The sequence below is a fragment of the Anabaena sp. AL93 genome, from assembly GCF_001672085.1.
In the GTDB taxonomy this organism is placed as follows: Bacteria; Cyanobacteriota; Cyanobacteriia; order Cyanobacteriales; family Nostocaceae; genus Dolichospermum; species Dolichospermum heterosporum.
On the sequence record NZ_LJOU01000017.1, the window covers coordinates 1 to 57,671 of the forward strand.

Annotated in this window: 53 protein-coding genes, 1 tRNA gene and 4 pseudogenes (1 of these 58 running past the window's edge); 56 read left to right on the forward strand and 2 right to left on the reverse strand. The window is 38.3% G+C overall.

What is annotated here, in order from left to right:
• Positions 1-1,242: 1,242 nt before the first annotated feature.
• The 56 genes and pseudogenes from AN486_RS26635 to AN486_RS06525 all read left to right on the forward strand — a co-directional run bounded on the left by AN486_RS26635 (position 1,243) and on the right by AN486_RS06525 (position 55,757).
• On the forward strand, positions 1,243-1,413 hold the full coding sequence (locus AN486_RS26635; protein WP_367142428.1) for a type II toxin-antitoxin system VapC family toxin: 171 nt from the start codon (positions 1,243-1,245) through the stop codon (positions 1,411-1,413).
• A 115-nt stretch (positions 1,414-1,528) separates the two neighbouring features.
• Complete coding sequence (locus AN486_RS06260) at positions 1,529-2,314, forward strand: NAD-dependent epimerase/dehydratase family protein (RefSeq protein WP_290599717.1); 786 nt, start codon at positions 1,529-1,531, stop codon at positions 2,312-2,314.
• A gap of 2 nt (positions 2,315-2,316) precedes the next feature.
• On the forward strand, positions 2,317-2,511 hold the full coding sequence (locus AN486_RS06265; protein ID WP_053538116.1) for a hypothetical protein: 195 nt from the start codon (positions 2,317-2,319) through the stop codon (positions 2,509-2,511).
• A gap of 53 nt (positions 2,512-2,564) precedes the next feature.
• Entirely contained in the window at positions 2,565-3,029 is a 465-nt protein-coding gene (locus tag AN486_RS06270; protein ID WP_053541184.1) for a DUF29 domain-containing protein, read from the forward strand.
• 105 nt (positions 3,030-3,134) lie between these two features.
• Positions 3,135-3,347, forward strand: coding sequence for a hypothetical protein (locus tag AN486_RS06275; RefSeq protein ID WP_053538115.1), 213 nt, complete (start codon positions 3,135-3,137; stop codon positions 3,345-3,347).
• A gap of 1,091 nt (positions 3,348-4,438) precedes the next feature.
• A complete protein-coding gene (locus AN486_RS06280; protein WP_053538114.1) occupies positions 4,439-5,245 on the forward strand; it encodes a Uma2 family endonuclease in 807 nt (268 codons plus the stop codon).
• A gap of 1,163 nt (positions 5,246-6,408) precedes the next feature.
• The gene (gene pseB / locus AN486_RS06285) at positions 6,409-7,419 is read left to right on the forward strand and encodes a UDP-N-acetylglucosamine 4,6-dehydratase (inverting) (RefSeq protein ID WP_290599667.1); all 1,011 of its coding nucleotides are present in this window, start codon (positions 6,409-6,411) and stop codon (positions 7,417-7,419) included.
• Between the two features lie 519 nt (positions 7,420-7,938).
• The gene (locus AN486_RS06290) at positions 7,939-9,687 is read left to right on the forward strand and encodes an ABC transporter ATP-binding protein (RefSeq protein WP_290599668.1); all 1,749 of its coding nucleotides are present in this window, start codon (positions 7,939-7,941) and stop codon (positions 9,685-9,687) included.
• Between the two features lie 204 nt (positions 9,688-9,891).
• Complete coding sequence (pseC, locus tag AN486_RS06295) at positions 9,892-11,100, forward strand: UDP-4-amino-4,6-dideoxy-N-acetyl-beta-L-altrosamine transaminase (RefSeq protein WP_290599669.1); 1,209 nt, start codon at positions 9,892-9,894, stop codon at positions 11,098-11,100.
• 523 nt (positions 11,101-11,623) lie between these two features.
• Positions 11,624-12,067 (forward strand): DUF29 domain-containing protein, encoded by a 444-nt coding sequence (locus AN486_RS06300; RefSeq protein WP_290599670.1) that lies wholly within the window; start codon positions 11,624-11,626, stop codon positions 12,065-12,067.
• Between the two features lie 21 nt (positions 12,068-12,088).
• The gene (locus AN486_RS06305) at positions 12,089-12,826 is read left to right on the forward strand and encodes a glycosyltransferase family protein (protein ID WP_290599671.1); all 738 of its coding nucleotides are present in this window, start codon (positions 12,089-12,091) and stop codon (positions 12,824-12,826) included.
• 1 nt (position 12,827) lies between these two features.
• A complete protein-coding gene (locus tag AN486_RS06310; protein WP_290599672.1) occupies positions 12,828-13,463 on the forward strand; it encodes a pseudaminic acid biosynthesis-associated methylase in 636 nt (211 codons plus the stop codon).
• Positions 13,456-14,604 (forward strand): N-acetyl sugar amidotransferase, encoded by a 1,149-nt coding sequence (locus AN486_RS06315; RefSeq protein ID WP_290599673.1) that lies wholly within the window; start codon positions 13,456-13,458, stop codon positions 14,602-14,604. The genes AN486_RS06310 and AN486_RS06315 overlap by 8 nt, the downstream gene beginning before the upstream one ends.
• 563 nt (positions 14,605-15,167) lie before the next feature.
• Positions 15,168-15,350: pseudogene (locus AN486_RS26640) on the forward strand (SPASM domain-containing protein); the annotation flags it as partial.
• A 73-nt stretch (positions 15,351-15,423) separates the two neighbouring features.
• On the forward strand, positions 15,424-16,047 hold the full coding sequence (gene hisH / locus AN486_RS06320; protein WP_290599674.1) for an imidazole glycerol phosphate synthase subunit HisH: 624 nt from the start codon (positions 15,424-15,426) through the stop codon (positions 16,045-16,047).
• Positions 16,041-16,805, forward strand: a complete 765-nt coding sequence (hisF, locus tag AN486_RS06325; RefSeq protein ID WP_290599675.1) for an imidazole glycerol phosphate synthase subunit HisF — start codon at positions 16,041-16,043, stop codon at positions 16,803-16,805. Before hisH ends, hisF begins: the two co-directional genes overlap by 7 nt.
• Positions 16,802-17,839, forward strand: coding sequence for a UDP-2,4-diacetamido-2,4,6-trideoxy-beta-L-altropyranose hydrolase (gene pseG / locus AN486_RS06330; protein WP_290599676.1), 1,038 nt, complete (start codon positions 16,802-16,804; stop codon positions 17,837-17,839). The genes hisF and pseG overlap by 4 nt, the downstream gene beginning before the upstream one ends.
• Positions 17,840-18,070: 231 nt before the next feature.
• Positions 18,071-18,982: a DUF2887 domain-containing protein gene (locus tag AN486_RS06335; RefSeq protein ID WP_290599677.1), complete on the forward strand. Its 912-nt coding sequence runs from the start codon at positions 18,071-18,073 to the stop codon at positions 18,980-18,982.
• A gap of 508 nt (positions 18,983-19,490) precedes the next feature.
• Positions 19,491-20,045 (forward strand): UDP-4-amino-4,6-dideoxy-N-acetyl-beta-L-altrosamine N-acetyltransferase, encoded by a 555-nt coding sequence (gene pseH / locus AN486_RS06340; RefSeq protein ID WP_290599678.1) that lies wholly within the window; start codon positions 19,491-19,493, stop codon positions 20,043-20,045.
• Between the two features lie 82 nt (positions 20,046-20,127).
• The gene (pseI, locus tag AN486_RS06345) at positions 20,128-21,180 is read left to right on the forward strand and encodes a pseudaminic acid synthase (RefSeq protein WP_290599679.1); all 1,053 of its coding nucleotides are present in this window, start codon (positions 20,128-20,130) and stop codon (positions 21,178-21,180) included.
• Positions 21,181-21,338: 158 nt separating this feature from the next.
• A complete protein-coding gene (locus AN486_RS06350) occupies positions 21,339-22,388 on the forward strand; it encodes a hypothetical protein (protein WP_290599680.1) in 1,050 nt (349 codons plus the stop codon).
• A gap of 26 nt (positions 22,389-22,414) precedes the next feature.
• Positions 22,415-23,638 (forward strand): hypothetical protein, encoded by a 1,224-nt coding sequence (locus AN486_RS06355; protein ID WP_290599681.1) that lies wholly within the window; start codon positions 22,415-22,417, stop codon positions 23,636-23,638.
• A 23-nt stretch (positions 23,639-23,661) separates the two neighbouring features.
• Positions 23,662-24,471, forward strand: a complete 810-nt coding sequence (locus AN486_RS06360) for an FkbM family methyltransferase (protein ID WP_290599682.1) — start codon at positions 23,662-23,664, stop codon at positions 24,469-24,471.
• The gene (locus AN486_RS06365) at positions 24,468-25,445 is read left to right on the forward strand and encodes a glycosyltransferase (RefSeq protein ID WP_290599683.1); all 978 of its coding nucleotides are present in this window, start codon (positions 24,468-24,470) and stop codon (positions 25,443-25,445) included. The genes AN486_RS06360 and AN486_RS06365 overlap by 4 nt, the downstream gene beginning before the upstream one ends.
• A 135-nt stretch (positions 25,446-25,580) precedes the next feature.
• On the forward strand, positions 25,581-25,730 hold the full coding sequence (locus AN486_RS06370) for a hypothetical protein (RefSeq protein ID WP_290599684.1): 150 nt from the start codon (positions 25,581-25,583) through the stop codon (positions 25,728-25,730).
• A gap of 40 nt (positions 25,731-25,770) precedes the next feature.
• Complete coding sequence (locus tag AN486_RS06375; protein ID WP_290599685.1) at positions 25,771-26,169, forward strand: hypothetical protein; 399 nt, start codon at positions 25,771-25,773, stop codon at positions 26,167-26,169.
• Between the two features lie 153 nt (positions 26,170-26,322).
• A complete protein-coding gene (locus AN486_RS06380) occupies positions 26,323-27,450 on the forward strand; it encodes a glycosyltransferase (protein ID WP_290599686.1) in 1,128 nt (375 codons plus the stop codon).
• A 21-nt stretch (positions 27,451-27,471) separates the two neighbouring features.
• Positions 27,472-28,305: an FkbM family methyltransferase gene (locus AN486_RS06385; RefSeq protein ID WP_290599687.1), complete on the forward strand. Its 834-nt coding sequence runs from the start codon at positions 27,472-27,474 to the stop codon at positions 28,303-28,305.
• Positions 28,306-28,581: 276 nt separating this feature from the next.
• The gene (locus AN486_RS06390; RefSeq protein ID WP_290599688.1) at positions 28,582-28,719 is read left to right on the forward strand and encodes a hypothetical protein; all 138 of its coding nucleotides are present in this window, start codon (positions 28,582-28,584) and stop codon (positions 28,717-28,719) included.
• A gap of 24 nt (positions 28,720-28,743) precedes the next feature.
• Complete coding sequence (locus AN486_RS06395) at positions 28,744-29,763, forward strand: acyltransferase (protein ID WP_290599689.1); 1,020 nt, start codon at positions 28,744-28,746, stop codon at positions 29,761-29,763.
• Between the two features lie 90 nt (positions 29,764-29,853).
• Positions 29,854-31,164, forward strand: a complete 1,311-nt coding sequence (locus AN486_RS06400) for a hypothetical protein (protein ID WP_290599690.1) — start codon at positions 29,854-29,856, stop codon at positions 31,162-31,164.
• Between the two features lie 6 nt (positions 31,165-31,170).
• A complete protein-coding gene (locus AN486_RS06405) occupies positions 31,171-32,643 on the forward strand; it encodes a hypothetical protein (protein ID WP_290599691.1) in 1,473 nt (490 codons plus the stop codon).
• Positions 32,643-33,821: a glycosyltransferase family 4 protein gene (locus AN486_RS06410; protein ID WP_290599692.1), complete on the forward strand. Its 1,179-nt coding sequence runs from the start codon at positions 32,643-32,645 to the stop codon at positions 33,819-33,821. The genes AN486_RS06405 and AN486_RS06410 overlap by 1 nt, the downstream gene beginning before the upstream one ends.
• Before the next feature lie 306 nt (positions 33,822-34,127).
• Positions 34,128-35,261 (forward strand): glycosyltransferase, encoded by a 1,134-nt coding sequence (locus tag AN486_RS06415; protein ID WP_290599693.1) that lies wholly within the window; start codon positions 34,128-34,130, stop codon positions 35,259-35,261.
• Between the two features lie 869 nt (positions 35,262-36,130).
• Positions 36,131-38,128: an asparagine synthase (glutamine-hydrolyzing) gene (asnB, locus tag AN486_RS06420; RefSeq protein WP_290599694.1), complete on the forward strand. Its 1,998-nt coding sequence runs from the start codon at positions 36,131-36,133 to the stop codon at positions 38,126-38,128.
• Positions 38,125-39,351 carry a glycosyltransferase gene (locus AN486_RS06425; RefSeq protein WP_290599695.1) on the forward strand — a complete coding sequence of 409 codons (1,227 nt, stop codon included), beginning with the start codon at positions 38,125-38,127 and terminating at the stop codon, positions 39,349-39,351. Before asnB ends, AN486_RS06425 begins: the two co-directional genes overlap by 4 nt.
• 194 nt (positions 39,352-39,545) lie before the next feature.
• Positions 39,546-39,992, forward strand: coding sequence for a DUF29 domain-containing protein (locus AN486_RS06430; RefSeq protein WP_027402573.1), 447 nt, complete (start codon positions 39,546-39,548; stop codon positions 39,990-39,992).
• Positions 39,993-40,266: 274 nt separating this feature from the next.
• A complete protein-coding gene (locus tag AN486_RS06435; protein ID WP_290599696.1) occupies positions 40,267-40,956 on the forward strand; it encodes a Uma2 family endonuclease in 690 nt (229 codons plus the stop codon).
• Positions 40,957-41,288: 332 nt separating this feature from the next.
• Positions 41,289-42,164, forward strand: coding sequence for a Uma2 family endonuclease (locus AN486_RS06440; RefSeq protein ID WP_290599697.1), 876 nt, complete (start codon positions 41,289-41,291; stop codon positions 42,162-42,164).
• 272 nt (positions 42,165-42,436) lie between these two features.
• Positions 42,437-42,844, forward strand: a pseudogene (locus AN486_RS06445) (Uma2 family endonuclease); the annotation flags it as partial.
• Positions 42,845-42,925: 81 nt separating this feature from the next.
• Positions 42,926-43,339 carry a nucleotidyltransferase family protein gene (locus AN486_RS06450; protein ID WP_290599698.1) on the forward strand — a complete coding sequence of 138 codons (414 nt, stop codon included), beginning with the start codon at positions 42,926-42,928 and terminating at the stop codon, positions 43,337-43,339.
• A gap of 117 nt (positions 43,340-43,456) precedes the next feature.
• Positions 43,457-44,266 (forward strand): nucleotidyltransferase family protein, encoded by an 810-nt coding sequence (locus tag AN486_RS06455; protein WP_290599699.1) that lies wholly within the window; start codon positions 43,457-43,459, stop codon positions 44,264-44,266.
• A 55-nt stretch (positions 44,267-44,321) separates the two neighbouring features.
• A complete protein-coding gene (locus AN486_RS06460) occupies positions 44,322-45,131 on the forward strand; it encodes a nucleotidyltransferase family protein (RefSeq protein WP_290599700.1) in 810 nt (269 codons plus the stop codon).
• 820 nt (positions 45,132-45,951) lie between these two features.
• Complete coding sequence (locus AN486_RS06465) at positions 45,952-46,761, forward strand: Uma2 family endonuclease (RefSeq protein WP_290599702.1); 810 nt, start codon at positions 45,952-45,954, stop codon at positions 46,759-46,761.
• Positions 46,762-46,959: 198 nt separating this feature from the next.
• Positions 46,960-47,412, forward strand: a complete 453-nt coding sequence (locus AN486_RS06470; protein ID WP_290599703.1) for a DUF29 domain-containing protein — start codon at positions 46,960-46,962, stop codon at positions 47,410-47,412.
• A 171-nt stretch (positions 47,413-47,583) separates the two neighbouring features.
• Positions 47,584-48,093 (forward strand): bifunctional 2-polyprenyl-6-hydroxyphenol methylase/3-demethylubiquinol 3-O-methyltransferase UbiG, encoded by a 510-nt coding sequence (locus AN486_RS06475; protein ID WP_290599719.1) that lies wholly within the window; start codon positions 47,584-47,586, stop codon positions 48,091-48,093.
• Between the two features lie 232 nt (positions 48,094-48,325).
• Complete coding sequence (locus AN486_RS06480; RefSeq protein ID WP_290599704.1) at positions 48,326-49,093, forward strand: glycosyltransferase family 2 protein; 768 nt, start codon at positions 48,326-48,328, stop codon at positions 49,091-49,093.
• Positions 49,094-49,135: 42 nt separating this feature from the next.
• Positions 49,136-49,348: a type II toxin-antitoxin system HicB family antitoxin gene (locus AN486_RS06485; RefSeq protein WP_028084054.1), complete on the forward strand. Its 213-nt coding sequence runs from the start codon at positions 49,136-49,138 to the stop codon at positions 49,346-49,348.
• Positions 49,345-49,581, forward strand: coding sequence for a type II toxin-antitoxin system HicA family toxin (locus AN486_RS06490; protein WP_290599705.1), 237 nt, complete (start codon positions 49,345-49,347; stop codon positions 49,579-49,581). The genes AN486_RS06485 and AN486_RS06490 overlap by 4 nt, the downstream gene beginning before the upstream one ends.
• 138 nt (positions 49,582-49,719) lie before the next feature.
• Positions 49,720-49,896 carry a hypothetical protein gene (locus AN486_RS06495; protein ID WP_190384638.1) on the forward strand — a complete coding sequence of 59 codons (177 nt, stop codon included), beginning with the start codon at positions 49,720-49,722 and terminating at the stop codon, positions 49,894-49,896.
• A gap of 84 nt (positions 49,897-49,980) precedes the next feature.
• Positions 49,981-50,157: a hypothetical protein gene (locus AN486_RS06500; protein ID WP_290599706.1), complete on the forward strand. Its 177-nt coding sequence runs from the start codon at positions 49,981-49,983 to the stop codon at positions 50,155-50,157.
• A gap of 80 nt (positions 50,158-50,237) precedes the next feature.
• Positions 50,238-50,414, forward strand: coding sequence for a hypothetical protein (locus AN486_RS06505; protein ID WP_290599707.1), 177 nt, complete (start codon positions 50,238-50,240; stop codon positions 50,412-50,414).
• A 152-nt stretch (positions 50,415-50,566) separates the two neighbouring features.
• A pseudogene (locus AN486_RS06510) lies at positions 50,567-50,647 on the forward strand (glycosyltransferase family 2 protein); the annotation flags it as partial.
• A gap of 124 nt (positions 50,648-50,771) precedes the next feature.
• Positions 50,772-50,864, forward strand: a pseudogene (locus AN486_RS06515) (glycosyltransferase family 2 protein); the annotation flags it as partial.
• 484 nt (positions 50,865-51,348) lie between these two features.
• A complete protein-coding gene (locus AN486_RS06520; protein ID WP_290599708.1) occupies positions 51,349-53,085 on the forward strand; it encodes a carbamoyltransferase C-terminal domain-containing protein in 1,737 nt (578 codons plus the stop codon).
• 446 nt (positions 53,086-53,531) lie between these two features.
• Complete coding sequence (locus tag AN486_RS06525) at positions 53,532-55,757, forward strand: polysaccharide biosynthesis tyrosine autokinase (RefSeq protein ID WP_290599709.1); 2,226 nt, start codon at positions 53,532-53,534, stop codon at positions 55,755-55,757.
• Positions 55,758-56,776: 1,019 nt separating this feature from the next.
• On the opposite strand, the gene AN486_RS06530 is transcribed toward AN486_RS06525, so the two are convergent.
• Positions 56,777-56,860 (reverse strand) — tRNA-Leu (locus AN486_RS06530).
• Between the two features lie 108 nt (positions 56,861-56,968).
• Positions 56,969-57,671, reverse strand: partial view of a M48 family metallopeptidase gene (locus tag AN486_RS06535; protein WP_290599721.1) — the 3' portion only. It continues 173 nt past the right edge of the window; only the last 703 of its 876 coding nucleotides appear in the window; its start codon lies off the right edge, out of view — the gene reads right to left on this strand; its stop codon occupies positions 56,969-56,971.

Consider the following 57,671-nt stretch of genomic DNA (forward strand, 5'->3'; position numbering starts at 1 on the left):
CCTCCACTACCTCCCCTACCTCCCCTACCCCCCTGCTTCCCTTCACCCGTCATTTTCGGGTTGACAGACTACTAGGGTGGCGGTAATTGAGATATGCTTTGTTGATCTTGAAAGCGATCGCTAATTTATGAAATCTCAAATTAGTCCTTGGGGAAATTCTTTAGCCTTCACTCTATAAATAAAATAAGAAAATCAGATCCCCGACTTCTTTAAGAAGTCGGGGATCTGAAACTGTTGATCTTGAAGGCGATAGCGAAGCGCTGCTGCAAGCAGTTCGCTTGGTTACATGAAACTCTTTAGCAGGTATCAATTATTCAGATGAGTCAACCAAAATATACTGATAATAAAGATGACATTTGAATCAGAATCTCTGAACTTAACGAACTACTAATTAAATCTGTGTTATTCTATTATCCATCCATTAGGGACTTCCAATTAAAAAAATACCCAAAAATTTCTTGTGGTGCGGGACGAATTGCCCGCTAATAATCAAGGACGGGCAGGATGCCCATCCCACAAAATTGGGTAATTTATTTTTTGGTGTTCCCTTAGAGAACGGCGATCGCAAACCTGTATAAAATCAGAGTTACAAAAGATAGATTCGATTATTGTTGTCCGAGAGTGACAGAACCGGGATAGTATTGAACAGTGAGTTGGGCTTTGATGGTCTTTTTGATCTCAGTCCCTCCATGCAACCTTTTGAGGATCTCTATTAAGATCTTGATCAAGAGGCCAAAGTACAGAAAAGATCTGACCAAAATTTGGAACTTTTTCTACAAGACATCTAATATTGTCAGCAATTAGGCGATTAAAGAAATAAATATAATCACTGAGCGGATCTACGAGAACGAATTTGTTGAGCCAGTGAACTTCTTGCCAGTGCGTTTTAGAACAGTCAAAAAACAAGTAAATAAAATAATTAGATATTAAAATTATGACTAGTACCGCAAGGCGGAAGTCAAAAGTCAAAAGTCAAAAGTCAAAATGAAGACAGTATAGGCTTTTGGAGGATTTAGAATGGTTGGTTTATTTACGCCGTTTTGTACTAGCACAGCTTGACGTAAATAAGATGACTATTAAAAGCTCCGAAAATTTGATTGCTTAGAAGGCTTGAAAATGATTCATTCACTTACGCCGCACGGTACTAGTGTGTGGGAAATGCAAATCAAAATTTCAATGGGTAAATTAACACTTAATTTACCTTTACCTGAGTGAATAGACAGCCAAATCACAATTAATAATATCCAAATTTTACCCATTGAACTAGCTCATATTTGGGCTTTAGAGCAACTCCCTTATCATCATAAAGATCCTTTTGATAGGTTGATCATTGGTCAGTCTATAACTGAAAATATTACTATTCTCAGCATTGATACTATTTTTGATGCTTATTCAGTTAAGAGAGTATGGTAATGTTACAATGTAATACTTGAAATATATTTAAACACTAATGTCTGATACAGTTATTCGCACGATTTTCAATGCTAACCTACTTATACTATTCAAAGACTTTAACCAAGAAAATTTGATGAAAAGATTACTTGTAACAGGCTCATCAGGTCTAATCGGTTCGGAAGTATGTTTATACTTTGCTTCTATTGGGTGGGAAATTCATGGTGTTGACAATAACCAAAGAGCAGTTTTCTTTGGATCTCAAGGAGATCCGCGCTGGAATCAACAACGACTGCAAAACTCCATTAAAGGGTTTGTTCATCATGAAGTAGATATCCGCGATCGCCAAGGGGTACTCAATTTAATTGAAAGTCTCCAACCAGATGCTATCGTGCATACAGCAGCCCAACCTAGTCATGATCGGGCAGCAGCCATTCTTTTTGATGATTTTGATACAAATGCAGTAGGAACTCTGAATTTATTAGAGGCTGTGAGGCAATTTTGCCCAAAATCGCCCTTTGTGCATATGTCCACAAATAAAGTTTATGGCGATCGCCCGAACACAATTAAACTCAAAGAATTAGATACCAGATGGGATTATGATGATCCTATTTATGAGCATGGTATTCCAGAAACTTTTATTAAAAATCCTCGCATAGCAGAAGTATATAATCTTGGAGGAGGTAAGCAAAATAGCTGCTCAATTCTAGAAGCATTTAATTTAACTGAAAAATATAGTAATAAAGCCATGCTTTCTACTTACGTACTAGAAAATCGTATTGGTGATCACATTTGCTATTATTCCGATTTAACAAAAATGCGTGAACATTATCCTCACTGGGATATTACAATTTCCTTAGAAGAGACAATTAAACAGATAGTTGAATCTTGGCAACAGCAATTAAATACAGGAGATAATTAACAATGTATCAAAGTGATGTGTATAGCAAACCTAGCTATGAGCCATTACCTCCTCAACAAACACTGCCAACGATGTATGATTTACCTAGCGAAGATCCAGAGGAGCCAGGTTTGCCAGACGAATTTCACCTGTTACAACCAGAATTATTGCGTAGCACCTTTCGTCCACCTTCTTATGCAAGGTATCAGCTTACCTAATGATCAATAGGGTTGAGAAATTGTCCAGTCTGAAAGTCATTATTACTAATTTTATGTCTAAATCACCTCTCTACGAAACAGATTTCATGGATTGGTTAACTCAACAAAAATTAGCCTTAGCTAGTCGAGATATCACAGCTTTGGATTGGGAGAATTTGGCAGAAGAGTTAGATGCTATGGGTATTAGTGAAAAAAATGAGTTAAAAAATCGGTTAATAATTTTATTAACTCATTTGCTAAAATGGCAATACCAATCTTCTAAACGTTCTATTAGTTGGTTTACCACCATTGCTAACCAAAGAGATGATTTACAAGATCTACTCAATGAAAAACCAAGTTTAAAACAATATATTCCTGATATTTTACCCAAAGCTTATCGAAATGCGAGAAGAGAAGCATCAGCAGAAACAGGTTTAGCATTAAGTACGTTTTCAGAAATTTGTCCTTATGATATACAAGAAATATTAAGTCCTGAATTCTTGTGTAACACGACAGATGATTTTGAAAAAGCTATGTAGTGAGCTAATCAATCATGTATCAGATAAATCCACCATTATCTTTCCCTGAAACTTGTCCTTATTCTTTAAGAGAAATTCTCAATTGATAGTTTTTTTATCAAATATTTGCAAAATAACATTCCCCTGGCAGTGGAATTAATTGCTTTATCTGAAATCATAGATCAAGATATATTGTATGGTGCTGTGACTACTGGGAATTTGTGGCAATTTGGTAAATTAGATAAAATTGAAAAAACTATCTATCAAGATTTAAACCTTTTTAAGATTCCTGATGATTTGCTATATTTAGGTAAAATTTTATTAGGTATTTTAGCGTAATATTGGGAAGCAAGTATTCAGAAACTTTCTTGAAACTTATGAAGTATGAGTTAAAGAAAAGCAAAAATTGCACCATTGATTATAATGAAATTATGTTACTATTAGAGGATGTTTTAAAAGTTTTTAATGTATAAATAAACCCCTCTCCAAACCTCTCCCCGACGCGGGGAGAGGCTTTGAAACCCATCCTCGAATATTCATTTAGTCTATCAAATACCCTTTTGTCGTCTAGGGTGGCGGTAATTGAGATATGCTTTGTTGATCTTGAAAGCGATCGCTAATTGATGAAATCTCAAATTAGTCACTTGGGAAATTCTTTAACCTTCACTCTATAAATAAAATAAGATAAGATCCCCGACTTCTTAGAGAAGTCGGGGATCTGAAACTGTTGATTTTGAAAGCGATAGCGAAGCGCTGCTGCAAGCAGTTCGCTTGGTTAAATGAAACTCTTTAGCAGGTATCAATTGTTCAGATGAGTTAAGCAAAATATACTGATAATAAAGATGACATTTGAATCAAACACTAATCAACTCTGTGTTATTCTATTATCCATCCATTAGAGAATGGCGATCGCAAACCTGTATAAAATCAGAGTTACAAAAAATAGATTCGATTATTGTGGTGCGAGAGTGACAGAACCGTGATAGTATTGAACAGCGAGTTGGGCTTTGATGGTCTTTTTGATCTCAGTCTCTCCATGCAACCTTTTGAGGATCTCTATTAAGATATTGATCAAGAGGCAAAAGTACAGAAAAGATCTGACCAAAATCTGGAACTAAGAAAATCAGATCCCCGACTTCTTAGAGAAGTCGGAGATCTGAAACTGTTGATCTTGAAGGCGATCGCTAATTTATGAAATCTCAAATTGGTCGTTGTTTATGATAAAATAAATAATTCAGGGGAAAAAATGAGTGAAAATTGTCGAGCGAACTGCTTGCAGCAGCGTTTGGCTATCGCCCTTAAAGAATATAGACTATTAATTTTTATTTAGTCCACGTAAGTAGACTTAATTTGTGTATTAGCGATTTATAATCGCCGATAGCGTAGCTAAACTCATAGATAATCATCCAAAGCATCAGGAGGACAAATCCATGGCAGCAATTACAGCCCGCGAACTAGAGTTGCAAATGCCCGATGCCAGTAAACTTTTAAGTGATGAACCAGAGATAGAAAGCTCGCTGCACTATATGCAACTGTTATTGCTAGTCACCTGCCTCGAATGGGCATGGCAAGAGCGGGATGATTTTTTCATTGGTGCAAACCTGAGCATTTACTTCAGTCGCCAACAACTCAAAAATCGTGACTTTCGAGGTCCAGATTTTTTCCTAGTCAAAAACACCACCAGAGAACCACGCAACTCATGGGTGGTCTGGGAAGAAGACGGACGTTATCCCGACCTGATTATTGAATTACTGTCCGACTCCACCGCCAATGTAGATCGCACCACCAAACTAGACTTATACGCAGAGAGATTTCATACCCCTGAATACTTTTATTTTTCACCAGAAACCTTAGAATTTGCAGGCTTTAGACTAGAGTTTAATAAATATCGCCCCATCACGCCCAACGCCCAAGGATGGCTATGGAGTGAAGCCCTGGGCTTTTTCCTGGGTATTCACAATGGCCAGTTGCGTTACTTCTCCTTAGAAGGCACTATCATCCCTACCCCCCAAGAAGCCGCCAAAGATGAAATACTCAAAGCCAACCAAGCAATTCAAATAGCAAAACAAGAATCCCAAAGGGCTGAACGGGAATCTCAAAGGGCTGAACAAGAATCTCAAAGGGCTGAACGGGAATCTCAAAGGGCTGAACAAGAATCTCAAAGGGCTGAACAAGCTAACACGGAATTGTATGAATTAAAGCAAAAAATGCGATCGCTTGGTATTTCTCTTGACTAAGCCTTGATCAATAGACATCGCCAAAAAAAAGCCTTCACTCTATAAATAAAATAAGAAAATCAGATCCCCGACTTCTCTAAGAAGTCGGGGATCTGAATCTCTAGAGTGGCGGTAATTGAGATATGCTTTGTTGATCTTGAAAGCGATCGCTAATTTATGAAATCTCAGATTGGTCCTTGGGGAAATTCTTTAACCTTCACTCTATAAATAAAATAAGAAGATCAGATCCCCGACTTCTTAGAGAAGTCGGGGATCTGAAACTGTTGATCTTGAAGGAGATAGCGAAGCGCTGCTGCAAGCAGTTCGCTTGGTTACATGAAACTCTTTAGTAGGTATCAATTATTCAGAGGAGTCAACCAAAATATACTGATAATAAAGATGACATTTAAATCAGAATCTCTGAACTTAACGAACTATACTAAACACGGTGAGATTTAAACTTTTGCCAAATGACAAAGAACCCAGATGTGTAGGGGTTTAGCTCATGCTTTACCCCTACGTTTAGAATCAAACAATCAAGCCGTTTTGAGTATACTAATTAAATCTGTGTTATTCTATTGTTCATCCATGAGAGAACGGCGATCGCAAACCTGTATAAAATAAGAGTTACAAAAAATAGATTCGATTATTGTTGTCCGAGAGTGACAGAACCGGGATAGTATTGAACAGTGAGTTGGGCTTTGATGGTCTTTTTGATCTCAGTCCCTCCATACAACCTTTTGAGGATCTCTATTAAGATATTGATCAAGAGGCCAAAGTACAGAAAAGATCTGACCAAAATCTGGAACTTTTTCCACAAGACATCTAATATTGTCATTCAGAGGGAACAGGGAACGGGCAACAGGGAACAGGAAAAACTCATGTTTAAAAACATGAGATTGAAATAATGACACTGTTTTTTTCGTGCTACGCATCTTTTAAAAACATCCTTTTTTTGACTGAGCTTTAAACTGGTGCAAATGAGTGTTTCTTATTTGCTCCCAGTTAAGAGTTCCCTGTTCCCTTCTTTTGTAATTAGGCGATTAAAGAAATAAATATAATTGGAAGATTTTCAGGTGAGAAAACCAAGTACATTGTCTAAGAAAGTTTTGTTCACCTACTTAGTGAAGACTCCTTCAGTCAAGAATTTAAAAAATTTAGTTGAGATAGATCATTAAAATTTTATGCTAGAAAATAAAACAATTTTAATTACGGGTGGAACAGGGTCTTTTGGCAAAGCATTTGTCAGAAATATCCTAGAACGTTATCCCAATATCCCTCGTTTGGTTATTTTTAGTCGGGATGAACTCAAGCAGTTTGAAATGGCTCAAGAATTTCGAGAGCAAGACTTTCCAGGGCTGCGCTATTTTTTGGGTGATGTCCGGGATCAAAATCGCCTAAGAAGGGCTTTAGAAGGAATTGATATTGTCGTTCATGCAGCCGCATTGAAGCAAGTTCCAGCAGCGGAATACAACCCCATGGAATTTATTCATACAAATGTCCTTGGTGCAGAGAATGTAATTCAGGCTTGCTTGGATACTGATGTCAAGCGGGTGGTGGCTTTGTCTACCGATAAAGCAGCAGCGCCAATTAATTTGTACGGGGCAACTAAACTATGTTCAGATAAATTATTTATTGCAGCAAATAATATTAAGGGTAAACGAGAACTGAGTTTAAGTGCGGTGCGATATGGCAACGTTATGGGTTCTCGTGGTTCAGTAATTCCTTTTTTCCTCAACAAGCGCTATGAAGGGGTGATTCCAATTACTGATCCAAACATGACACGGTTTAATATCATGCTGCAAGAGGGAGTGGAAATGGTGCTGTGGACGATTGAGAATGGTGTGGGAGGGGAGATATTTGTGCCAAAGATTCCTTCCTACCGAATTACTGATGTAGCCAAGGCTATTGCCCCAAATTGTGAACATCGGATTGTTGGTATCCGTCCTGGGGAGAAAGTCCATGAAGAAATGATTACCAGTGCTGATTCCTTGACAACGGTAGATTTGGGTAAGTATTATGCAATTTTGCCCATAACTAACAGTTATAACGTGGAATCATATTGCGATCGCATGAACGCCACCCCAGTAAAACCAGGATTTAATTATAATTCCGGTGAAAACAGTCAGTTTCTGACCGTAGAAGAGATTCGGGAGTTAATTCAAACTCATGTAGATCCAAATTTTCGGGTTTGAGTAATATTAAGTAGTGAGACAGAATTAATTACACAATACCAGTGCGTAAGCGTTGCGTGGCGTTAGCCATATGGAACGAAGTGAAATGAAGCAATTCCAAGGGTTGTGATTGCTTCCCTTCCCTCGCAATGACTGTAAATATTTTTGTCCAATTACTTATCAACACCGGGCTTGTTTAAAAAATTTAATTTTATTAGCTAAGTAGTGAAACAAAATTAATTACACAATATCATTGCGTAAGCGTTGCGTGGCGTTAGCCATATGGAACGAAGTGAAATGAGGCAATTCCAAGGGTTGTGATTGCTTCCCTTCCCTCGCAATGACTGTAAATATTTTTGTCCAATTACTTATCAACACCGGGCTTGTTTAAAAAATTTAATTTTATTGTGGTTTATTGTGGCATTTATCAATCTCCTGAGAAAAACTCAAACAAAATGGTTAACCCCATTTAAAATCTTCAGTACCCCGTCCTATCAGCAAATTGGGTTAACAATAAACCGGAACAAAAAGTTACTACTTTTGTCCTTTACCAGTAACCTACTAGCTGCTTCTTTAGAAACCGCCACCTTGGGGGTAATTTTTTTAGCGCTAGGGGTTCTAGAGTCTCATAAACTCCCTCACTTACCCAACCAAATAGCGTCCACATTTCCCTGGTTAGCTCAAAAATGGACTGGGGACAGCCAAACAATTTTTTTAGTCCTCATTGCCTTAGCAGTAGGGTTGCAATTAACACGCAGCCTCATGGACTATGTGAGTAAAGTAGCTACTGGAGATTTGACAGCCCGGATTCAAGCCCAGATGACAGAAACAATCTTTGCCCGGATTATTAGTCTGAGCTTTCCCTGTGCTAGTCGCTATAAAGTGGGAGACTTAAGTACCCATGTTAGTGAAGGAGGTAGCACAATTGACCTCCAAATGAGGAATTGGAATCTGTTGCTGACGGGAGTGTTTTTAGTCTTAGCCTACTCAGTCACAGTCCTAGCAATTTCCGTGCCTCTGTCAGCAGTTGCAGTATTATTGTTTATAGTTTTGGTGTTTGTTCAACGTTGGTTACTGCCCCGCATTCGTGCCACCTCAGTGAAACTTTCCCATGCCCAGGTAGATGTTTCTAAAGACATGGTGGAAAATATCCAAGCCCTGCGAGTGGTGCATACCTTTGGTCGTCAAGCCCAGACAATTGAACGAGTAAGATCCCTACAGCAGGAAGTTCTAGGCTTTTTACAGCGCCAAGTGCGGTTAATGTCCATCACCAGTCCCTTAAATAATAGCTTGACCATTTTAGTGGTTGCTGTTTTATTAACAGCCGGTTCACTGCTCCTGCGGCGAGAGCAGTCAGCAGTGTTGCCATCTCTAGCTACCTTTATTTTGGCATTAAATCGCCTGTCTATGCAGATGCAGGGAATAGCCGGAACAATGCAGCAGTTGGCGGAAAACTCAGGACGGATGTTACGCATAGATGAAATTTTATACACAAAGGATAAAGAGTTTACTCGTTCGGGAGGCGCGGAATTCACCGGACTTAAATCCGCTATCAGCTTTACTGAAGTATCCCTCCACTATGATGGAACTACCACCCCATCCTTGGTCAATGTGTCATTTAAATTACCAAGAAATTCAGTCACAGCCTTGGTGGGGGAGTCTGGGGCTGGTAAGTCATCGATCGCAGATTTGCTGATTGGCCTATATGAACCCACATCAGGGCAAGTCTTAGTAGATGGATTGGCTTTACAATCCTATAGCTTAGAAAGCTGGCGCAAGGGACTGGGAGTGGTTAGTCAGGACACCTTTATTTTTAACCAGAGTATCTTAGAAAATATCCGCTACGGATTGCCCCAAGCAACGGCAGATGAAGTGCGAGATGCTGCTCATTTAGCTCAAGCTGATGGGTTTATCTCCTCTCTACCCCAGGGTTATGATACGGTAGTAGGGGAGCGGGGCTATCGGCTTTCAGGTGGGCAAAGACAACGGATAGCACTGGCACGGGCAATTTTAATGCAGCCGGAGATATTGATTTTAGATGAGGCTACCAGTGCTTTAGATAGTCAGTCAGAGCGCTTGGTACAGGAAGCATTAAATCAGTTTGAGCGCGATCGCACTGTGTTAGTTATTGCTCACCGTCTTTCTACCATTGTCCGTGCCGACCAAATTATAGTCCTAGAAAAAGGACAAGTGCTGGAACAGGGCAATCACCAGGAGTTATTGCAACTAGATGGGAAATATGCCCACTATTGGGCGCTGCAATCAGGAGCGGAATCAAGCAATAAGTAATTGAAAAAAATACCCAAAAATTTCTTGTGGTGCGGGCATCTTGCCCGCTAATCATCAAGAACGGGCAGGATGCCCATCCCACAAAATTGGGTAATTTATTTTTTGGTGTTCCCTTGGTAACAGTAAAATTACTTATGGATATCACAAAACGTCAATATTAGTTTCTAAGGTTGATTTTTAACACCTTTTTAAGTTTTCAGTTTTATGAACTATATTCCCTACGGACGGCAAAATATTAATCAGCAAGATATTGATGCCGTGGTCAGCGTTTTACAGTCAGATTGGTTAACCCAAGGACCAGCGATCGCTCGATTTGAAAATTTAGTAGCTGAATACTGTGGGGTAAAATATGCAGTGGCGGTGGCTAGTGCTACAGCGGGGTTACATATTGCCTGTTTAGCTGCGGGGTTAAGTTCTGGTGATAGACTGTGGACTGTACCTAATACCTTTGTAGCTTCCGCTAACTGTGGTTTGTACTGTGGTGCGGAAGTGGATTTTGTGGATATTGATCCTCAAACCTATAATCTCAGTATTCCCGCCCTAGCTGACAAATTAGCCCTAGCAGCAGAACGGGGGAAATTACCTCAAGTTGTGGTTCCAGTCCATTTTGCTGGGCAATCCTGCGACATGAAAGCGATCGCTGAGTTGTCACAAAAGTATGGCTTTCAGGTGATTGAAGACGCAGCCCATGGTATAGGTGGACGTTATGGCGATCGCCCCATTGGTTGTTGTCAGTTTTCCGATTTGACTGTATTTAGTTTCCACCCAGTTAAAATCATCACCACTGCCGAAGGAGGCATGATTTTAACCAATCGTCAAGACCTCTATGAACAGTTGATCCGGCTGCGGAGTCATGGTATTACCCGCGATCCTCGCTTTATTCAGGGAGATTCCCCAGGACCTTGGTACTATCAGCAGTTGGAGTTGGGTTATCATTACCGGATGACTGATTTACAAGCTGCTTTGGGTGCAAGTCAGATGGAAAGGTTGGATACCTTCGTCAAGGGTCGTCATGAGTTGGTAGCAAGATATAATATTGGCTTGCAAGATTTACCTGTGACTAGGCCTTATCAACATCCTGATACCTATTCCAGTTGGCATTTATACGTAATTCGGTTACAACGCCATTCCATCAATCGCTCCCATCGAGAAGTATTTGAGGCACTCAGAACCGCAGGAATTGGAGTCAATGTACATTATATTCCTGTTCACACCCAGCCCTATTATCAGCAGTTGGGATTTAAGCAGGGTGATTTTCCTGAGTCTGAATGTTATTATCAGGAGGCGATTAGTTTGCCGCTTTATTATGATTTGACTGAAGACAATCAAAATTATGTTATTAAGACGTTAGGGGAGATTTTACAAGATTACCCGGTAAGCGTAAAGCTCAGTGTCTTTAGACCTGAGATATAAGCGACACGGGCGAATTTATTCGCCTGATTCATTGACTTGTAACAGCAGATGTGATATGATCTCAACGACCTTAGAATTTAAGTATAACTAAACGACGTAAAAACTTAACTTATTTGGTTGAGTGCGTAGTCATACCTAACGGTATTGCAGTTTAGGAAAGCTAAATTTGGTGAAAAATGAAATGCAAAAATCGAGTACGGTAGGGCATACCGGAATTAACGCTTTAGGAGAATCGACCTCTGTTTTTGTTGGAGTAATCCAGCAATTGTAAGTTGGCTCATTGATTAAAGAATCTCAGTGTCTTTAGACCTGAAAGTGTCAAAATAGGAAGATAATAATAAGTAATTGGACAAAAATATTTACAGTCATTGCGAGCGAAGGGAAGCAATCACAACCCTCGGAATTGCTTCATTTCACTTCGTTCCATATGGCTAACGCCACGCTGCGCTAACGCAATGACATTGTGTAATTAATTCTGTCTCACTACTTATCCAGAGATATCTTGACCTAATGGAGAGTCAACATGAGTGACACATTGTATGAATCTGACTTTTATAGCTGGGCGCATCAACAATCAGATTTACTGCGTCAGGAGAAATTTGAGCAGTTAGATTTATCTCATCTGATCGAGGAGCTAACAGATTTGGGTAATCGTCATTACGATCAGTTAGAGTCAAGGTTGATGCAATTAGTGGCGCATCTGCTCAAATGGCAAGTGCAACACTGGCGACGTTCTAACAGTTGGCGAGCAACAATTCGCGTACAGCGAACATCAATTGACAAGTTGCTGCGTCGTAATCCTGGGTTAAAGTCCCGTCTCAATGAAGCCTTAGTAGAAAGTTGGTCTGAAGCTAGAGATTTAGCGATCGCAGAAACTGATTTACCCGATGAAAATTTCCCTGAAACTTGTCCTTTTAAACTGGATGAGATTATCAATCCAGATTTCTGGCCAGCACCTAAAAATTAGTGCTTTAATGCTGATGATTTGATGAAAGTTGTAATTATAAATCAAGCAAGGATGACTTCTACTCGGCTACCTGCCAAAGTGATGAAGCAAGTATTAGGAAAACCTTTACTGGAATACCAAATTGAGAGATTAAAACGAGTTAAATTAGCTGATCAAATTGTCGTAGCAACTACCATCAAAGATACTGATCAGCCAATTGTTGATCTATGCGATCGCCTATCTATCCCTTACTATCGTGGCTCTGAAGATGATGTCTTAGCTCGTTATCATGGAGCAGCGATCGCCCATCAAGCTGATATTGTAGTGCGAGTTACTTCCGATTGCCCGATAATTGATCCTCATGTAATCGATCAAGCAATCCAATTTTATACAGATGCCTATCCTAAATATGACTATGTATCTAACTGCTCAACAAGAACTTATCCTCGCGGCATGGATACTGAAGTCTTTTCTTTTAGTACCTTAGATAAAGCATTTCATCAAGCAACTGCTCAACCAGATCGAGAGCATGTCACTACCTTTATTTCTCGGCAGTCCAATAGGTGTAAACTAGGTCAAGTCAACTATTTTGAAACCCACAGCAATCATCGATGGACAGTGGATACACCGGAAGACTTTGAATTAATTAGGAGGATAATTGAAACTTTATATTTCCTTAAGCCAGAGTTTTCATTAGAGGATTGTCTTGAGCTATTATCACAAAATCCTGAATGGCAAATAATTAATAAGCACATTGAACAGAAACAATACGGAGAATAACATGCCTGAATATCAAACTGAGCAGGAGAACTTTTGGGCTGGAGTTTTTGGAACAGAATATATCAAACGTAATAATAGTCAAGAATTACTTGCATCCAATTTGTCGTTTTTTAGTCGTACCTTATCAAAAGCTGGACTTTTAACATCATGCGTTGAATTCGGGGCTAATATTGGTATGAACTTAAGAGCTATTAAGTTGCTATACCCAAATATTGATTTGAGTGCTGTAGAGATTAATCAAGATGCAGCGCGAGAAGTCAGTAACTTTATAGGTGATAAGTCCGTATTCACTGGCTCAATATTTGACTACCCTATAGAGAAGCAATCGGATATTGTCCTAGTTAAAGGTGTTCTAATTCATATCAATCCAGAGAAGTTAGTAGCCACTTACAAAAAAATATATGAAGCATCAAGTCGTAATATTCTCATTTGTGAATATTACAATCCCTCACCAGTTGCTATCCCCTATCGTGGTCATAGCGATCGCTTATTCAAGCGTGACTTTGCTGGTGAGATGCTAGATATGTACAAAGATTTAAAGCTGATTGATTACGGATTTGCTTATCATCGAGATCCAGCATTTCCGCAGGACGATATCAACTGGTTTCTAATGGAAAAGAGAGATAAAAATGCTTAAATACTGTACTCGCTGTGTAATGCCTTACACAAGACCAGATCTTCATTTAGACGAAGAAGGCGTATGTAATGCCTGTCGGGCTTATGAAAATAGAAAATTAGTAAACTGGGATTTACGTCGTCAAGAATTACTAACAATTTTGGAGCGATATCAACGCAATGGAAGTAATTGGGACTGCATTGTACCTGTCAGTGGAGGGAAGGATAGTACATATCAAGTAGTAAGAATGTTACAACTTGGCATGAATCCTTTGTGTGTGACATCTACCACTTGCGATCTATCTATGATCGGCAGAAAAAATATTGAGAATATTAAGCATCTCGGTGTTGACTATATGGAATTTTCACCGAATCCATTGGTCCGCGCCAAACTTAATCGCATTGGATTGACCGAGGTCGGTGATATTTCTTGGCCAGAGCATGTTGGTATATTTACAATTCCTGTTCGTGCTGCTGTGCAGTTTAATGTACCTCTGATTATTTGGGGGGAAAATTCTCAAAATGAATACGGAGGCCCTGCCGCCGCTGCCGAAAATAATATTCTGACTCGCAGGTGGCTCGAAGAGTTTGGCGGTTTGCTAGGTTTGCGCGTTAGTGATCTGTCAAGTACTTACGAGATCGAGCCAAAACATTTATTACCCTACCAATATCCTAGTGATGAAGAATTACAAAGGGTAGGAGTTACTGGCTTATTTCTCGGTCATTACATTCCTTGGGATGGACTTTCAAACGCCTTAATTGCTCAAGCTAATGGATTGACAACTTTTGATCAAGCAGTTGAGGGATCAATGGTGAATTATGAAAACCTTGACAATCATCAAACTGGAATTCATGACTACTTCAAATTCTTGAAATTTGGATTTGCTCGCGCTACCGATATTGCCTGTTTACATGTACGACGGGAGAGGATTACTCGTCAAGATGCTTTGGAAATAGTCATTGCTAGAGATGGAAAATTTCCATGGACTTATCTTGGGAAGCCATTAAAAGATATTCTCGATCCACTTGACCTATCTGTTGATGAATTTATTAAAATCTGCGATCGCTTCACAAATAAAAAGATTTTTAAGCGCGATAAATCTGGTATCTTGATTAAAGACAAACATGGTAATCTTGAGAAATTGAACAACGATAATTTGTGATTATCTTAATCATCTCTACTAAGTATAGGACAGAAAGCTTAAAATGCTCTCCTAGCAAGGCTTTTATGGGGATTCATAATCCATGCTGGAAAAGGAAGGGATTTAGTCCATTTTACCGTTCCATTTTTGATTTTTTGTCCTGTACTTAGTCATCTCTATTAAAATTTTACACTCTCAGATTGCATCAAATCAGAAAATAAATCTTCTACTTCTATGTTAGACAAATACATTCGTCCCTTTCCTAAAGTAATTCGTATTGAGCCAGCGGGTTCTTGTAATCTTAGCTGCTCTCACTGTCAGGGGAAACGCATCTTATCAATAAGGGTGATTCAATCTCAATAATGACCAAAATATTCGCATTAACGACCACTTATTGACAATACTTTAGTCCATCACTATGGTCCTGAAAAAATCAATCAAACGATAAATATGGATTTATTGGTTTATACATTAAAATGGTATTTTGTCAATAAGATTTAGATGCGTTTCCCCTGCTCTCACTGTCCTACTGAGACTATCAAGATGCAAAGGGGAATAATGCCTTCCGAAACCTTTGCCATCCTTATCGAAGGCATAAAGAGAAATTGGGTAATGTCAAACAAGATAGTTTAGAGAATATTTGGAATAATGATAAATACTTGTATTTGAGACGGAGCATTGATCAAAAAATGTTTGTTAAACTCTGTGATAACTGCAATGTAGTAAAGCCAAAAGTTTATTTAACTCTTAAAAAACCACTTACCTGATTATTGAATAAATGTAGGTTTAGATTGGTTTGGCAATCAGCTAAAGACAATAATATTTTTAAAGTAAGCTTGTATGAAAATTGCCATCATTAACTATGGTATGGGAAACTTGGGATCAGTTCGACGCTCCCTAGAAAATCTTGGTGCAGATGTCATTGTTGCCGAACGCCCAATACAATTATTAGATGCTAACTGTATTATTCTTCCTGGTGTAGGCTCTTTTGGAGAAGGAATGAAAAAATTATCCGATGAAGGTTGGATCGAATCCTTGCAAGTAGAGGTTATGGAACAAGGTAAACCACTTCTTGGTATTTGCCTTGGTATGCAAATGCTCTCTAGTTCAAGTGAAGAAAATGGACTTAACAAAGGACTCAATTTTATTTCAGGTAAAGTTCTCCGAATTGACCAGTTAGGATGCAGTTTACGTATACCTCATGTTGGTTGGAACGAAGTGAGTTACCAAGAAGACACACCTTTATTTAATGACATACCTCAAGCAATAGACTTTTATTTTGTTCATAGCTATGCCTTTGTAGCAGATGACCCAGATAGTGTCATAGCGACTTCAGCCTATGACATATCTATTACGGCTGCGGTTAGCAAAAATCATATATTCGGTACACAATTTCATCCAGAAAAAAGCTCAAGGGCTGGCCAGCAAATCTTGAAGAATTTTATTGAGTTTGCATCATGTTGAAAGTCCGTGTGATTCCTACATTACTGTGGAAAGACTTCGGTTTAGTTAAGGGAGTTTCGTTTGATAGTTGGCGGAGGGTTGGTCCGGTTCTTCCAGCGATTAAAGTCTATAACTCGCGGGAAGTGGATGAACTAATATTGGTGGATATTATGGCTTCACGAAAAGGGAATAGCCCAGATCAAAATTCTTTAAATGATTTTGCCGATGAATGCTTTGTTCCACTTACAGTTGGCGGAGGGATTACTTCTCTCTCTCAAATTGTCTCCTTATTACATTCTGGGGCAGATAAGATATCTTTAAATTCAGTGCTTTTCGACAATCCTAATCTGGTTAATGAGGCAGCATATCAATTTGGTGTGCAATGTATTGTTGCAAGTATAGATGTCCGTCGATTAGATGATCGCTTTATTTGTTTAAGTCATTCAGGAACGCGCATTTCTCAATGTGAACCTGTTGCTTGGGCTAAAGAATTGGCTGATCGCGGTGCAGGTGAGATTCTTTTAACATCAATTGATCGCGATGGAACAATGCAGGGATATGACTTGGAACTAATAGAGATGGTTGCATCTGCTATTAATATCCCAGTTATTGCTTCTGGAGGGGCTGGTAATTATCAGCACATGATTGACGCTGTTAAACAAGCAGGTGCGTCTGCTGTTGCCGCCGCCAGTATTTTTCATTTTACAGAGCAAACCCCATCTGGTGCAAAATCTGCTATGAGTGCGGCAGGAATTCCTGTACGTCAGAGTTTAAGATGAATATTTTAATTCGGGCTGATGCTTCTGCTCAGATTGGCACAGGACATATTATGCGTTGCTTGGCGTTAGCGCAGGCATGGCAAGATCAAGGAGGGCGAGCCATATTTGTTTTATCAAATAAATCTCCTGCATTAGAAGCTAGATTACTGTCAGAGCAAATGCTGATTTTGCATTTATCAGTTGAGGTTGGTAGCGACGAAGATGCACATCAAACTGTAGATTTTGCCTATCAATTTGCTCCAAAATGGGTAGTTGTGGATGGTTATCATTTCGGGGCAGAATATCAGAAAGCTATTAAAGATTTTGGTAATAGCCTATTATTTTTCGATGATTATGGTCATTCTAACTGTTACTATTCTGATTTAGTTTTAAACCAAAATATTTCCGCTCATCAAGATTTATATATTAATCGAGAACCTTATACCAAATTATTATTAGGTACAGACTATACTTTACTCAGAAAAGAGTTTTGTCAATGGCTGCAATGGCACAGAAAAATAAATTTGGTCGCTTCTAAAATATTAGTTACTCTAGGTGGTAGCGATCCTGATAATGTCACACTTAAAGTCATTCAAGCTTTACAACTAGTAAACAGTGATAATTTAGAAGTTATTGTTGTTGTCGGTGGTAGCAACCCGCACTACGAAAAATTACAGGCTGAAGTTGCAAAATCCAGAATATTAATTACTTTACAACAAAATGTCACTAATATGCCTGAGTTGATGGCTTGGGCAGACATAGCGATCGCCGCAGGTGGCTCAACTAATTGGGAATTAGCATTTATGGGCTTGCCTAGTCTTGTAATCACAGTAGCGGATAATCAAAAAGACATTACGGCAAAATTAGATCGACAAGGTGTAATTATTAATCTGGGTTGGCATCAGAATGTAACTATTGAGGGTTTGAGTTTAGCAATACAAGACTTAATTGGCGATCGCCCCCATCGGGAAACCATGAGTAAAAAAGGACAGCAGTTAGTAGATGGCAATGGTGCAAAGCGCGTTGTCTCAGCGATGGTCAGTATGTTAGCTTAGTGAGTCAAACTAGCGATCGCAAAACATATAAGTAATTGGACAAAAATATTTACAGTCATTGCGACCGAAGGGAAGCAATCGCAACCCTGGCGATTGCTTCACTTCTTTCCATTGGCAATGACATTGTGTAATTAATTCTGTCTCACTACTTAGCGATCGCAAAACATATATGTTCTTGCTTTACCCCCACCCAGAGCATCAAATAATTAAGCCGTATTGAGTATAATTACTATGAAAACCGATAAATGGTTTTACAAATTATTTTTGTCGCAACCAGGGATGCTGGCAGAATTGATGCCAGGAATTGAAGAAAACTGGGAGTTCATTTATAATGCTCCTGTTGTTAAGGAGAAAGAGTTTCGACTGGATGGAGTCTTTACGCCAGTATCAAATAACCCGATGATACCGATGGTGTTTGCTGAGGCACAAATGCAGTCCGATGCAGGATTCTATGGACGGTATTTTTCCCAATTGTTTGTCTATATTAATCAATATACAGTTAAACAAGACTGGCGGGGACTGTTGATTTTACGCGATCGCAATCAAGGATTAGGCTGGGAAGTTCCCTACACAGAATTATTGGAAAAACGGGTGACTCAGCTATATTTGAGTGATCTGCGAGACCAGCAAGAACTAACCCCGAATTTGATGCTTTTGCAGTTGTTGGTGACAGAAAAAGACAAAAGTGCCGTAATTGGTAGAAAGCTATTGCAGGAAGCCGACACAACAGGCGAGTTTCAAAGGCGATTGAGTTTAATCGAGACTATACTGGCTAATAAGTTCCCTGAGTTAACGAAGGAGATCATCATGAATATGCTAGACCTAGAAATTGTGGATATTACCCAATCCCGTTTTTACCAAGAGATTATTGTCGAAGGTCTTCAGGAAGGTCGCCAAAAGGGTCTTCAGGAAGGTCTTCAGAAAGGTCTTCAGGAAGGTCGCCAAAAGGGTCTTCAGGAAGGTGAGGCTAATTTAGTTATTCGTCAACTAAGACGACGACTGGGGGAATTACCAGAGAGCCAATGTTCACAAATCAAGAGTTTTCCTGTATCACAGTTGGAGGACTTAGGAGAAGCGTTGTTGGATTTTCAGGGTATTGATGATTTGGATGACTGGCTACAAAAATATACTGAATTAAGTTAATTTATAAGTATCTGCCTTAACGATACAGAGATCCCCGACTTCTTCGAGAAGTCGGGGATCTGAAACCCTCACGGTCTGCAAATCAAATATGGTTGCTATATACATGGAACAACTCAATTGAATTCACAATCATTACGCTAGAGGGTGGTTGAAAAATTCTGATTAAGACAATTACAACATTAACCAACAAACAAATGAGCAATTACATCCTGTACATCTAGAGTTTTTTTGTCAGAATCAGGATAACCAGGATTAAAGGATTTACAGGATGTTATTTAATAATTGTTGGTGGAAATTTGGGGATTATTTTGTTTATTCTGATTAAGACAATTACAACATTAACCACCAACAAACAAATGAGCAATTACATCCAGTACATCCTCAAATCCTGGATATCCTGATTCTGACAAAAATTATCCGCGTTCATCTGCGTTTATCTGCGTTCACCTCTTAGATGATTTGGGCAGAAGTGTTAAATCAGGAAATATAATCAAAGGGATTATTTAATATGGCTAAACGTGAAGACTATCAACTAAGACCTTTACAAGAATCTGATTTGGAAATGGTATTAAGTTGGCGTAATTCAGAGAGAGTCAGAGCTAATATGTATACAGATCATATTATCAGTCTTGAAGAACATCAAACTTGGTTTAAAAAAATAAAAGATGAGCCAACCGTTGACTATTTAATCTGTGAATTTCAAAATCATCCTATTGGGTTGGTTAACTTTACAAATATAGATAAAAATAATAATAAGTGTTACTGGGGATTTTATTTGGGGGAAACTGCAACTCCTTTAGGTAGTGGAGGTGCTTTAAGTTTTATTAGTATGGAATATATTTTTGAAATTGTTGATATTAGAAAAGTTTGTAGTGAAGTTTTAAGTTTTAATAATAAGTCTTTAAAACTCCATAAAAGACTCTCCTTCCAAGAAGAAGGATGTTTTAAAAAACACATCTATAAGAATCTTGAATATCAAGATGTTATTTGTTTAGCCTTATTTCAAGAAAATTGGTTACATAATAAAAATGATATAGCTAAAATCGTATTTAGGAATAAATAATGTGATTAATAATTATGTTGTAGTTTTTGTAGTCAGATGTAAACTAATACATCAATAACTTATCTCAGATAGCAGAGTGATCATGAAGACAATAGAGATTCAAGATAGAAAAATTGGTAGCAATCATCCCCCATTTATCATTGCCGAAATGTCAGGCAATCATAACCAATCCTTAGAAAGAGCCTTGGAAATTGTCGAAATAGCTGCCAAAACAGGAGTTCACGCCCTCAAAATCCAAACTTATACAGCAGATACCATGACCCTCGACTTAGAACGAGACGAGTTTTTTATTAATGATCCTAAAAGCTTGTGGTATGGTAAATCCTTGTTTGAACTTTATCAACAAGCATATACCCCTTGGGAATGGCATAAACCAATATTCGATCGCTGCCGGGAATTAGGTATCATCGGGTTTAGCACACCCTTTGACTTTACCGCAGTAGATTTCCTAGAATCCCTAGATGTTCCCTTTTATAAAATAGCCTCCTTTGAAAACACCGATTTACCACTAATTCGCAAAGTTGCCAGTACAGGAAAGCCTATCATCATTTCCACCGGTATGGCAGCGATCGCCGAATTAGATGAAACTGTCACGGCAGCAAGAGAAGCTGGCTGTCAAGATTTAGTCTTGCTTAAATGTACGAGTAGCTACCCCTCCACTCCAGCCGATTCAAATTTACTCACCATCCCCCACTTGCGAGATTTATTCAATGTCCAGGTTGGCTTGTCCGATCATACCTTGGGTATCGGGGTAGCCGTCGCTAGTGTGGCATTAAGTGCTACTGTAATTGAGAAACACTTTACACTTGATCGATCTGATGGTGGTGTGGATTCGGCTTTTTCGATGGAACCGGAGGAAATGAAGCAGTTGGTGCTAGAAACTGAACGAGCATGGCAAGCTATGGGTGGCATCTATTATGGACGCACTGCTGCCGAGGAGAAATCATTGCTATTTCGCCGATCTCTTTATGTTGCTGAGGATATGAAGGCTGGAGATATTCTTACCCCTGACAATCTTCGCGCCATTAGACCGGGTTGTGGATTAGCTCCTAAATATTATAGTCAATTTCTAGGCAAATCAATCAAACAGAACACCGAAAAAGGTACACCAGTTAGTTGGGAATTAATCGTTTAAATAACTACTACTCTTTAATGTTGACAAATCATCAATCTAAGAACTCAGTACGCATTTGTGCCGCTGTCTCAACTACACAATTGCTACCTCTTATTCATATTCTTCGGCATCAACCAAAAGCGGATTGTCAAGATGTACTACTCTGGGATACCTATTTCATGGGTGCTGCCGCTGAAGAAGGTGCAAAACTCATGCAAGCTGTTGCAGAAAGTTATCCTTTTGCGGCAATCTATCGGTTAGAGAATTTTAAAATTCCTACTCATCGAACAGCAGGAGTAATAGGCTGGCCGTTTCAATTTTGGTTAAGACATAGACATGATTCTCAAAAACTGAAAAAATTATTACTCGCCCATCTGAAAGATAGCCCTAAAGTTGAAATTTGGACTGATGAACCTATTCATTTCCCAATGATGTTTTTACATGGTATGTTTCCTACTGCCACTCATGTAAAAATCCCTCATGCATTTGATTTGGAGCTATCTGCAAATAAATTTGATCGGGCAGCAAGGTTAGAACAAAGGAAGCTTCTTACTACCATACCACGAAGAATTCTCTGGAAAATCAACAAGCTCATTAGTGGTATTAGTTATGATACAGAAACTGGGTTGATTTTTGACCGTGCCTATACCTTCAACCGTCCCAGCTCATGGTCTGATTCCAGTGTTGATATGTCTCAAACAATCACACTTGAAAATATGAAGGAAATTTATAGCTCCTTATCTCAGTATTTACGGTCAGAGATAGAGGCTAAAATTCAGTCAGTTTCTTCTCCCCAAAAAAAGCCTTGGATTCTATTACTTTTATTTCCTATTTCTAGTTTAGAAAATAAAGAGGTTTATCGCAATGCCATCAATCGAATATTTCAGGAAAAATCAGAGCTTTTCTCTGGTCATCAGCTTGTGATAAAACCTCATCCGATTGGCTCCACTAAATTGCCGTTGGAACTTGTTGAAGAATTAAGCCGCGATTTACCAATTGAAGTCAGTTTTTTCAATTGTCGATTGAATTTAGATATTCTTTGGCATTTAATCCCTGCTGATATTGTCCTAGCTGGTCCGTGTGGTGCTCTTCCAATCGTGAGTCGATTAGGTGTGGCTCGAAGTTTAGTGATCAATGAAATTTTAGAAGATAATTTTAACTTCTTCTCAGAAGAAAGTGTTGAATTTAAGCAGTTTAAGGAAATGATGGAGGGTCTTGATGTTGTTTAAACAACCCTTATTGGATTATAAAAGTCATGTCTTTTAAATATAAAAATCGCTTAATTGTAACAACCACTCCAAATAGTCTTTTATCTGCCATTCTCTGTTTGCAGCATTTAAAGGTAGAAGAAATATCGAAAACTGTTTTGGCGATAAGTGGTGATTTTGCGAGTCATTCTGGACATGATGATTATCAAAACAGCTTACGCGAACTCGCAGATATGTATCCTTGGTTGAACATCATCTGGTTTACGGGTTTGCGAAGTATGCTTAGTTATCACTTTCCAGAAACTATATTTCCCTCTCCCTTGATGCGTCGAAAAATGAATGAGAATGATTGCAAAATTGTTCAGGGAGTAATTGCCGCAGCAGAAAATATGTATTTATTGTCTGACTCTATTGGTTCTAGTAGTCTAGGAAAGTTTACTGTTGACGAATTATGGCTCGAGTACCCAGATTTTGCGGTGTGTCGTCTATTTTGGCGACTTCTTCCTAAAGCGCGCAAAATTCTGTATCCTCATGCTTCGGATTTACAGTCTAAGTATGATTGTACAATAAGACAAAAGTATGCAGGACAATATGTAAATTCGACTGAGTTATTATTGAGGTCTAGGATAAGAGAGATATTATTTGCTGATCCTATTTCATCTGATCAACTGCGCTGGGACGAAATCTTAACTTTAAATGAGTCACCTCCCATGGGATCACCAATAATTGATTGTAGTTCGCAACTTGAAGAAAACATTTTACGTGCTATAGCCCAAAAATTGCCTATGAATCGATATCAAGAGTTGCAAAACTTAGTTTCTAAAGGAGAGAAAGATAATACTGCTCTATTGCTTTTAGGTAATTTGGGAGATCAATATTTAGCCGAAGAAATAATGAGTTATAAAGACTTGATAGAAATCATATTGCAGCGTCAATCAATCAATACTATACTTATCAAAGCTCATCCACGTCATCCACAAGAAATATATGAATATATTAGTCAGAGTTTACAGCAAATATTCCCTTGCATTCAGTTTAAGATGTTAATTGGTTATGAAGGAATGCCGATAGAATTGATGCTCCCTTTTTTGCATTTCTGTGTTTGTATTGCTGGATGGACAAGTGTTATAAGAACTGTATTTAACATTAAGAAAGTTCCTATTTTTGTTGGAGTGAGTCGTCTTAAGCCGCTAGTCTATTCTACGACTGATAGAAAAATCATGTTCGATGATTTTCTTGTGAGTTTAGAGTTATATGCTGAATTAATCTAATACCGATCGAGTTAATTAAATTTATGAATCCAATTGCCTTACTAAATAACATTAACCACAGTATAAAGGTCAATCCAACTTGGGGAGATCGCTGGAGCCGATTAATTTGGCTCTATAGTAATAAGCCACTTGTAAAACCTTTCTCAACAGGTCGGCATCAGATTAATTTTCAATACGCATCACCTATTGATAAAATCACACTTTCTGTTCGTGACAATGGTGGCTCTGATGCCTTCATCTTTAGCGAAGTATTCGATCACTGTTACTACAATCTTCCATTACCATTCCAACCTAAAACTATTTTAGACTTAGGTGCTAATGCAGGGTTTACAGCTATCTTTTTTGCACGTCAATATCCATCTGCCGAAATTGCTTGTGTTGAGCCAATACCTGGTAATGTTGAGCTTCTTTGTAAAAATCTTGAACTAAATAATATTCAAGCTCAAGTGTTCCAATCTGCGATCGCGGTAACGGATGGTTTTTTAGAGATGGAATTAGATGCTAACGATTACGGACACAAAGTTGCGGGTATTGAATACGGGAAAAAGTTGACGGGTAAAACTATTCAGGTCGAAGCACTTAGTATTCCCACCTTATTACAGAAATTAGGTTGGAATAGAATTTCTCTTCTCAAAATAGACATTGAAGGCTATGAAGCCGTTCTTCTGAAAGATAATTGTGATTGGTTATCTCTTGTCGATGCTATTTGTATTGAGTGCCATGAAGGTTATGGCGAAGCTGATCTTCAATATCTGGCTAAATCATGGGGATTTTCCTCACCTCAGTTATTGCCTGGAACATGGTTATTGCTGCGAGTAGAGGAGAGTGCATGAAACCACTTCATCTTTTCTACGAAGAACCAGATCCCGATCGCTGGCTCCCTTTTGATCGCTATCCGCGCAAAATAATTCGCCGTATTGTCCGAGGTAAGCCAAGACCAGGAGGACAAACAAGAGTTTTTCTAAACCTCTGTGCAGGATTAGAAAGACTAGGCATAGCTTATAGAGTTAACGACTATCAATATATTCAACGCCATGCCGACGAGGTAGCTTGCATTGTTGGGAAGCCCCATTTACTAGATAAAATAAAATGGCAAAATCCTATTCTATTTGGTGCAGCCGTTTTTGCTCACCCTGACGACGACCCGAATTTATTTGATCGCTTACCCATTCGCAAAATACTAGTTCCAGGGGAATGGATGCGGCAAATGTGTGAACCTTATTATGGCGATCGCGTGATTGCTTGGCCAGTTGGTATTGCTACCGATGAATGGATACCTGCATCTAGAAAGGATAAAGATATTGACTTCTTACTATATGATAAGGTGCGATGGGATCATGAACATTATGAACAAGAATTGATTAACCCTATCCATTCTTGTTTGCAATCTCAAGGTTTTACTGTGGCCACTATTCGCTATGGTTTCTACAAAGAAGAAGAATTTCGGTCTCTTCTTGACCGTTGTAAAGCCATGATTTTCCTTTGTGAACATGAAACCCAAGGAATTGCTTACCAGCAGGCTCTTTCCTGCGGTGTGCCTATTCTGGCATGGGATCGGGGTGGTTTCTGGCAAGATCCTGCTTACTTTCCTCATCAAGTTAAGTTTGAACCTGTTAGTTCAGTTCCATACTGGAGCGATCGCTGTGGTGTAAAGTTCAAAAATATAAGTGAGTTTCCCGCTAAGTTAGCGGAATTTGAGGATAAGCTGAATTCTGAAGACTTTGCTCCTCGTGATTATATTTTAGAAAATCTCACTTTGGAAAAATGCGCTCAAAATTATCTTGATATTTTATTTAGTCAGCAATAAACTGGCAAGCGATCGCCTACAGAAAACAGTGATATAATCACTAATTTTGAAATCTCAAATTAGTTGTTGGGGAAATTCTCAGTCGTTGAAAATCCCTATATATCATAGATACTGAATTAAAACAACTTGGTAAAAATGGTAAAAATCCTGATTCTCACAAGTGGACATATTTGTAATTTACCCCGTTCCCAAAAAGAAGCTGAAACATTGGCAAATGCTGGTTATGATGTCACAGTCGGAGGATTTTGGTCTGATCCAGAATTAGTCAAGCGCGATCGCCCTTAATACTGAAAAAGCTCGCTCCGAATTGATTATCTGTCCCGTCTTGCTTGCAGTTAAAGAAGCTTTACCGAATATTGGATTTTTCTCTGGCGAGGAATTTAACGTTGATGTGGAAATGGTTTTAAATGGAGTTTGTGACTATATTTTCAGCCAATCCCCTGAGCAGCTATATGTTACAGCCCCTGTTACAATGGTGGTAGAAGCAAAAAAAGAAAATCTTAAAGGAGGATTAGGTCAGTGTATGGCTGAAATGGTTGCTGCTTGGAAATTTAATAAAGAGCGTCAAAATGCTATTAAGAGTGTTTATGGAGTGGTAACAACTGGTACTGTTTGGCGGTTTCTGAAGCTCCAAGAAAAAACTGTAACGATAGATTTAAATGAATATCCTCTTCCCCCAAGCGGCTCGATTTTAGCTAGACTCATTCTAATGTCTTCACAATAATAAACAAAAGGTAGGAATCCTAACACACTTAAAAACAAGTATTTTTTCTTGCTAAATTTTGAGCCGCAATCGGGAAAACGTCATGAATTAGCCATGGAATTTATATCCTTACACAAATATCAAATTGGAACCAGAACGATTTAAAATACTAACATGACCATTTTAACAAAAGCCATATTTATCTCAAGTAGTTCTTCACTTAATGGAATTTCTGGTGGACAACAAATCTGTACACAAGAATATTTGAATGTGCTGCGGCATGCTGGCTTTGAGCTATCAATTATAGAGTACGATTGGGATCAACGGTGTTTAACTCGTTTATTTAGAAAAGTTTTCTCTAAACCCTACAAATACGCTTTACCGCCAAATTTATTACATGATGTACTTACCAGACTTCAAAATAGCGACACAAGGTTTATATTTCTAAATGTTGTTGATTTAGCTCCTTTAGCTGAACAGTTGCGGTCTTATCTCAGCAATAACTACAGAATTATTCTCCTCTCTCATGGATTAGCCAGTGTTGATTTTCTTCATGAAATCCGCGCAAAAGGTGAAGGTGATGCTTTTAGTCAAACAAATAGTTCTGATACCTATAAGCTTGCTCAGCAACTCATAGCAGAGTGTAAACAGCGAAAATTTATAGATTTTGTTTTTTGCCTTGCTTCTTTTGAGGCAGAGATTGAACGGTGGCTAGGAGCAAAAAAAGTAACCTGGCTACCGAGAACAATTATAGAATCCCCCCTAGATTGGACTCCTAATAATCAACGACTTGGTTTTGTTGGGACTGTTGATCACCCACCAAATTCAGAAGGGTTGATTCTGTTTCTTGAAGCATTTCAGAAAATAGCACCTTCTAATGTTCGGTTCAGACTAGTTGGGAGTCCTAAAAGAGATGCAGAAAAAATTGCCCAAAGGTTTCCAATAGTAGAATATCTAGGAAATTTATCTGATGAAAATCTCAAGAAAGAGGCAAGCACTTGGAATTGTTTTATTCATCCGATTTTTTGTTATGCCAGAGGGTGTAGTACAAAATTAGCCATAGCGATAGGTTGGCAAATACCTATAGTCACCACTTCAGCAGGTTGTCGAGGCTATAGTTGGGCTTCTGGAAGTTTACCTATAGCTGAAACGCCAGAGTTATTGGCAAAACTTGCTTTAGATATGTTGACTCTGGAAGTAGCTCAAGCTGCACAAAAGGAGATTCGTATTATCGCCAGTTCATCACCAACATTATTTGATGTTGCTAAGAAGGTTCGCTCTTCATTATTTTCAGAGACTTAAATTCTAACGCGACAAATAATTATGAATAATAAAATAATACAGTACAGCGTCAATTTTTTACCTTGGCAATTTCGTGGATGGATTAAACACATTCCGATTATATCTAATTTACAACGCTGGTTTTTTGCTAAATTTTTAGCAGGGCAAGAATTTATTCATCTAATTAATGCAGGTCCAGCCAAAGGGTTAAAATATCCCGTTAAGCTTCCCGAAGATAAGGCTATTTGGTCCGGTACTTATGAACCAGATTTCGCGCTAGTTCTTGCCAATTCAGTGCAGCCAGGAGATATTTGCTATGATATTGGCGGTTATCGAGGCTTTTTTAGTAGTGTTTTTGCCTTAGCGGGCGCTAAATTGGTCATTACTTTTGAACCGCTACCAGCAAACATTAGTCAACTTCGCCGATTAGCAGAAGTTAACCCTCAGCTTCCTCTAAGATTAGAGTCCATAGCAGTCGGAGAAGAGGATGGTTTTGTGGAATTTTATGTGATGCCAGAAGCGAGTATGGGAAAACTAGAAAATAGTTCTTTTCAAGCTGAGGTTAAAGGATCTGACTTGTTAACAGTTCCTATCCGTAAATTGGATAGTCTAGTCAGTGAAGAAGCAATTCCGACTCCACAAGTAATCAAAATTGATGTAGAAGGCGCAGAAGTTCAAGTTCTCAAAGGTGCAAGGGAAATGCTTTGTAAGTATCATCCCCTACTGTTGATTGAAGCACATTCTCCTTTGTTAGCAAATGATTGTACTTCTATACTCAGAGAGTTAGGTTATCAAGTTTCTGTACTGGAAACTGGTTTTGCTCCTAATCCTCAATCCGATCCTGAAGTGTGCCATTTGATTGCTAAATTTCCTTAATAATCAGCAATATAAAGATGACATAGTTGTAAGTAGAGTTTGCTGAAAAAGTTGTCTGTGAGGGCAGGGAACTCTTAACTCTTAACTGGGAACAGTTTCAACTATCTCGATATCCTCAATTTTCCAAATCCGACAAGGAAAAATGCACCTATTTTGAGACACCATCAGCCAAAACCTTGCACTTTTTTGGGATAAAAATCCGCGAAACCCTTATTAATAAATGGTTTTAGCTTTATTTAGCAAGCCCTAAATATTCTTTCACTTCAATAATGACTAATGATTAGTTTGCATAAAATGAATACTTTAAGAGAAAACTCAAATAAATTAAATTCACTACAAATCTTAAGAGGAATTGCTGCACTACTTGTGATTCTTGCTCATGGAACTGCCGTAGCAGAAAAAGTATTTAATTAAAATTACCTATTTAAGTATTTTTACATGGGTAACTGTGGTGTAGATATATTTTTCGTGCTGAGTGGATTTATTATTTTCTATTCAAATTACCATTTGATTGGTGACTCTTTGAAATTTGCTAACTTTCTAAAAAAAAGGATTATTAGAATTTATCCAATTTACTGGATAGTAACCTTAAGTATTATGCCTGTTTATGCAATTATCCCCTCATTTGGACAAGGAGATGAACTAAATTTTAATGTTATTATTGGCTCGTTATTGCTGATACCTAATTATAGATCGCCAATTCTAGTTTCTGCATGGACATTAATTCATGAAATGCTATTTTACATTATTTTTGGTTTGATTATTTTGTTAAAGCCGAATTTTGTTTCAAAAACAATACTTATTATTTGGTTAACTATTATTAGTTTGCTTATTTTGAACAATTTTACTTTAATTAAAGTTGATATATCAGATCCTCTTATTAGAGTATTGATACATCCTCAAAATATAGAATTTATACTCGGATGTATAGCTGCGAAAATAATAATTGCAAATAAAACTAAATTTGAAACAATGTCTAAAATGTCTATTAAAGCCATAAAAATAACGGTCTTTTTTTGTTTTTTTATCATAGCATTGTCCGGTTTTTCTCAATACTATAATATTCAAATTTTTAATTTATTAACTGGTATTCATGTATTGATATATGGAATAGTTTCAACGATTTTAATTTTATGCCTTGTATTTCTTGATACATGGCATATAAATAAGGATCTCAACTATGAGTACCTTGTACAAGGTACAAGTATAATTAAACCGCCATGTACTATATCTGGTATGATACTACTAGGAGAAGCATCATATTCAGTATATTTAACCCACGGACCAGCTCTTTCGGCTTTGTCAAAATTCATGAAACATCTCAGAGTGGATGAATTGATAGGTGGATTTTGGGCATCAAATATTTTGTTTGCGCTTGTGGTTGCTTCAGGAATAATCACATACTTATATGTTGAGTTACCAATGTTAATCTTTTTAAAGAAACGTTTTATAAAATAAGTTTATTACATTAGCGATGACCGAACTTGTTTGGTTTTTCGGTTATTTTTATGAAAACCCTGATTCAAAATTATTGAGAGCCTCATTCTTGTGAAAAAAGCCTTGATTCATCGAGTTCTTATTGTTAGCCCCCATTTCCCACCAATTAACGCCGCTGATCACCAGCGTATTAGAATGGCACTGCCATATTTTGAAGAATTTGGATGGGATGTAACTGTTCTATGTATCGAACCAGATTTTATCGAAGGAATATATGATCCCAACCTAAATTTGACGGTTCCAGCAAACATTGAAATTATTCGATCATCAGCTATTTCTCCGAAACTATCTAGAAAATTAAAACTTGGGAATTTAGCTTTTAGATCCATACCTTTTTTGATAAAAGCAACAGCTAAATATTTTGAAAAAAATTATTTTGATTTAGTTTATTTCTCAAATACAGTTTTTTTGACCATGCCCCTTGGTCGCTACTGGCTAGAGAAATATAAAATTCCTTATATTTTAGACTTTCAAGATCCTTGGTTAAGTGATTATTATGATCGCACTCAAAACACACCCCCCGGTGGCAAACTAAAATATGCAGCCGCTCAATCTTTTGCTAAGATTTTAGAACCCTTTACCTTGGCTAAAGCCTGTCATATAACCAGTGTTTCGCCAGAATATCCCAAAGTATTAATGCAGCGATATTCCTGGCTCAAGGAAGAGCAGTTTACTGTTCTCCCCTTCGGCGCACCTGAGAAAGATTTTGAAATATTACCCAAACTGAATAGCCAACAGAAAATATTTGATCCCAATGATGGTTATCAACATTGGGTTTATGTGGGTAGAGGTGGTGAAGATATGGCTTTGAGCCTGAATGTCCTTTTCTTAGCAATTCAAAAACATCGTCAGCACAATCCCGAAATTTGGCAAAAAATTAAAATTCATTTTGTTGGGACAAAATATTCAATTTTTGACAACAATAAGGAGATAGAGGCGATCTCCGAATTCTATAATTTAGACGATATAATAACTGAATATCCACAACGTATCCCTTACTTTGAAGCTTTGCAAGTTTTAAAAGATAGTCATGCCATTTTAATAATTGGATCTGATGATCCAGGCTATTCAGCATCTAAAGTTTATCCATGTATCCTTGCTCAGAAGCCCATCTTAGCAATTCTACATGAACAAAGCTTCGTAGTCAATTTACTGGAAAGTTGTCAAGCAGGACAAGTAGTGACATTCAGTGACACTGTTACAACAAACCTTGTAGACCCGCTAATAGATAAAATTAACTGGTTACTATCTCAGTCTCAAAACTATACTTCTGCGACAGATTGGCAGGCTTTCAAACCCTATACAGCCAAAGAAATGACCCGCTATCTGTGCCATGTTTTTGATCGATATATATCTTCTTAAATATTTATGCTTGAACAATTACCAGCGCTAACCCAAAATAATCTACAAGCCAAGATAAATCTCCGTAAAAGTCAACGTCAGCTATTGCCATTTTTCTGGATTACAATCATCGCTTATACTACATTCGTATTTTCCAAAGTTTATTTTAATGAAACAATTCTCATCGAAGATGTATTTGGATGTCTAGCGATTTCAGCAGCGTCCCTACTTTCAGTTTATCTTTGGTGTGCGGGTAAGGCATTTGGTGTACCAATTTTCCCAATTTTTTCTGTCACTTATCTCTGGACTTCCGCCCTGCCTTTACTTTTAAAAAATCCTGGAGTATTTAAATATAGTAATTCAGAGAGATTCTTTGCAAGTATGACTGTTACTGGGTTTCTTTTATTGTCGACCTTAATTTGGTATCAATTTGTTAAAAGGTTTCCACAGCCAAAGGCTTACTATAGAACCATAGGAATCCACAAAGGTGAGAATATTTTTCTAGGAGTTTTATTTATATCAAATTTATTTACTATATTTATTCCGTATATTTCGTTATATTTGGATAGAGGGACGTTTCCTATAATTCGAGGTGCAATACTAGCTTTATCAGCCATCGCTACTTTCGCAATGTCTTATAGATTTGGTAAAGGTAAATTATCTCAAATTAACAAAATTTTGTACCTTGTCTTGTTAACTGCAAATATAATTAGCAGTGCTATTGGTTTTTTATTAGTTGGTTCCCTATCCTTATTTTTAATCGCAATTATTAGTTACTCTATAGGTAAAAATAAATTCCCAGTGATTTTTGCTGTAATTATATTTAGCTTATTTGCCGTACTACATACAGGCAAAGCTTCTATGAGACAGTTATACTGGCATCAAACAATTGCTATTCAACCTTGGCAATATCCAGCTATATTTGGAGAATGGTTTGATTTCGGACTTAAAGGTTTATTTTCTCAAAAAGAAGAATCTGGTAACTCTGGTCAGTCAATTATTGAACGCTCTAGTGTTATTCAACAGCTATTATTAACCCAGTCATCAACAAAACTTGGACAGCCACTACTTTATGGTTCTACCTATAGTATTATTCCTCAATTACTTATCCCTCGAATCTTTAACCCTAATAAGATAATTAGCCATGAAGGAACAACTATCCTCAACGTCTATTATGGTATACAAACTCGTGAAGATACATTAACTACAACTATTGGATGGGGATTATTAGCAGAAGCATATGCAAATTTTGGTCTCTTGGGTTGTGGTTTACTGGCTTGTATTTGTGGCACTGTCTATGGATACATAGGACTAATTAGCATAAATGCTCCTGTATTTAGCGACCGTTATTTATTGTCAATTTTATTTTTTAGTTATGCATTTCAAACAGAATTTACAGCAGGGGTTTATGTAGCTGCTTTATTTCAATCATTAGTAACATTATTTATATTCTTATTTTTCTTTACCAAAGTTCAAAAAATAGAAGCTATAGAAAATTAATGACAAATTTAGCAATTATTGCATCTCATCCAATTCAGTATTACGCGCCACTTTTTCGGTGTCTGGCTGAAGACTGTAATTTTAATATTAAAGTATTCTATTTATGGGATTTTGGCATTACAAATCAGATTGATCCAGGATTTAAGCAATCATTAAAATGGGATATTCCATTACTAGATGGCTATGATTTTGAATTTGTGCCTAACATTAGTAAAAATCGAGGCACTCATCATATCTTTGGCTTGCAAAATCCCAGCCTGACTCAGCAAGTTTTAGCATTTAAACCAAATGCTATATTCCTGACAGTCTCCTATAACTACGCAAGTATTTATAGGTTTCTTTGGCAAATGAGGAATATAAATATTCCCATAATATTTCGTGGTGATTCCCATCGAATTCAGACAAAAAATAATTTTAAAAGTCAGCTTAAAAAGCTATTTATTACCAAAATTTTCCAAAATTTTGATGCTTGTTTATATGTTGGCAAAGCCAATTATGAATACTTTAAATATCATTCTGTCTTAGAGAGTAAATTATTCTTCGCTCCCCATGCTATTGATAATCACCGGTTTTCTGCCATGACTAATGAGGCATCTAGTCAAGCGAAAACTTGGAAACAAGAATTAGGTATCCCTCCCCAAAATCAGGTAATCCTTTTTGCTGGCAAATTTGAACATAAAAAGCGTCCTTTGGATTTAATTCAGGCTTTTATTAATGCACAATTAAAATCAGTGTCTCTGCTATTAGTTGGGTCTGGAAATTTAGACGCAGAAATGCGAGATTTGTCTAAGCATAATGATCAAATTTACTTTGCTCCATTTCAAAACCAATCCCTAATGCCGCGTACTTATGCTAGTTGTGATGTCTTTGTTTTGCCTAGCTATGGTAGTGGTGAAACATGGGGGTTGGCAATTAATGAAGCGATGTGTATGGGATGTCCTGTAATTGTTAGCAGTCATGTTGGTTGTGCGGCTGATTTAGTTAAACCCATGCAGAATGGCTTGATTTTTGAGGCAGGAAATGTAGAGGCTCTTACTGCTAGTCTTAAAGAGGCTATGGCTGATCATTATCGCTTGAAACAATGGGGAGAAGAAAGTAAAATCATTGTCAGGGATTACTGTTATGGTAGCATAATTGCAGGCTTAAAGGAAGCCTTGGCAGCGATATGTAAGAAATAGGCGTTGGTGAATTGGGGTATGAAAGTCGAAAATTCCATCTCTCAAACTCTTACTCTCTGCGCCTGGATCACCTCTGCGTGAAATAAAATCATACTTTTACTCAGCAACACCAATAAATAAATATTATCTAAGTAATTGGAAAAAAATATTTACAGTCATTGCGAGCGAAGGGAAGCAGTCATTGCGAGCGAAGGGAAGCAATCACAACCCTGGCGATTGCTTCATTTCACTTCGTTCCATATGGCTAACGCCACGCTTACGCAATGACATTGTGTAATTAATTCTGTCTCACTACTTATATTATCTATGAATAAAAATAATCTTCACCTCTGGTTTCCGAACATATTTGAATTTACAGGGGGTATTCAAACATACTGCTGTTTCTTCCTCCAAGCCATTCAGAATATCTACCCTGATACTGATTATGATATCTTTATCAAACATGATAGACATTCCTCACCCAACTTCTCGACCATAGCCCCTACTAGGTTTCACTTTGCTGGATCTATACCATTACCACTGAGAACAGTTGTATTTGCAGCCCAGTTAATTGGTTGGGGAATCTGGAAGCGCCCAAAATTAATCATTACCGGACACCTGAATTTTACCGTGGCAGCCTACTGGCTAAAACAGTTGACAAATATCCCTTATTGGACAGTTGCTCATGGTATCGAAGCCTGGAATATCAAAAACCCAGCTTTGCACACAGCTTTACATCATGCAGACCTGATTTTAGCAGTTAGTAGCTACACACGCGATCGCCTAATCAAAGAACAAAACCTCGACCCGAATAAAATTGTTATTTTACCAAACACTTTTGATTTCAATCGCTTTCAACCAGCCCCCAAACCTGCTTATTTATTAGAGAAATATGGACTAAGGCGCAAACAACCTATAGTATTAACTGTAGCTCGACTAGCAGAGGTTGAACGTTATAAGGGTTATGACCAAATTCTTCAAGCACTTCCTCAAATTCGTCAGCAAATTCCCGATATTCATTACATTCTTGTGGGTAAAGGAAATGACGAAACTAGAATTAAGCAATTAATTACCCAACTCGGATTACAAGATTGTGTCACCTTAGCTGGATTTATTCCTGATCAACAACTGTGTGATTACTACAATCTCTGTGATATTTTTGCTATGCCTAGTAAAAAAGAAGGATTTGGTATTGTTTATTTAGAAGCCTTAGCTTGTGGTAAACCTGTTTTGGGAGGTAATCAAGACGGCGCAACGGACGCGCTTTGTCATGGTAAACTAGGGGCATTGGTAAATCCTGATGATGTAGATGAAATTACTCAAACTATTATTCAGATTTTACAAGGTACATATCCCAACCCTTTAATGTATCAACCCGAATCTTTGCGTCAACAGGTTATTGATACCTTTGGTTTCGAGCAGTTTCAGAAGACTTTGGCTGGATATTTGCAGGATCATTAAACTAGATCATAAAATCAGGAAGGTAGCCAGGAAGAAGCCAGGAAGAAACCAGGAAGAAGCCAGGAACGAAGCCAGGAACGAAGCCAGGAAGAAGCCAGAAGAAGCCAGGAAGAAGCCAGGAAGAAACCAGGAACGAAGCCAGGAACGAAGCCAGGAACGAAGCCAGGAGGTAGCCAGGAAGAAGCCAGGAAGGAAGCCAGGAGGTAGCCAGGAAGAAGCCAGGAGGTAGCCAGGAAGAAGCCAGGAGGTAGCCAGGAAGAAGCCAGGAGGTAGCCAGGAAGAAGCCAGGAGGTAGCCAGGGAATTAATTCCCTGTCTAATAGCTGAAGTCGGTTAAAACCGACTGGTTTGGGTAATATTGATATATGGCATTTCTGGTTTTTACCTCACCCTAACTCTGCCCTTTGCAAGGCTAAGTAATTGGACAAAAATATTTACAGTCATTGCGAGCGAAGCGAAGCAATCGCAAGGGTTGTAATTGCTTCATTTCACTGCGTTATATATGGCTAACGCCACGCTGCGCTAACGCGATGACATTGTGTAATTAATTCTGTCTCACTACTTATCGTGTAAACACAAGTTAAATTACCCCCCTTAACCCCCCCGATGCTTTGGGGGGAAACCGGAAAAATTAGTTCCCTGGCTGTGATGTTATCATAGATATATATCTATTTAGGCATTGCTGATTAAGGGTATGAATTTTAGTCTCACGCAAAGGCGCAAAGACGCACTGAGGTAAGAGTTTTAAAGGTTAAATTTGGGAATTTCATACCTCAATTCAGCAACGCCTCTATTTAATTCATAGTTAAATCCAATGGTTAAATTCCAATTTTATACCAACTCATAGCATATATATATATAATAACAAATATGTGCGGAATTGCGGGTATTATCAAACTAAATACCAACGATGGGAGTTTAGAAGCAAAAATCGAAAAGATGCAAACTGGACTAAAGCATCGTGGACCAGATGATGCAGGTATTTATATTTCAACTGACAAACAAGCAGCTTTAGCTCATACTCGACTTTCTATTCTTGATCTCAGTTCCGCTGGACATCAACCCATGTCTACCAGTGACGGACGATATTCAATTACTTTTAATGGGGAAATTTACAACTTTCAAGAACTACGAGAAAATCTTATTTCCCAAGGTGAAAAATTTCATTCTCAAACAGATACAGAAGTAATTCTCAAACTCTATCAAAAAATCGGTTCTGATTGTGTCCAACACTTACGAGGAATGTTTGCTTTTGCCATTTGGGATGATTTAGAAAAAACTTGTTTTTTAGCTCGTGACCCTTTAGGAATTAAACCACTTTATTATTACCAATTAGGTACAACTTTGGTATTTGCCTCCGAACTCAGAGCAGTTTTAGCATCTGGTTTACCTGCAATTAATATGAGTGTGGAAGGATTATATGGTTATTTAACAACCGGTTCAGTTCCCGAACCATACACCCTAATCGCTGACATTCATTGTTTACCCGCTGGTAATTGGCTATATTGGCAGAATGGAAATACTACCAAAAAACAATATTGGCAAATAAATTTTACTCCTGAAGCAATTTCTCCTCCAGAAGCGGAAGAAATAGTCCGTAAAGCTTTATTAGATTCCATTCAACATCATTTTATTAGTGATGTACCCGTGGGAATTTTCCTCAGTGGTGGTATTGACTCTACAACCATTCTCGCTTTAGCAACCCAAACCCAAAAATCGCAATTATCTACCTACTCCATAACTTTTGCTGAATCAGAATTCAATGAAGGAGAATTAGCTCAAAAAATCGCTAATCATTTTGGTGCAAAACACACAGAATATCAAGTTACATCATCCTTTGCTAAGAGCATATTACCCGATTTCCTCGCAGCAATTGATCAACCGAGTATTGATGGCTTTAATACATTTTGTGTCTCTAAAGTTGCCCATGACAATGGCATGAAAGTAGTATTATCAGGTTTAGGAGGAGATGAAATATTTGGTGGATATCAGTCTTTTCAAAAAGTTCCCCAAATGGTTGCATGGGGTAAAAAACTAAATACATTACCTTTCTTGCGTACAGGTTTGGGTCTAGGATTGGAACGTTGGGGAACTTCACCAAAAATAAAACGATTGGGTGACTTTTTAAAACAACCTCCTACTTTTGCTTCTGCTTATAATACTTTTCGCGGTATTTTTTCTCATCAAGAAGCTTGTATCATTATTAATCAATTATCAATAAGCATCCCAATATTACCCCCCTTAGTCCCCCCTTATCAAGGGGGGAAACCGGAATCTAGTTCCCTCCCCTCAGTCCCTTTCCAGGAAGGGAAAGCGGAAAGCATCCCGGTATTACCCCCCTTAGTCCCCCCTTATCAAGGGGGGAAACCGGAGTCTAGTTCCCTCCCCTCAGTCCCTTTCCAGGAAGGGAAACCGGAATCTAGTCCCCTCCCCTTAGCAAGGGGAGGGTTAGGGTGGGGTTCTACCCCAGAAGATGAAGTCAGCTTCTTAGAATTAAGTGGTTATATGCGTAATCAATTACTGCGAGATAGTGATATCATGAGCATGAATTGGGGTTTAGAATTGCGTGTTCCCTTTGTGGATAAAACCTTATTAGAAGCTGTTGCACCAATTCCTAGTAATATTCGTTTAGCACAGGGGAAAAAATTGTTAACACAAGCAATTACAGAAATACCTGATTGGGTAATAAATAGACCTAAAAAAGGCTTTTCTTTCCCCTTTGAAAATTGGATGAATAGTGAATTTGGTGATTATTTTCATAATGTCCATCAAAACCTAAATATCCCACCCAATATACCCCTTAACCCTTGGTATCGTCGTTGGAGTTTAGCAATATTAAACCATTGGTGGGAGCAAATTAACTCATGAAAGTTCTTCATGTCATTCCCTCTGTCGCAACCGTTCGCGGCGGTCCGAGTCAAGCAATTTTAGAAATGGTGAAAGCTTTAAGAAAAAATGATATTGATGCAGAAATTGTCACCACTAATGATAATGGTGAAGATATATTAGACGTACCTCTAGGAAAATTTATAAATTATCAACAAGTTCCTGTCCAGTTTTTTCCTCGGTTTTCTCCTTCTATTCACTCTTTGAGGGAATTTGCTTTTTCCAGAGAATTAACAATATGGTTATGGCAAAATATCCGTAATTATGACTTATTACATATTCATGCTATTTTTTCCTATAGTTCTACAATAGCAATGGCGATCGCCCGCTGTCAAAAAATTCCCTATATTGTTCGTCCTCTAGGACAACTATGCACATGGTCTTTACAGCAAAGTGCTAGAAAAAAACAAATATATCTGAAAATTATTGAAAAAGCTAATCTTAATCACAGTCAATCAATCCATTTTACCTCTATTGCAGAACAACAAGAAGCTGCACTATTAAATTTAACCTCTCCAAATTTTATCATCCCTCACGGACTTGCAATTCCCGATACAATTCCTCATGCTTATCAACGTCTACGACAACATTTTAATTTACCCATAGATGAACCAATTATCTTATTTTTATCTCGCTTACATCCTAAAAAAGGTTTAGATTACTTAATTCCAGCATTAAGCAAGTTATCTCATCACCGCTTCACATTCATTGTCGCAGGTAGCGGCGATTCAGATTATGAAACTGAGGTAAAAACTTTAGTCACAACTCATGGAATTGCAGAAAAAACACATTTTGCCGGATTTGTCAAGGGTGAAACCAAGGATTTATTAATGCAAGGAGCAGATATATTTGCCCTAACTTCCTATTCCGAAAACTTTGGTATATCAGTTCTAGAATCCCTAGCTGCGGGTACTCCAGTTATAATTACCCCTGGTGTAGCGCTCAGTGATATAGTTCAGCAACAACATCTGGGATATGTTACAGAACTTAATATTAATGATATTGCTACTACAATTGAAAACTTCTTAGATCATCCTCAAGAATCGAAGGAAATGGGCGATCGCGCACGTGAGTTTATATTAGATAATTATACATGGGATCATATTGCCTCAAAAATGATATCTGTTTATGAACATACAGCACTTCCCGGTGTTATGAGGTACATATCTAGCGGGCAAGATGCCCGCACCACAAGAGTTTCATGATTCAACTTTGTACCTCATCAGAGCGGAAAAGGCTGTATCATTCACGCCATTAAATGCAGTACAGCTTAAAAAGCGATCGCTCTGGTTTCTCGACTATTGAAAAAACGATTTGGAAAAATAGAGCGATTTCTAGGTCGCGCTTCGCTATCGCAGCTATAATACTATAATAGAGTAAACAATACTTAGGTGCTTTCATGAACACCATTAATGCTCTTTACGAACAAGATTATTTCCTTTGGCTGGAAGAAACCTATAAACTACTAGAAAATAATCGCATTGAGGAATTAGATTTTTTACATTTAAAGGAGGAAATTCTCAGTTTGGGTAATGAACAAAGGCGGAAAGTTGACAGTTACCTGCGTCAATTGCTCATTCACTTATTGTTGTATAAGTATTGGAACTCTGAAAAAGAATACTGTGCCAAAGGTTGGCAAAATGAAATTGATAACTTTCGATTTGAGCTTGAGTTATTGTTAAAGTCTAAAACGTTGTATAACTATTTCTTGCAAGAAATTGCAGAAATTTATGTTAAAGCCAGAAGACAGGCTATCAAAAAAAGTGAATTACCTGCTCATCTTTTTCCTGAAAGTTGTCCGTTTTCTGCCGATGATCTACTCGATCCAGAATTTATTCCCGATTAAAATTAGTGATGTCCCTGTGAAATTTCTATAATAATGCTTCTCAAAAATGGGCGATTCCTACGGATCGCTTCGCTATCGCGCCCGGCAGTTTATATTAATGTAAGTTGCTAGTTAGGTAAATTGTCAGAAATGGCTAACGCCACGCTTCGCTATCAGGATGTCCAGGATTAAAGGATGAACAGGATGAAACCAGAGTTTTTATTACCAATTACCTAGTATATGGAAGGAATTGAATATTAATGACTTAACTATTAAGTAGAGGGAGGCAAAAACAATGACTGTAGCTCTAGACAAAACCATAATCTATCCCGACAGTGATGGTCAGCCCATGGCAGATAACACCAAGCAATTTCGCTGGATTGTCCTGATTAAAGAAAATCTCGACTCCCTCTTTGCCAATGACGAGACCGTTTTTGTGGCAGGAGATCTGCTGTGGTATCCAGTTGAAGGTCGTCCCGATATTCGTGTCGCTCCCGATGTCCTCGTGGCCTTTGGCCGACCCAAAGGCGATCGGGGGTCATACCGGCAATGGCAAGAAGATAATATTGCCCCTCAAGTAGTGTTTGAGATTTTGTCTCCAGGCAATACCCTCAAAGAAATGAGCCGTAAATTGTTATTCTATAACCGCTATGATGTGGAAGAATACTACATATATAACCCAGACTCTAATGAGTTGATGGGTTTTACCAAAGCCAACGAAGAACTCATATCCATTGAAAACATGGATCATTGGCTGAGTCCTCGTTTGGGTATTCGGTTTGAACTAACAGCGTCAACTCTAAATATTTATGATCATCAAGGCAATCTCTTCTTATCTCCGTTAGAACTACGCAAAAGCCTTGAACAGGAAAAAGCCAGGGCAGAACAGGAACAAGCCAGGGCAGAACAGGAAAAAGCCAGGGCTGATTGTCTAGCCGCCAAGCTGAAAGAATTAGGTATAGATCCAGACACTCTGATACCATAGGAGCAATTCATAAAACCTCGCCGTAAGTGGGAAACTCAGAAGAAGCCAGGGAATTAATTCCCTGTCTAATAGCTGAAGTCGGTTAAAACCGACTGGTTTGGGTAATATTAACAATACCTTGTCCATTTTTTGTAGGTCGGGTTAAGCGACAGCGCAACCCGACACATTTGTTGGGTTATGGCAACGCCTGCTAAGCTCTTGCTTTACCCCTACCTTTAGAATCAAACAATCAAGCCGTTTTGAGTATACACCGTAGCCAAAGCATCGGGGGATTAAGAGGGGTAGAAACAGGTAATTTGACGATGGTAATGAAACACAGGAGATAATGAATCATGTATCAAAGTGAAGCACCTCCGCAGAAAAACCTGCCCACCATGTATGATTTACCCAGTGAGGATATTGATGAAGAATTAGACTCCACAATTCATCCCCGTCCACCCTGGGAAACCATGCCCACCATGTATGATTTACCTAGTGAAAATCCAGAGGAGCCAGGTTTGCCAGACGAATTTCATGACTTTCAACCGCAATTATTACGGGAAACCTGTCAATCTCCCGTTTATCCCAGGGAGGAAATGTTCATTGGTACGGATTTAAACTTATACTATGATGGTCGTCATTATTCATGGTATAAAAGACCTGATTGGTTTTTAGTCTTAGGTGTAGCTGCTTCCGAAAAACAAGAAGATATGCGGTTGAGTTATGTAATTTGGCAGGAAGTAGTAGCTCCATTTTTAATAGTAGAATTATTATCACCAGGTACAGAAGCAGAAGACTTAGGACAAACATTAAGAAGCGCGAATAAACCGCCGACAAAATGGCAAGCCTATGAACAGTATTTGCGATCGCCCTATTATGTGATCTTTGATAGATATGAAAATCGCCTCCGAGTATTTCAATTACGTGGCACAAAATATCAAGCAGTGGAACTGGTAGAACCAAAATTCTGGTTTCCTGAATTGGAATTAGGAGTAGGAGTTTGGTCAGGAAAATATCAGGATACAGAAGGTTTGTGGCTACGTTGGTATAATCAAGATGGTGATTGGATTCCTACTTTTGCGGAAAGAGCAGAACAGGAGAAACAACGAGCAGAACAGGAAAAACAACGAGCAGAACAGGAAAAACAACGAGCAGAACAGGAAAAACAACGAGCAGACAAACTAGCTGAGAAATTGCGGGCTTTGGGGGTGAATTTAGATGAAATTTAAAGAAAATTAACCGAAAAAAGTATTTCTGCTTGGCGATCGCATTCGCCAAGCAAGAGATTATGGAAAAACACCCTAATTAAGTAATTGGACAAAAATATTTACAGTCATTGCGAGCGAAGGGAAGCAATCACAACCCTGGCGATTGGTTCATTTCACTTCTTTCCATTCCCAATGACATTGTGTAATTAATTCTGTCTGACTACTTATCGTCCAAACCGATGTCAAATATCAATTAGGGGCGATCGCCGCTACAATTGAAAACTTCTTAGAGGATAGTAGAATTATTATCACCAGGTACGGAAGCAGAAGATTTAGGACAAACATTAAGAAGTGCGAATAAACCGCCGACAAAATGGCAAGCCTATGAACAGTATTTGCGATCGCCTTACTATATTATTTTCGATAGATATGAAAATCGCCTCCGAGTATTTCAATTACGTGGGACAAAATATCAAGCAGTGGAACTGGTAGAACCAAAATTCTGGTTTCCTGAATTGGAATTAGGAGTAGGAGTTTGGTCGGGAAAATATCAAGATACAGAAGGTTTGTGGCTACGTTGGTACAATCAAGATGGTGATTGGATTCCTACTTTTGCCGAAAGAGCAGAACAGGAGAAACAACGAGCAGACAAACTAGCTGGGAAATTGCGGGCTTTGGGGGTGAACTTAGATGATATTTAAAGAAAATTAACCCAAAAAAGCATTTCCGCCGGTATGTTATTGTGGGTGTCTATTCCCAAGCACCCCATCCCCAAGCTATAATTGGCTCTAGGAGGTAGTCCAGAACGACAAAAATTTACAGCCGAATTTGCTGAAAAATACATGAAACAGTGGCACAGTCCAAAATTAGATGATATTATCCAAGATCACCGTTTCAAGTTAGAACAAAAACGCAAAGATCTAATTGTCAAGACAGAACAATGGTTAGATGAATTTTCGCCAGAATTTGGCATAGATAAAGCCTACATTTTCGGTTCTGTAACCCGTGTTGGTAAATTTCGGCAAAATTCAGATGTTGATGTCGCAGTAGAAAATATCAATCCAGAAAAATATTGTTTAGCTATTAGCTTCCTGTCAACCTATTTAGAAAGAGATGTAGATATTATCAGATTGAATGATTGTCATTTTAGCGATCGCATTCGGCAAACAGGAATATTATGGAAAAAAACACCCTAATTATCTTCCAAACGGATGTCAAATATCAATTAACATTGAACTTTTCCTGGAAAAAATCAACTAGTTAACAGGAAGGGGGAGTAGGGAGTGGTAGAGATAAACTCAGCACTAAGCACAATGATGGAAAACATCACCACGGAAAACAGCAATCAAACTCTAGAAGAAAGAAAACAAGAGGCATTACAAACTGCCGCAAAATGTCAGCAAATTCTCCTAGAAAATGGAGCAAAAGAGGTAATATTATTTGGGTCTTTATCAGGAGAAAGTCCTTGGCATTGGCAATCTGATTTAGATTTGGCTGTGAGAGGAATGTCAGAAAAACAACAGTGGGAAGCCTATTCTCTTCTAGAAAAAATCACACCTAATTGGTTGAAAATAGATTTAGTAGCATTAGAAGAAATCCCAGATTTTGTCCGTTCTCGCATTCTCAAAGAAAAACCGATGCCTACTAATAAATATTTAGCACTAAAAACTCGGATCGAAGATGAAATGATGGCTTTAGAGCAAAATTTTCAAGCTTTAAATCAATTAATTACTCAAGCAGAAAGTATTCCAGAAATTGCTCTCACTCCTGCTTTATCTAGTTATATTTGTGATTTTTATACCGCTTGTGAGCGAATTAGTGAGCGAGTCGCTGTCACCCTAGATGGAGGAATGCCAAAAACACAGAATTGGCATGAACAATTATTATTACAAGTAGCAGAAGTTGGCGGAGAAAATCGTCCACCCTTATGGCAAGGTTCGTTGTTGTTACAACTAAATGATTATCGAAAATTTAGACATTTAGCACGTCATAGTTATAATCTGCAACTCCGCAAGGAAAGAGTATGGGAATTAGCAAACCAGATAGAATCAGTAATGGAAAAAATAAAAATAGCGATCGCCCTTTTCAATAATTGGTTAGAATCTCAAGTACAAGACACATAAATTCACAATTATTCAACTAAAACCGCGCTCGGTTCTCGCATACACAAGTATTCCTATGATTAAAAATTTTACCCAAAAAAATGTCAGTCAAACTCTAGAACAAAGAAAAAAAGAAGCATTGCAAATTGCCCAAAAATGTCAGGAAATTCTCCTAGAAAACGGAGCGCGAGAAGTAATATTATTTGGTTCCTTATCAGGTGAAAGTCCTTGGCATTGGCAATCTGATTTAGACTTAGCTGTGAGCGGAATGTCAGAGAAACAACAATGGGAGGCTTATTCTCTTTTAGAAAAAATCACACCCAATTGGTTAAAAATAGATTTGGTAGCATTGGAAGAAATACCAGATTTTGTCCGTCGTCGCATTCTCAAAGAAAACCCGATGCCTACTAATAAATATTTAGCACTAAAAACTCGGATCGAAGATGAAATGATGGCTTTAGAGCAGAATTTTCAAGCCATGAAAACAGCTTTAGAGCAAACAGACAATGTCCCAGAAGTTTTTGTCACACCAACACTAGCCAGCTATATTTGTGATTTTTATACCGCTTGTGAGCGAATTAGTGAGCGAGTCGCTGTTACATTGGATGGAGGAATGCCAAAAACACAGAATTGGCATGAACAATTATTATTACAAGTAGCAGAAGTTGGCGGAGAAAATCGTCCACCCTTATGGCAAGGTTCGTTGTTGTTACAACTAAATGATTATCGAAAATTTAGACATTTAGCACGTCATAGTTATAATCTGCAACTCCGCAAGGAAAGAGTATGGGAATTAGCAAACCAGATAGAATCAGTGATGGAAAAAATAAAAATAGCGATCGCTCTTTTTAATCAATGGTTAGAATCTCAAGCAAAAGACTTGTAAATTACCCCCCTTAGTCCCCCCTTGCAAAGGCTACGGTGTACACACAAGTTATCAAATCACCATTATCCTCAAATTACCCCACCCTAACCCTCCCCTTGCAAAGGGGAGGGAACTAATTTTTCCGGTTTCCCCCCAAAGCATCGGGGAGATTATAAAACCCAAACCCAAACCATCATAGCAAAAATCCAACAAGCGATCGCCCTTTTTAATCTTCAGAACACTGAAAATTAATCTTGAGTCTACTTCAGTAGACTTGAGCTATTAGACAGGGAATTAATTCCCTGGCTGGGGAGATTATGAGATAATCAGAAAGATGTGAATAAAACCCAAACCCAAACCATCATAGCAAAAATCCAACAAGCGATCGCCCTTTTTAATCTTCAGAACACTGAAAATTAATCTTGAGTCTACTTCAGTAGACTTGAGCTATTAGACAGGGAATTAATTCCCTGGCTGGGGAGATTATGAGATAATCAGAAAGATGTGAATAAAACCCAAACCCAAACCATCATAGCAAAAATCCAACAGGCGATCGCTATTTTTAATCTTCAGAACACTGAAAATTAATCTTGAGTCTACTTCAGTAGACTTGAGCTATTAGACAGGGAATTAATTCCCTGGCTGGGGAGATTATGAGATAATCAGAAAGACGTGAATAAAACCCAAACCCAAACCGTCATAGCAAAAATCCAACAAGCGATCGCTATTTTTAATCTTCAGAACACTGAAAATTAATCTTTAGTCTACTTCAGTAGACTTGAGCTATTAGACAGGGAATTATAATATAATAACTTAACACTGTTAGCGATCGCACCTCACTATGACAGTTCTACAACTCCGTCCCCCCAATACCCTACCTCGAATCACCTGGGAAAAACTACCAGCAGATTTTCCCCTACCAGACGAACCCGTGGAAAATAACCTTCAACCCCTTCTCGCTGCCGCCCTCAGAGAATCTCTAGAACTGGCAGGATTAATTCTAGAATCAATGCTGATTGCCTCCAATTTTGGTCTGTGTGCCACAGTGGATGACAAAACCATCGTCAAAGCACCTGATTGGGTTTACGTTCCTTCTGTCCATCCTCTACCGCCAGGAGAAATCCGTCGTAGTTACACTCCCCATAGCGAAGGAGAAAACCCAACCATTGTCATGGAATTTATGTCCGCAACCGAAGGAACGGAATATTCCATTAATTCTCATTATCCCTATGGAAAGTGGCACTTTTACGAACAAATTTTAAAAATTCCCACTTATGTGATTTTCCATCCCCAAACCGGAATTTTAGAAGTCCATAATTTGGTTAATGGTAAATACCAGCAAGAATCTCCAGATGAAAATCAGCGCTTTTGGATACGAGATTTAGACCTATTCTTGGGTGTATGGATAGGAAAAAAAGCCGAATTTGAGGGTTATTGGTTACGATGGTGGGATAAATCTGGAAATTTATTACTCTGGGGAGGTGAATTAGTTAATCAAGAACGTCAAAGAACAGAACAAGAACGTCAAAGAACAGAACAAGAACGTCAAAGAGCAGAACAAGAACGTCAAAGAGCAGAACAGGCAGAACAAAAAGCTGCTAAACTAGCTGAAAGACTGCAAGCAATGGGGATTAACTTAGAAGATATTTAAGAGTTCTTTTTTGTATCAGTCTTGATATAGCGGTATGCACTTGAATAAGATACAGTCAGTAAATCGCAAAACCCGTAGGGGCGCAGGGCCTGCGCCCTCAATTGATTGCATCCTCACGATAACCGCTATAAGATTCTTTCAAAATCAATCGCTTTGGCGATTTTTATGATCAAAATCGAAATTTTCTAGGTGTAAATCATGACTGCTCAATTGCCGAAGAAAACATTAAATCTCTATGATCAAGATTATCAACTTTGGCTAGAAACCACCGCTAGTCAATTGCGTAAAGGTAAATTAGCTGAGGTTGATTTATCTTATTTGATAGAAGAAATAGAAAGCATAAGCAGAAGTGAAAAAAACTCATTAACAAGTAATCTACAAATATTGCTTATGCACTTACTTAAATATAAATATCAGCCAGAGCAACGATCTAATAGTTGGCTGCTAACTATATTTGAACATAGAGATAGAATTTTAGAGGCTTTTGATGTTAGCCCCAGCATGAAACCATACTATCAAGAAAACTTGGATAGATGCTACGCCAAAGCCAGGAAAAAGGCTTCTTTGGAAACAGGACTACCTATTAGTTCTTTCCCATCTGAGTCACCTTTTACTAGAGAAGAAATCTTAGACGTTGACTATTTACCATAATAATACAACTACTCCTACAGAACAAATGACATATCCAAATACAAAGTACGAATACTTGTACAACAATAATCAACTTGGACATCATCATGCCTATATATTAAAACCACTTATAGAAATGATGTCAGAAATGCTACCCCCCCCAATAACAAACAAAAACCTCGGATTTTAGATATTGGTTGTGGTAATGGTAGCTTGAGCAATTTTCTAGCACAGCAGGGTTATGAGGTTGTTGGTGTTGAAGAGTCTGAATCAGGTGTAAAATTGGCTAATCAAACTTTTCCCGATTGTCGCTTTATTCAAGGTAGCATTTACGATTTACCATACTCCGAACTAGGAGACAACTTTGATATTGTAATTTCTATTGAGGTAATTGAGCATTTATTTTATCCTAAAGAATTAGTCAGAAGTGCTAAAAAATTCCTCAAACCTAATGGTGGTTTAATACTTACCACACCCTATCATGGTTATCTAAAAAATCTAATTATGGCAGCTACAGGGAAAATGGACAACCATTTTACCGCTCTTTGGGATGGTGGTCATATCAAATTCTTTTCTGTACCAACTATGACGGCTTTACTTAAATCAGAGAACTGTACAAATATCAAGTTTAAGTTTGCGGGTAGATTTCCCTATTTTTGGAAAACTATGTTGTGTTCTTGTAGTCTGTCAAATTTATTTTGACGGGGTTTTGGTAGTGCGGGCATCTTGCCCGCGTGAGCGAGACGCTCACACTACAGTCCATGATTTTTATCTTGACAAACTACTAGTACAGCACGGCGTAAATAAAACAACCATTCTCAATCACTAAAAAGCTTACGTCATATTATTTTTGACTTTTGACTTTTGACTTTTGACTTCCGCCTTGCGGTACTAGTACCATAGTTCAATAACAAGAATTTATTTGAATATCCTAATGTTAGAACAAATTACTCCCCTCATCCTTACCTATAACGAAGAAAATAACATTAATCGTACCCTGGAAAAACTTAAATGGGCAAGTAAAATCATTGTTATTGACAGTTATAGCACAGATAAAACATTAGGAATTTTGTCTCAATATCCTCAAGTAGAAGTATTTTCCAGGAAATTTGATTCCTTCGCTAGTCAATGCAATTATGGACTGTCAAAAATCCCATCAGAATGGGTATTATCTCTAGATGCAGATTATATATTAACCGATGATTTAATTCGGGAAATTACATCTTTACCAATAGAGTCAGATATAAATAGCTATAGTGTCAGGTTCAAATACTGTGTTTTTGGTAAACCCTTACGTGGTACTTTGCTTCCACCTCGCAAAGTCCTTTATAAAAGAGAAAAAGCAATTTATCAAGATGACGGACACGCCCATAAAGTGATTGTACAAGGTAAATCTAGTCAATTATCAGCATACATCCACCACGACGATCGCAAACCTTTGAGTCGTTGGTTATGGGCGCAAGATCGTTATATGGTAGTTGAAAGTAAAAAACTTCTAGAAACACCAGATCATGAACTTAGTTTAGGCGATCGCCTTCGCAAACGCAAAATCCTCGCACCTTTAATAATCTTCATCTATTGTCTCATCCTCAAAGGTGCTATTCTCGACGGTTGGCATGGCTGGTACTATACATTTCAGAGAGTTTTAGCAGAAATATTGCTGGGTATACATATAATAGAAGCAGAGAAAATAGATAATTAATTGGCTCAAATAACCTGCTCTTGATTACTAGGAGTTAGTCTGATGGTAAATACACTGGTTTTTGAAGTTTCCCAAGAAGAAGACGGCGGATTTGTTACTGAATGTCTCACCGAAGACATTTTTACCCAAGGAGATTCTTGGGAAGAACTCAAAGCCAATATTCGAGAAGCTGTTAAAGCTTTTTACTTTGAAGAATTGAACTTTCCAGTTATACACTTACATCTTGTCAAAAATGAAATTTTATTAATTCAATGAAAATACCCAGAAATCTGAAAGGTACAGATTTAGTGCAAACTTTGTGTAAAACGTGGGACTACAAAATTGTCAATCAAGAAGGAAGCCACATTATCCTGGAAACAGAAACGCCAAGTCATCACCGTCTTTGTGTTCCCGATCATAACCCATTGAGAGTGGGAACTTTAAATTCTATCTTAGGTGCTGTTTCCCGCCATAAGGGGATTAGCAAGCAAGATATTCTTAACGCTTAATCAAAAATTCTTAACCTCATCTTTACCTTGAAGCGATCGCCCAAATCAGATGATCACAGAAATCATTAGTCAGCGATCGACAAAGTCAGAATCACGGATTATAGGGATTAAAAGATTGGGCGGATTAGATTGTTTGCTATGATAAAAGTTACTAAAATCCGTGAAATCAGCGCAATCCGTCTAATCCGTGATTCAGACCTTTTTCCCCGCGATCGCCTTCGCAAAGGCAAAATCCTCACCCCTTTACAGCAGTTGCAGGTTGAATGCAATACAATTAAGGGCGCAGACCCTGCGCCCCTACAGGATTGGCGATGAAACTTTGTACCTCATAACAGCAGGAAGTGCTGTAATAATCTTATAGATAGGGATTAAAAGATTGAGCGGATTAGGTTGTTTGCTATGATAAAAGTTACTAAAATCCGTGAAATCAGCGCAATCCATCTAATCCGTGATTCAGACCTTTTTCCCCGCGATCGCCCTCGCAAAGGCAAAATCCTCGCCCCTTTACAGCAGTTGCAGGTTGAATGCAATACAATTAAGGGCGCAGACCCTGCGCCCCTACAGGATTGGCGATGAAACTTTGTACCTCATAACAGCAGGAAGTGCTGTAATAATCTTATAGGGATTAAAAGATTGAGCAGATTAGGTTGTTTACTATGATAAAAGTTACTAAAATCCGTGAAATCAGCGCAATCCGTCTAATCCGTGATTCAGACCTTTTTCCCCGCGATCGCCCTCGCAAAGGCAAAATCCTCGCCCCTTTACAGCAGTTGCAGGTTGAATGCAATACAATTAAGGGCGCAGACCCTGCGCCCCTACAGGATTGGCGATGAAACTTTGTACCTCATAACAGCAGGAAGTGCTGTAATAATCTTATAGGGATTAAAAGATTGAGCGGATTAGGTTGTTTACTATGATAAAAGTTACTAAAATCCGTGAAATCAGCGCAATCCGTCTAATCCGTGATTCAGACCTTTTTCCCCGCGATCGCCTTCGCAAAGGCAAAATCCTCGCCCCTTTAATAATCTTCATCTATTGTCTCATCCGCAAAGGCGGTATTCTTGACAGACTATTAGTAGATTCTGACCATGAAAAATTCAGAAAGTAGGGGCGCAGGGTCTGCGCCCAGAAACGATTCATCAATAACAGCATGAAATTTTGGCATATTTTTTTTAATTGGAAGTCTCTAACTTACTTTAAGCGATCGCCTTCGCAAAGGCAAAATCCTCACCCCTTTAATAATCTTCATCTATTGTCTCATCCGCAAAGGCGGTATTCTTGACAGACTATTAGTAGATTCTGACCATGAAAAATTCAGAAAGTAGGGGCGCAGGGTCTGCGCCCAGAAACGATTCATCAATAACAGCATGAAATTTTGGCATATTTTTTTTAATTGGAAGTCTCTAACTTACTTTAAGCGATCGCATACGCAAAGGCAAAATCCTCGCACCTTTAATCATCTTCATCTATTTAAGCTACAGATAGCTAGTTATTGAGTCGTCTTGAGACGACTTTTGCTATGAGATTGGGAATTCATTCCCAGTTAGGTTATAACCAGACTAAACAATTTTGGTTCTTCGGTTATTTTTATGGAAACCCTGGTTCAAAATCATTGAAAGCCCTATTGTGTAGGCATTTCATTGAAAATATGGAAATAATTGTTTATAACCCTTGTCCCGTAAGGGTTTTGTTATCATCAATCCTCAATCACCATAAAAGAGACGCAAGAGCCACAATTTTCTCATAAACTCATAAATTAATAAATCAATGAATATTCTCGGAATTAACGCCTATCACGGTGATGCTTCGGCTTGTTTAATCCAAAATGGTCAATTAATAGCAGCCATTGAAGAAGAACGTTTTAATCGAGTTAAACATTGGGCAGGATTTCCCACAGAATCTATCCGTTATTGTTTAAAAATAGCTGGTATTAGCGCCAAAGAGTTAGATCACGTTGCATTATCCTTTAATCCCAAAGCCAATCTCAATCGTAAACTCCTATTTACCCTCAAACAACGTCCATCATTATCATCGCTACTAGATAGATTTAACAAACAAAGCAAATCCTCCAATCTTCAGGAACAACTAGCCGCAGCTTGTAATTGTCAACCCCAGGAAATTACAGCACCTATCCATACCCTAGAACATCATACCACACACCTAGCCACCGGTTTCTTTATTTCCCCCTTTGAAAAAGCTGCTATTTTATCTGTTGACGGTATGGGAGACTTTGTAAGCACCTTGTCAGCAGCAGGAGAAGGTAATCATTTAGAATATTTCACGCGGACGCACTTTCCCCACTCTATTGGTTATTTATATAATGCCATTACCCTGTATCTAGGCTTTCCTGCCTATGGTGACGAATACAAAGTTATGGGACTAGCACCTTACGGAGAACCAGAATATCTAGAAGCCTTTAGAAAGATCATCTTTCCGAAAGGAGATAGTTTTGAACTAAATTTAGATTACTTTACCCACCATGAGCAGGGTATCGCCATGAAATGGGATAATGGCGCACCCACCGTTGCACCTTTCCATAGTCCAGAACTAGAAAAACTATTAGGCCCAGCAAGACAGGTAAATTCTGAACTGACACCCAAACATCAAAATATTGCCACATCCCTACAAGCCATAACAGAAGAAATCATTTTTCATTTACTCAATCAACTACATCAACGCTACCCTTGCGAAAATCTCTGTTTGACAGGTGGTGTAGCCATGAATTCCGTAGCCAATGGCAAAATTACCCAAAATACTCCCTTTAAAAATGTTTACATTCCTCTAGGGGCTGCCGATAATGGTACTTGTATCGGTGCAGCCTTCTTTATTTGGAATCAAATTCTCAAACAACCTCGTCAGTTTATTTTAAGTCATGCTTATTGGGGTTCTGAGTTTTCTGACGAAGAATGCTTATTAGCATTGCAATCTCACGATTTACAACCTAAAAAGCTTGAAAAAGCGGTAATGTTAAATCATGTTGTAGATGCCATTTGCAACGGCAAAGTAATTGGTTGGTTTCAAGGTAGAATGGAGTTTGGCGCAAGAGCATTAGGCAATCGTTCATTGATATCCGATCCTCGCCGCGCTGATATGCGAGATATAATCAATCTAAAAATTAAATTCCGAGAGAAATTCCGTCCTTTTGCTCCCAGTATTCTGGAGGAATTTGTTGGAGAATACTTTGAAATTGATGAACCAGCCCCCTTTATGGAGAAAGTCTTCAAAATTCGCCCCGAAAAAAGAGAAAAAATCCCCGCTGTGACTCATGTAGATGGGACTGGAAGGTTACAAAGTGTGAGCCAGAACACTAATCCTCTTTACTGGGAATTGATTAATACATTTTACCAACGTACTGGTATTCCCCTGCTTCTAAATACATCTTTGAATGAAAATGAACCTATTGTGAGGACACCGCAAGAAGCTATCCAATGTTTTTTGAGGACCAATATGGATAGCCTAGTTTTGGGCTGTTATTATGTGGATCGGAGTTCTATAAAATGCTGATTTCCATCCTAGTACAAAACGGCGTAAATAAACCAACCATTCTAAATCCTCCAAAAGCCTATGCTGTCTTCATTTTGACTTTTGACTTTTGACTTTTGACTTTTGACTTCCGCCTTGCGGTACTAGTCTCTGCCTTACACCCACAACAATTTTTAACGCCAACTTACTTGCATGATTTCTGGTATCTCACTTAATTGCATATCGCTATAATCAATAAATTTTAGTAGTTAGTGGTTATCAGCGTTTGAAATTGCTAGACTATGACTCATCCAGGTAAAAAACAGTTAAGTAATTGGACAAAAATATTTACAGTCATTGCGAGCGAAGGGAAGCAATCACAACCCTTTCGATTGCTTCATTTCACTTCGTTCCATTGGCAATGACATTGTGTAATTAATTCTGTCTCACTACTTACACATCCTTGGTTATTCACCGCAAAAGAACCTATGCTTGACCAAATTACAAACGATAAAAGCGCTCAGAATAATACCACTCCTGTTTCTACATTATTTCCCAATCCCACATTTTCCCAATTTTCAGAAGAGGCTAGTGATTTTAACCTCAAGTCCTTTCTTGGTCTTTTACAGCGCCGAGCAATTATCATCATAGGGGTTGCTTCCGTTGCTATGGGTGGTGTTACTTATACAACTTTTCAACAAATACCAATTTATGAAGGCAACTTCAAAATATTAGTTGAACCTGTTAATAGTGACTCTGAACTAGGGAAAATTGACGTGGGACTCGCTAATACACTTAGATCATCTGGACTAGATTATGAGAGCCAAATTCAAGTTCTCCAAAGTCCAGAACTGCTGAGAGATTTTATTAAAGAAATACAAAAATCTAATCCTGATATTGATTATAATACCATTTCCCAAGGGTTAACTATTCGTCGCTTGGGACAATCAAAAATAATCCAAGTTAACTATAAAAGTGATAATAACCAAAACATTAAACTTATATTAGATCCTCTGGCTGATTTTTATTTAAAATATAGCCTCAACAAGCGACAAACAAAGCTCCGTCAGGGAGTTCAATTTGTGGATTCAAAACTACCTGAAATCCGAATTAGGCTAGGACAGTTGCAAAAAGAAATGCAAATGTTCCGCCAAAGATACAATTTTATTGATCCAGAAAACCAATCTCAAGTAGTTTCTTCGCAAATTCAATCTTTGACACAACAAAGACTAACTATAAATCAACAGTTAACCGCTGCCAGAGCTACTTATGACAGGCTACAGAGACGTGAAGAACAGTTAGCAATTCTCAATACTGCCCCTCTTTATCAAACCCTAATTGGTCAACAACGCCAATTAGATATCCAGCTATCTGGAGAATTAACTCGTTTTCAACCAGATAACCCAGTTATCCGCACCTTAGAAGAAAAAAGATCCAACCTTTTACCTATTATTGAGGCAGAAGCAGCACGCACTATTAATATCAGAATATCTGAAGCTACGGATCTAATTAAGAAAATAGAAGTAGACAATCAATATATAGTACAAGCAGAAAAACAACTGCAATTGAAATTAGACCAGTTGCCAGTTTTGTCTCGGCAATATGCTGAAATCCTACGGAATTTACAAATAGCCAATGAAAGTTTAAATCGCTTTTTAGCTGCTCGTGAGCAATTGCAAATACAAGTAGCTCAAACAGAACTACCTTGGGAATTAATCCAAGCAACTAATAAGTCTCTATATCCAATTTCTCCAGATATTCCCCGCAGTTTGATGTTGGGATTTGTGGCTAGTTGTTTATTAGGACTAGGTGCTGCTACTCTGAGAGAACAGACTGATAATACCTATCACAGTGTTGAAAATGTCCAGGATAAGATAGGACTGCCTTTATTAGGATCTCTTCCCTTTAATAAAAACTTAGTTCAGAATCGATCTTTAAACTTGACAAACAAAAATCAACAACCAGAAGTAGTTGTAGACCCTCTTCTCGTAAATGATGAACCAGCTAAAACTTCTGCTCGTAGACCTTCCCGATCAAGCTATTATTATGGACAGGGATCATTTTGGGAATCTTTACAAGTTTTATATAGTAATATTCAACTGCTTAATTCTGATAAACCAATTAAGTCTTTAGTTGTTTCCTCTGCTGTCCCTGGAGATGGTAAAAGTACGGTGGGATTTAGTCTGGCAAAAACAGCCGCGATTATGGGGAAAAAAGTATTACTTGTAGATTGTGACCTCCGCAAATCCAAGGTTCACAAACTCTCAAAATTAAATAATCTCTGGGGACTAAGTAGTTTAATTTCTTCAGATATAGATGTCAAGCAAGTAATTCAAGAAATGCCCGAACTTAAGGGTTTATCTGTGATTACGGCAGGTCCCGTACCACCTGATCCGGCGCGATTACTCTCATCAGATAAAATGATTCAACTGATGGACTATTTCTCTGATAATTTTGATTTAGTGATTTATGATACTCCTCCTTTGTCAGGATTAGTAGATGCTAGGCTAGTAGCAATTAATACTGATGGTGTCATGTTAGTTATCAGAATTGATAAAACAGATAAATCAGTCGTCAAGCAAGTTGTTGATACGCTAAAAGCATCTCCCATCAATTTACTAGGAACGGTAGTCAACGGCGAGAAATTCCGAGGACTCGGATATAATTACAATTACAGATATAGTTCATATTACTATACTAAGGGTAAGAGCTAAACACGGGTGAGATTTAAACTTTTGCCAAAAACCCACAACCCAACTGGGAATGAATTCCCAGTCTCATAGCAAAAGTCATCTGAAGATGACTAAAAGAACTAGAAATTTTTCTCGTTTTCTCGTTCCCATACTCTGTATGGGAATGAATTCTAGAAGGCTCTGCCTTCTATGAAAACGGAGGCAGAGCCTCTGTAATAGCATTCCCAGTCAGAGACTGGGAACGAGATATCATCAGGATTTGAGCTTAAGTTGACACCATTAAGCTTTTGCTTTATCCCTATGTTTAGAATCAAACAATCAAGCCGTTTTGAGTATAAGCAGTTCTCATTGGTGTCAACTTAACGTAAAACCCACAACCCAACTGAGAATGAATTCCCAGTCTCATAGCAAAAGTCATCTGAAGATGACTAAAAGAACTAGTACACTGCGGCTTAAGTGAATGAACCATTTTCAAACCTTGTAATCAATCAAATTTTCGGAGCTTTTAATAGTCATATTATTTACGCCAGGCTGTACTAGTAGATTCTGACCATGAAAAATTCAGAAAGTAGGGGCGCAGGGTCTGCGCCCAGAAACGATTCATCAATAACAGCATGAAATTTATTTACCTCAACCCGTAATAGCTATTAAGAATGGTTGCTTTATTTGCGCCATGCTGTACTAGAAATTTTTCTCATTCCCATACTCTGTATGGGAATGAATTCTAGAAGGCTCTGCCTTCTATGAAAACGGAGGCAGAGCCTCTGTAATAGCATTCCCAGTCAGAGACTGGGAACGAGATAAAAATAAATTACCCAATTTTGTGGGATGGGCAAGATGCCCGTCCTTGATGATTAGCAGGCAAGATGCCCGCACCACAAGAAACTTTTGGGTATTTTTTTAAGATGCTTCGTTTCGCTACACTCAGCATAACAAAACAGGATCATTTATTTTGCGGCTTACTCTTAGTAAACTTTAGCCATTAGCCCGGAAATTCATAGGTGGGACTGTTGGCCAAACAAATAAAGCCTTGACAAATATGGGCAGGAGGAGAATCGAACTCCTATGACCTCACGGCCGCCGCATTTTGAGTGCGGTGCGTCTACCAATTCCGCCACCCGCCCTTGGGTGTAACTTTACCATTATAGCCTATTTTTTTAGTTTGGCAATAGGTAATTAGATCTAATTTAGAAACTTTTTGGGAAATTTCCAGAAACGGATTCCGGTAAAATCTACCAATTCCGCCATCCGCCTGGGGATGGAGATTCACCTTTGTAATTAATCCCCTGATTTTGCACTAACTTTTGGTACTCCTGACTACCTGCCCAACGGTCAATTTCCCTGGCTCGTAGTACGGGGACAGGATGGCTTAATTGGGCTGTGCGGGCGGATTTGACCATTTCCCCCAATTCGGTTTTGCTAATGTCATCATAGGCGCGAGCTTGGTCTACAAAGGCATCTAAATTGAGTTGAGGCGCTAAACTGGGAGAACCACCTGCTAACTTCATTAATACTGACATGACAACTTTTGGGTTTTGAGTAGCTAACAAAGCGGCGCGATCGCAGGTAAACTCAGCACAGCGAACCCATTCTAATAATTGTGACTGAATAGCTTGAGCCAAGACAGCGCCGACATTTGGGACAATGGCAGCGGCTAAAATCAATAAATTCACAGGTGTTAAATACACACTATGATCACACTTGAGATGACCTAATTCATGGGCAATTACAGCCTGTATTTCTTCAGGTGTAAGAATCTCAATCAAGGATGTATGAATGACCACAAAAGGCTGCTTACCGCGCATAGCAAAGGTGTAAGCGTTGGGGGCTGGGTGTTGACGCACATATAACTGAGGTGGATCAATATCCAGAATTTGACAAGCTTCCAATAGTAACTTGTGTAAATCAGGAAGTTGTTTTTCTCCTACCAAAATA

Bases quoted from the DNA above. Each gene is read 5' to 3' on its own strand.
- asnB (WP_290599694.1), top strand. From the start codon at position 36,131: ATGTGCGGAATTGCGGGTATTATCAAACTAAATACCAACGATGGGAGT.
- pseB (WP_290599667.1), top strand. From the start codon at position 6,409: ATGCTAGAAAATAAAACAATTTTAATTACGGGTGGAACAGGGTCTTTT.
- AN486_RS06480 (WP_290599704.1), top strand. From the start codon at position 48,326: ATGTTAGAACAAATTACTCCCCTCATCCTTACCTATAACGAAGAAAAT.
- AN486_RS06465 (WP_290599702.1), top strand. From the start codon at position 45,952: ATGACAGTTCTACAACTCCGTCCCCCCAATACCCTACCTCGAATCACC.
- AN486_RS06380 (WP_290599686.1), top strand. From the start codon at position 26,323: ATGACCATTTTAACAAAAGCCATATTTATCTCAAGTAGTTCTTCACTT.
- AN486_RS06430 (WP_027402573.1), top strand. From the start codon at position 39,546: ATGAACACCATTAATGCTCTTTACGAACAAGATTATTTCCTTTGGCTG.
- AN486_RS06260 (WP_290599717.1), top strand. From the start codon at position 1,529: ATGAAAAGATTACTTGTAACAGGCTCATCAGGTCTAATCGGTTCGGAA.
- AN486_RS06470 (WP_290599703.1), top strand. From the start codon at position 46,960: ATGACTGCTCAATTGCCGAAGAAAACATTAAATCTCTATGATCAAGAT.
- AN486_RS06500 (WP_290599706.1), top strand. From the start codon at position 49,981: ATGATAAAAGTTACTAAAATCCGTGAAATCAGCGCAATCCATCTAATC.
- AN486_RS06505 (WP_290599707.1), top strand. From the start codon at position 50,238: ATGATAAAAGTTACTAAAATCCGTGAAATCAGCGCAATCCGTCTAATC.
- AN486_RS06370 (WP_290599684.1), top strand. From the start codon at position 25,581: ATGGTAAAAATCCTGATTCTCACAAGTGGACATATTTGTAATTTACCC.
- AN486_RS06310 (WP_290599672.1), top strand. From the start codon at position 12,828: ATGCCTGAATATCAAACTGAGCAGGAGAACTTTTGGGCTGGAGTTTTT.
- AN486_RS06410 (WP_290599692.1), top strand. From the start codon at position 32,643: ATGACAAATTTAGCAATTATTGCATCTCATCCAATTCAGTATTACGCG.
- pseC (WP_290599669.1), top strand. From the start codon at position 9,892: ATGAACTATATTCCCTACGGACGGCAAAATATTAATCAGCAAGATATT.
- pseG (WP_290599676.1), top strand. From the start codon at position 16,802: ATGAATATTTTAATTCGGGCTGATGCTTCTGCTCAGATTGGCACAGGA.
- pseI (WP_290599679.1), top strand. From the start codon at position 20,128: ATGAAGACAATAGAGATTCAAGATAGAAAAATTGGTAGCAATCATCCC.
- AN486_RS06305 (WP_290599671.1), top strand. From the start codon at position 12,089: ATGAAAGTTGTAATTATAAATCAAGCAAGGATGACTTCTACTCGGCTA.
- AN486_RS06435 (WP_290599696.1), top strand. From the start codon at position 40,267: ATGACTGTAGCTCTAGACAAAACCATAATCTATCCCGACAGTGATGGT.
- AN486_RS06300 (WP_290599670.1), top strand. From the start codon at position 11,624: ATGAGTGACACATTGTATGAATCTGACTTTTATAGCTGGGCGCATCAA.
- AN486_RS06265 (WP_053538116.1), top strand. From the start codon at position 2,317: ATGTATCAAAGTGATGTGTATAGCAAACCTAGCTATGAGCCATTACCT.
- AN486_RS06390 (WP_290599688.1), top strand. From the start codon at position 28,582: ATGATTAGTTTGCATAAAATGAATACTTTAAGAGAAAACTCAAATAAA.
- pseH (WP_290599678.1), top strand. From the start codon at position 19,491: ATGGCTAAACGTGAAGACTATCAACTAAGACCTTTACAAGAATCTGAT.
- AN486_RS06425 (WP_290599695.1), top strand. From the start codon at position 38,125: ATGAAAGTTCTTCATGTCATTCCCTCTGTCGCAACCGTTCGCGGCGGT.
- AN486_RS06490 (WP_290599705.1), top strand. From the start codon at position 49,345: ATGAAAATACCCAGAAATCTGAAAGGTACAGATTTAGTGCAAACTTTG.
- AN486_RS06520 (WP_290599708.1), top strand. From the start codon at position 51,349: ATGAATATTCTCGGAATTAACGCCTATCACGGTGATGCTTCGGCTTGT.
- AN486_RS06455 (WP_290599699.1), top strand. From the start codon at position 43,457: ATGATGGAAAACATCACCACGGAAAACAGCAATCAAACTCTAGAAGAA.
- AN486_RS06315 (WP_290599673.1), top strand. From the start codon at position 13,456: ATGCTTAAATACTGTACTCGCTGTGTAATGCCTTACACAAGACCAGAT.
- AN486_RS06485 (WP_028084054.1), top strand. From the start codon at position 49,136: ATGGTAAATACACTGGTTTTTGAAGTTTCCCAAGAAGAAGACGGCGGA.
- AN486_RS06385 (WP_290599687.1), top strand. From the start codon at position 27,472: ATGAATAATAAAATAATACAGTACAGCGTCAATTTTTTACCTTGGCAA.
- AN486_RS06395 (WP_290599689.1), top strand. From the start codon at position 28,744: ATGGGTAACTGTGGTGTAGATATATTTTTCGTGCTGAGTGGATTTATT.
- hisH (WP_290599674.1), top strand. From the start codon at position 15,424: ATGAAAATTGCCATCATTAACTATGGTATGGGAAACTTGGGATCAGTT.
- AN486_RS06460 (WP_290599700.1), top strand. From the start codon at position 44,322: ATGATTAAAAATTTTACCCAAAAAAATGTCAGTCAAACTCTAGAACAA.
- AN486_RS06335 (WP_290599677.1), top strand. From the start codon at position 18,071: ATGAAAACCGATAAATGGTTTTACAAATTATTTTTGTCGCAACCAGGG.
- AN486_RS06355 (WP_290599681.1), top strand. From the start codon at position 22,415: ATGTCTTTTAAATATAAAAATCGCTTAATTGTAACAACCACTCCAAAT.
- AN486_RS06440 (WP_290599697.1), top strand. From the start codon at position 41,289: ATGTATCAAAGTGAAGCACCTCCGCAGAAAAACCTGCCCACCATGTAT.
- AN486_RS06405 (WP_290599691.1), top strand. From the start codon at position 31,171: ATGCTTGAACAATTACCAGCGCTAACCCAAAATAATCTACAAGCCAAG.
- AN486_RS06525 (WP_290599709.1), top strand. From the start codon at position 53,532: ATGCTTGACCAAATTACAAACGATAAAAGCGCTCAGAATAATACCACT.
- AN486_RS06495 (WP_190384638.1), top strand. From the start codon at position 49,720: ATGATAAAAGTTACTAAAATCCGTGAAATCAGCGCAATCCGTCTAATC.
- hisF (WP_290599675.1), top strand. From the start codon at position 16,041: ATGTTGAAAGTCCGTGTGATTCCTACATTACTGTGGAAAGACTTCGGT.
- AN486_RS06365 (WP_290599683.1), top strand. From the start codon at position 24,468: ATGAAACCACTTCATCTTTTCTACGAAGAACCAGATCCCGATCGCTGG.
- AN486_RS06360 (WP_290599682.1), top strand. From the start codon at position 23,662: ATGAATCCAATTGCCTTACTAAATAACATTAACCACAGTATAAAGGTC.
- AN486_RS06270 (WP_053541184.1), top strand. From the start codon at position 2,565: ATGTCTAAATCACCTCTCTACGAAACAGATTTCATGGATTGGTTAACT.
- AN486_RS06415 (WP_290599693.1), top strand. From the start codon at position 34,128: ATGAATAAAAATAATCTTCACCTCTGGTTTCCGAACATATTTGAATTT.
- AN486_RS06350 (WP_290599680.1), top strand. From the start codon at position 21,339: ATGGGTGCTGCCGCTGAAGAAGGTGCAAAACTCATGCAAGCTGTTGCA.
- AN486_RS06280 (WP_053538114.1), top strand. From the start codon at position 4,439: ATGGCAGCAATTACAGCCCGCGAACTAGAGTTGCAAATGCCCGATGCC.